The organism is Bifidobacterium miconis, assembly GCF_019331735.1.
Classification (GTDB): domain Bacteria; phylum Actinomycetota; class Actinomycetes; order Actinomycetales; family Bifidobacteriaceae; genus Bifidobacterium; species Bifidobacterium miconis.
Map to the genome: position 1 here is coordinate 1 of NZ_JAHBBH010000014.1, position 56381 is coordinate 56381.

At 64.0% G+C, this 56381-nt stretch carries 57 protein-coding genes (1 of these 57 running past the window's edge); 13 read left to right on the forward strand and 44 right to left on the reverse strand.

The features are described from left to right. Positions 1-97 precede the first annotated feature (97 nt). From KIH79_RS06115 to KIH79_RS06255, 29 genes are all read right to left on the reverse strand, one after another. Positions 98-700: a MerR family transcriptional regulator gene (locus KIH79_RS06115; RefSeq protein ID WP_219058667.1), complete on the reverse strand. Its 603-nt coding sequence runs from the start codon at positions 698-700 to the stop codon at positions 98-100. 151 nt (positions 701-851) lie between these two features. Then, a complete protein-coding gene (locus KIH79_RS06120; protein ID WP_219058606.1) occupies positions 852-1289 on the reverse strand; it encodes an FHA domain-containing protein in 438 nt (145 codons plus the stop codon). Between the two features lie 83 nt (positions 1290-1372). After that, complete coding sequence (locus KIH79_RS06125) at positions 1373-2194, reverse strand: DUF881 domain-containing protein (RefSeq protein WP_219058607.1); 822 nt, start codon at positions 2192-2194, stop codon at positions 1373-1375. 3 nt (positions 2195-2197) lie between these two features. Further along, positions 2198-2530 (reverse strand): small basic family protein, encoded by a 333-nt coding sequence (locus KIH79_RS06130; RefSeq protein ID WP_033493680.1) that lies wholly within the window; start codon positions 2528-2530, stop codon positions 2198-2200. 1 nt (position 2531) lies between these two features. Then, entirely contained in the window at positions 2532-3521 is a 990-nt protein-coding gene (locus KIH79_RS06135; RefSeq protein ID WP_219058668.1) for a DUF881 domain-containing protein, read from the reverse strand. Positions 3522-3544: 23 nt separating this feature from the next. Continuing rightward, positions 3545-4147 carry a CDP-alcohol phosphatidyltransferase family protein gene (locus KIH79_RS06140; protein ID WP_219058608.1) on the reverse strand — a complete coding sequence of 201 codons (603 nt, stop codon included), beginning with the start codon at positions 4145-4147 and terminating at the stop codon, positions 3545-3547. Positions 4148-4160: 13 nt separating this feature from the next. After that, positions 4161-5012: an ATP phosphoribosyltransferase gene (gene hisG / locus KIH79_RS06145; RefSeq protein ID WP_219058609.1), complete on the reverse strand. Its 852-nt coding sequence runs from the start codon at positions 5010-5012 to the stop codon at positions 4161-4163. Between the two features lie 74 nt (positions 5013-5086). Beyond that, complete coding sequence (locus KIH79_RS06150) at positions 5087-5350, reverse strand: phosphoribosyl-ATP diphosphatase (RefSeq protein ID WP_219058610.1); 264 nt, start codon at positions 5348-5350, stop codon at positions 5087-5089. Between the two features lie 32 nt (positions 5351-5382). Continuing rightward, positions 5383-6048: a ribulose-phosphate 3-epimerase gene (gene rpe / locus KIH79_RS06155; protein ID WP_219058611.1), complete on the reverse strand. Its 666-nt coding sequence runs from the start codon at positions 6046-6048 to the stop codon at positions 5383-5385. A 64-nt stretch (positions 6049-6112) separates the two neighbouring features. After that, on the reverse strand, positions 6113-7051 hold the full coding sequence (gene lgt / locus KIH79_RS06160; RefSeq protein WP_219058612.1) for a prolipoprotein diacylglyceryl transferase: 939 nt from the start codon (positions 7049-7051) through the stop codon (positions 6113-6115). A gap of 118 nt (positions 7052-7169) precedes the next feature. Further along, positions 7170-8039, reverse strand: coding sequence for a tryptophan synthase subunit alpha (gene trpA, locus KIH79_RS06165; RefSeq protein ID WP_219058613.1), 870 nt, complete (start codon positions 8037-8039; stop codon positions 7170-7172). Between the two features lie 23 nt (positions 8040-8062). Continuing rightward, a complete protein-coding gene (locus KIH79_RS06170; protein WP_219058614.1) occupies positions 8063-10150 on the reverse strand; it encodes a bifunctional indole-3-glycerol phosphate synthase/tryptophan synthase subunit beta in 2088 nt (695 codons plus the stop codon). 94 nt (positions 10151-10244) lie between these two features. Next, on the reverse strand, positions 10245-11060 hold the full coding sequence (locus KIH79_RS06175) for a DUF1287 domain-containing protein (RefSeq protein ID WP_236023661.1): 816 nt from the start codon (positions 11058-11060) through the stop codon (positions 10245-10247). A 166-nt stretch (positions 11061-11226) separates the two neighbouring features. After that, positions 11227-12783 (reverse strand): anthranilate synthase component I, encoded by a 1557-nt coding sequence (locus KIH79_RS06180; RefSeq protein WP_219058615.1) that lies wholly within the window; start codon positions 12781-12783, stop codon positions 11227-11229. After that, positions 12780-13217, reverse strand: a complete 438-nt coding sequence (hisI, locus tag KIH79_RS06185; protein ID WP_219058616.1) for a phosphoribosyl-AMP cyclohydrolase — start codon at positions 13215-13217, stop codon at positions 12780-12782. The genes KIH79_RS06180 and hisI overlap by 4 nt, the downstream gene beginning before the upstream one ends. A gap of 99 nt (positions 13218-13316) precedes the next feature. Then, the gene (hisF, locus tag KIH79_RS06190) at positions 13317-14087 is read right to left on the reverse strand and encodes an imidazole glycerol phosphate synthase subunit HisF (RefSeq protein WP_219058617.1); all 771 of its coding nucleotides are present in this window, start codon (positions 14085-14087) and stop codon (positions 13317-13319) included. A gap of 143 nt (positions 14088-14230) precedes the next feature. Then, positions 14231-15097 (reverse strand): HAD family hydrolase, encoded by an 867-nt coding sequence (locus KIH79_RS06195; protein ID WP_219058618.1) that lies wholly within the window; start codon positions 15095-15097, stop codon positions 14231-14233. A 32-nt stretch (positions 15098-15129) separates the two neighbouring features. Beyond that, entirely contained in the window at positions 15130-16080 is a 951-nt protein-coding gene (locus tag KIH79_RS06200) for an L-lactate dehydrogenase (protein ID WP_219058619.1), read from the reverse strand. 137 nt (positions 16081-16217) lie between these two features. Then, a complete protein-coding gene (gene secG, locus KIH79_RS06205; protein ID WP_033493659.1) occupies positions 16218-16466 on the reverse strand; it encodes a preprotein translocase subunit SecG in 249 nt (82 codons plus the stop codon). Positions 16467-16574: 108 nt separating this feature from the next. Further along, complete coding sequence (gene tpiA / locus KIH79_RS06210) at positions 16575-17372, reverse strand: triose-phosphate isomerase (RefSeq protein ID WP_033493657.1); 798 nt, start codon at positions 17370-17372, stop codon at positions 16575-16577. Between the two features lie 100 nt (positions 17373-17472). Further along, positions 17473-18678 carry a phosphoglycerate kinase gene (locus KIH79_RS06215; protein ID WP_219058620.1) on the reverse strand — a complete coding sequence of 402 codons (1206 nt, stop codon included), beginning with the start codon at positions 18676-18678 and terminating at the stop codon, positions 17473-17475. A 169-nt stretch (positions 18679-18847) separates the two neighbouring features. Next, a complete protein-coding gene (whiA, locus tag KIH79_RS06220) occupies positions 18848-19795 on the reverse strand; it encodes a DNA-binding protein WhiA (RefSeq protein WP_033493653.1) in 948 nt (315 codons plus the stop codon). Positions 19796-19991: 196 nt separating this feature from the next. Then, the gene (gene rapZ / locus KIH79_RS06225; protein WP_219058621.1) at positions 19992-20966 is read right to left on the reverse strand and encodes an RNase adapter RapZ; all 975 of its coding nucleotides are present in this window, start codon (positions 20964-20966) and stop codon (positions 19992-19994) included. Then, positions 20966-21922: a shikimate dehydrogenase family protein gene (locus KIH79_RS06230; RefSeq protein WP_219058622.1), complete on the reverse strand. Its 957-nt coding sequence runs from the start codon at positions 21920-21922 to the stop codon at positions 20966-20968. Before KIH79_RS06230 ends, rapZ begins: the two co-directional genes overlap by 1 nt. A 174-nt stretch (positions 21923-22096) precedes the next feature. Next, entirely contained in the window at positions 22097-24379 is a 2283-nt protein-coding gene (gene uvrC / locus KIH79_RS06235) for an excinuclease ABC subunit UvrC (RefSeq protein WP_420829365.1), read from the reverse strand. Positions 24380-24591: 212 nt separating this feature from the next. Further along, the gene (uvrA, locus tag KIH79_RS06240; RefSeq protein ID WP_219058624.1) at positions 24592-27600 is read right to left on the reverse strand and encodes an excinuclease ABC subunit UvrA; all 3009 of its coding nucleotides are present in this window, start codon (positions 27598-27600) and stop codon (positions 24592-24594) included. Between the two features lie 118 nt (positions 27601-27718). Then, the gene (locus KIH79_RS06245) at positions 27719-28483 is read right to left on the reverse strand and encodes an SDR family oxidoreductase (protein WP_219058625.1); all 765 of its coding nucleotides are present in this window, start codon (positions 28481-28483) and stop codon (positions 27719-27721) included. A 101-nt stretch (positions 28484-28584) separates the two neighbouring features. Continuing rightward, on the reverse strand, positions 28585-29460 hold the full coding sequence (locus KIH79_RS06250) for a deoxyribonuclease IV (protein WP_219058626.1): 876 nt from the start codon (positions 29458-29460) through the stop codon (positions 28585-28587). A gap of 13 nt (positions 29461-29473) precedes the next feature. Beyond that, positions 29474-29944 carry a VOC family protein gene (locus KIH79_RS06255; RefSeq protein WP_219058670.1) on the reverse strand — a complete coding sequence of 157 codons (471 nt, stop codon included), beginning with the start codon at positions 29942-29944 and terminating at the stop codon, positions 29474-29476. 210 nt (positions 29945-30154) lie between these two features. Between KIH79_RS06255 and KIH79_RS06260 the strand changes: the two genes are divergently transcribed. Next, the gene (locus tag KIH79_RS06260) at positions 30155-30769 is read left to right on the forward strand and encodes an isochorismatase family protein (protein ID WP_219058627.1); all 615 of its coding nucleotides are present in this window, start codon (positions 30155-30157) and stop codon (positions 30767-30769) included. A gap of 29 nt (positions 30770-30798) precedes the next feature. On the opposite strand, the gene KIH79_RS06265 is transcribed toward KIH79_RS06260, so the two are convergent. Next, complete coding sequence (locus KIH79_RS06265; protein WP_219058628.1) at positions 30799-32112, reverse strand: sensor histidine kinase; 1314 nt, start codon at positions 32110-32112, stop codon at positions 30799-30801. Positions 32113-32123: 11 nt separating this feature from the next. Continuing rightward, positions 32124-32855, reverse strand: coding sequence for a response regulator transcription factor (locus tag KIH79_RS06270; protein WP_219058629.1), 732 nt, complete (start codon positions 32853-32855; stop codon positions 32124-32126). A 161-nt stretch (positions 32856-33016) separates the two neighbouring features. On the opposite strand from KIH79_RS06270, the gene KIH79_RS06275 reads away from it, so the two are divergent. The 3 genes from KIH79_RS06275 to KIH79_RS06285 all read left to right on the forward strand — a co-directional run bounded on the left by KIH79_RS06275 (position 33017) and on the right by KIH79_RS06285 (position 36156). Further along, the gene (locus KIH79_RS06275) at positions 33017-34978 is read left to right on the forward strand and encodes a hypothetical protein (RefSeq protein ID WP_219058630.1); all 1962 of its coding nucleotides are present in this window, start codon (positions 33017-33019) and stop codon (positions 34976-34978) included. Positions 34979-35001: 23 nt separating this feature from the next. Then, on the forward strand, positions 35002-35649 hold the full coding sequence (locus KIH79_RS06280) for an ABC transporter ATP-binding protein (protein WP_219058631.1): 648 nt from the start codon (positions 35002-35004) through the stop codon (positions 35647-35649). Between the two features lie 132 nt (positions 35650-35781). Beyond that, positions 35782-36156, forward strand: a complete 375-nt coding sequence (locus KIH79_RS06285; RefSeq protein ID WP_219058632.1) for a hypothetical protein — start codon at positions 35782-35784, stop codon at positions 36154-36156. A 26-nt stretch (positions 36157-36182) separates the two neighbouring features. Here the strand turns inward: KIH79_RS06285 and KIH79_RS06290 are convergent, their stop codons facing one another. Then, positions 36183-36884, reverse strand: coding sequence for an SOS response-associated peptidase (locus tag KIH79_RS06290; protein WP_219058633.1), 702 nt, complete (start codon positions 36882-36884; stop codon positions 36183-36185). Between the two features lie 100 nt (positions 36885-36984). Beyond that, the gene (locus KIH79_RS06295) at positions 36985-37284 is read right to left on the reverse strand and encodes a DUF2316 family protein (protein WP_219058634.1); all 300 of its coding nucleotides are present in this window, start codon (positions 37282-37284) and stop codon (positions 36985-36987) included. A 261-nt stretch (positions 37285-37545) separates the two neighbouring features. On the opposite strand from KIH79_RS06295, the gene KIH79_RS06300 reads away from it, so the two are divergent. Then, positions 37546-38505, forward strand: coding sequence for an aldo/keto reductase (locus tag KIH79_RS06300; RefSeq protein ID WP_219058635.1), 960 nt, complete (start codon positions 37546-37548; stop codon positions 38503-38505). Between the two features lie 51 nt (positions 38506-38556). Here the strand turns inward: KIH79_RS06300 and KIH79_RS06305 are convergent, their stop codons facing one another. Both KIH79_RS06305 and KIH79_RS13215 read right to left on the reverse strand, forming a co-directional pair. Next, the gene (locus KIH79_RS06305; RefSeq protein ID WP_219058636.1) at positions 38557-39186 is read right to left on the reverse strand and encodes a pyridoxamine 5'-phosphate oxidase family protein; all 630 of its coding nucleotides are present in this window, start codon (positions 39184-39186) and stop codon (positions 38557-38559) included. 198 nt (positions 39187-39384) lie between these two features. Beyond that, the gene (locus tag KIH79_RS13215; protein ID WP_420829361.1) at positions 39385-39738 is read right to left on the reverse strand and encodes an FtsX-like permease family protein; all 354 of its coding nucleotides are present in this window, start codon (positions 39736-39738) and stop codon (positions 39385-39387) included. On the opposite strand from KIH79_RS13215, the gene KIH79_RS06315 reads away from it, so the two are divergent. Together KIH79_RS06315 and KIH79_RS06320 are read left to right on the forward strand one after the other, a co-directional pair. Then, the gene (locus tag KIH79_RS06315; RefSeq protein WP_420829362.1) at positions 39623-40294 is read left to right on the forward strand and encodes a response regulator; all 672 of its coding nucleotides are present in this window, start codon (positions 39623-39625) and stop codon (positions 40292-40294) included. The two genes, KIH79_RS13215 and KIH79_RS06315, sit on opposite strands and share 116 nt — an antisense overlap. A gap of 290 nt (positions 40295-40584) precedes the next feature. After that, positions 40585-40986 (forward strand): helix-turn-helix domain-containing protein, encoded by a 402-nt coding sequence (locus KIH79_RS06320; protein ID WP_219058639.1) that lies wholly within the window; start codon positions 40585-40587, stop codon positions 40984-40986. An 80-nt stretch (positions 40987-41066) separates the two neighbouring features. Here the strand turns inward: KIH79_RS06320 and KIH79_RS06325 are convergent, their stop codons facing one another. The 4 genes from KIH79_RS06325 to KIH79_RS06340 all read right to left on the reverse strand — a co-directional run bounded on the left by KIH79_RS06325 (position 41067) and on the right by KIH79_RS06340 (position 43923). Then, on the reverse strand, positions 41067-41375 hold the full coding sequence (locus tag KIH79_RS06325) for a hypothetical protein (RefSeq protein WP_219058640.1): 309 nt from the start codon (positions 41373-41375) through the stop codon (positions 41067-41069). Between the two features lie 273 nt (positions 41376-41648). After that, the gene (locus KIH79_RS06330) at positions 41649-42326 is read right to left on the reverse strand and encodes a hypothetical protein (protein WP_219058641.1); all 678 of its coding nucleotides are present in this window, start codon (positions 42324-42326) and stop codon (positions 41649-41651) included. A gap of 14 nt (positions 42327-42340) precedes the next feature. Beyond that, positions 42341-43150 (reverse strand): hypothetical protein, encoded by an 810-nt coding sequence (locus KIH79_RS06335; protein WP_219058642.1) that lies wholly within the window; start codon positions 43148-43150, stop codon positions 42341-42343. Positions 43151-43155: 5 nt separating this feature from the next. Beyond that, positions 43156-43923, reverse strand: coding sequence for an ABC transporter ATP-binding protein (locus KIH79_RS06340; RefSeq protein ID WP_236023662.1), 768 nt, complete (start codon positions 43921-43923; stop codon positions 43156-43158). 83 nt (positions 43924-44006) lie between these two features. On the opposite strand from KIH79_RS06340, the gene KIH79_RS06345 reads away from it, so the two are divergent. Beyond that, positions 44007-44864, forward strand: coding sequence for a response regulator (locus KIH79_RS06345; RefSeq protein ID WP_219058643.1), 858 nt, complete (start codon positions 44007-44009; stop codon positions 44862-44864). Next, positions 44861-45877 (forward strand): sensor histidine kinase, encoded by a 1017-nt coding sequence (locus tag KIH79_RS06350; protein WP_338023126.1) that lies wholly within the window; start codon positions 44861-44863, stop codon positions 45875-45877. Before KIH79_RS06345 ends, KIH79_RS06350 begins: the two co-directional genes overlap by 4 nt. A 28-nt stretch (positions 45878-45905) precedes the next feature. Here the strand turns inward: KIH79_RS06350 and KIH79_RS06355 are convergent, their stop codons facing one another. The 5 genes from KIH79_RS06355 to KIH79_RS06375 all read right to left on the reverse strand — a co-directional run bounded on the left by KIH79_RS06355 (position 45906) and on the right by KIH79_RS06375 (position 52055). Next, positions 45906-46190 (reverse strand): hypothetical protein, encoded by a 285-nt coding sequence (locus tag KIH79_RS06355; protein WP_219058673.1) that lies wholly within the window; start codon positions 46188-46190, stop codon positions 45906-45908. Positions 46191-46328: 138 nt separating this feature from the next. Continuing rightward, on the reverse strand, positions 46329-46985 hold the full coding sequence (locus tag KIH79_RS06360) for an ATP-binding cassette domain-containing protein (RefSeq protein ID WP_219058644.1): 657 nt from the start codon (positions 46983-46985) through the stop codon (positions 46329-46331). A gap of 2 nt (positions 46986-46987) precedes the next feature. Next, entirely contained in the window at positions 46988-49087 is a 2100-nt protein-coding gene (locus KIH79_RS06365) for a hypothetical protein (protein ID WP_219058645.1), read from the reverse strand. Between the two features lie 10 nt (positions 49088-49097). Then, on the reverse strand, positions 49098-49751 hold the full coding sequence (locus KIH79_RS06370) for an ABC transporter ATP-binding protein (protein WP_219058646.1): 654 nt from the start codon (positions 49749-49751) through the stop codon (positions 49098-49100). A gap of 99 nt (positions 49752-49850) precedes the next feature. Next, the gene (locus KIH79_RS06375; RefSeq protein ID WP_219058647.1) at positions 49851-52055 is read right to left on the reverse strand and encodes a hypothetical protein; all 2205 of its coding nucleotides are present in this window, start codon (positions 52053-52055) and stop codon (positions 49851-49853) included. A gap of 228 nt (positions 52056-52283) precedes the next feature. On the opposite strand from KIH79_RS06375, the gene KIH79_RS06380 reads away from it, so the two are divergent. The 4 genes from KIH79_RS06380 to KIH79_RS06395 all read left to right on the forward strand — a co-directional run. Further along, positions 52284-52934: a GNAT family N-acetyltransferase gene (locus KIH79_RS06380; RefSeq protein WP_219058648.1), complete on the forward strand. Its 651-nt coding sequence runs from the start codon at positions 52284-52286 to the stop codon at positions 52932-52934. A 257-nt stretch (positions 52935-53191) separates the two neighbouring features. Continuing rightward, complete coding sequence (locus tag KIH79_RS06385; RefSeq protein WP_236023664.1) at positions 53192-54409, forward strand: Fic family protein; 1218 nt, start codon at positions 53192-53194, stop codon at positions 54407-54409. A 49-nt stretch (positions 54410-54458) separates the two neighbouring features. Further along, entirely contained in the window at positions 54459-55175 is a 717-nt protein-coding gene (locus KIH79_RS06390; protein ID WP_219058650.1) for a response regulator transcription factor, read from the forward strand. Between the two features lie 288 nt (positions 55176-55463). Then, a protein-coding gene (locus tag KIH79_RS06395; protein ID WP_219058651.1) for a sensor histidine kinase crosses the window boundary here: on the forward strand, positions 55464-56381 show its 5' portion. Its footprint extends 63 nt past the window's final position; only the first 918 of its 981 coding nucleotides appear in the window; it begins with the start codon at positions 55464-55466; its stop codon lies beyond the right edge, outside the window.

The following is a 56381-nucleotide window of genomic DNA, read 5'->3' on the forward strand; positions in this document are numbered from 1 at the left end:
TCCCCCGGACCATATCAGGGACAGCACCCACAGCATCGCGGGCAACAGGTCGATCATGATTCTGGTTGCTCCCTTCCGTCGGTCACGCCTCGATGATTCAGGCGTCCATGCTCCGTTCGGCTCGCTGGGCGCGCTGCAGGGCGATCTTCTTGCGCATCCGCATGGCGGTCAGCTCGTCGATCGGCCGCACCGCGCTGGTCGAGGCCGGAGGCATGGATTCCAGATCCACATAGTCCTCATGTTCGAGCGCGGCGTCGATCTGGTGCCACAGCGAGCCGACGGAAATGGCGAACACGGCCTTGCCGCTTTGCAGCAGCTCCAGCATTTGCTCGCTGGTCGTGCATTCATGCACATGCTGCCCGTCGCACATGATGGTGACGTTCTCCAGACGGGAGACGCTTCGCTGGGAGAGGAAGCCGATCGCCGCGGTCACGTTCTGCAGGTTCACGCCGGCATCCAGTAGTTTCTTGGACACTGCGAGGATCACGACGTCCTTGAACGAATACAACCGGCGGGATCCCGAGCCGTGGGACGGCGTGATCGACGGTTCGACGATCTGCTTGCGCGCCCAGTAGTCCAGCTGCCGGTACGTGATGCCGGCGACCTTCGACGCCACCGTTCCCCGGTAACCGCGTCTGGCATTCTGGGAGTCGTCGGCGGGGAACAGTTCTCCCTGCACCGCCTGATCCACGCCCGTCATCGCGTCGTCCGTCTGCGGATCGGACGACCCGGAGACGACGCGCAGGCGTGGATCCGTTGTCTGCATGTCAGCGGCCATCGCTCCCCCAATGCAACGATTCGTCCGCATCCGGCCGTTGTTACGGCAGCGCACGCGGAACGCGGAATCGCAGTCAGGAAATGACCGCGGACTTGGTAAAGAAGACGAGACGGAACTTGCCGATCATGATCTCGTCGCCATTGCGCAACGTCGCGCTGTCCACGCGCTGCCGGTTCACGTACGTGCCGTTCAGGCTGCCGGCGTCGACGACCTGAAACACGTTGCCCACGCGGCGGAACACGGCGTGAGAACGGGACACGGTCGAATCGTCGAGCAGAATGTCGGCGCGCGGGTCTCGTCCCACGGTGATCTCGTCCTCGTCGAGCAGATAACGGGAACCGGACACCGCTCCCCTGGTCGAGATCAGCAGCGCCGTGCCTTCGGACAGACGCGCGATCGTGTCGAGATCCTCCTGGGTCAGAGGGCGGTCCCCGGTGGTGGTAATCGGAATGGTGATGGCGGGCAGGCCGATGATGGTCGTTTCGCCTGCGCTTGGAATCGGATCAGTCATAATTACACATTCTAGCAAGGTGCTCCGGTCTTCGGCCCCTTCGGCACACCGTCGCGGAACTTGGCCGCGGAGCGGCCGCGGAGTCATTCCGCGGTCTGCGCGTACTGGTACTGCTGCGCCTCGCGCACCTCGGTGATGCGCACCTCGTTTTCCGTGGTCACCGTGACGTTGGAACCGAACTTGACTTTGAGCCTGGATCCCACGCCGCCGGCGATGTTCACCGCGTTGGCCAGCGCCTGCGGGTCGCCGATGGCCTTGATCGTATATGGGGTGTTCAGCGTGACGCCGTCGCAGACCAGACCGTTGCCGGTGTCGCTGATGTACGTGCTGGTGATCACGCGCACGGTATTGACGGCGATCACCTCGGCTCCGGCATTGCGCAGCTCCTCCAGCAACGTGAACATGGTGGACGCGTCGACGTCCGCCTTGGACCCCTTCGTGATGCGGATCACCACGCCCTGGCCCTTCGCGGGCAGTCGCCCGGACAGAATGCCGTTCGTCTCCTCGTTCTGCCTGGCGATTTTTTCGGCGGCGGCCTGCTTGTCGGCCGTGGCCTGCAGCGAATTGAGCTGGCTGGTCAGTTCGCTTTTGCGCTGTTCGAGGTTCTGCACCTGCGTGCTAGTCTGGCTGATGAGGCTGACCAGCTCGTCCTCGCTCATCGTCTCGTAGTTGGATTTCGTGTTGATCTGCACCATGTAGCCAAACGCGAGCAGCGCGCACATCACCGTGATGAGCGCGCTGGTGAGCAGTCTCATGCGCGTCGCGTTCGCATTGAGCGAACGCTTCCGGCTTTTCTTGCGCACGACGGGGAACGAGCCGGTGTCGGTCGAATCGTTGGCCTTGTCTTGTGCGTGCTGGATGTGCATTTTGGTGAGCACGTCCTGCGGCTGTCTGCGACGGGCCATGGCTCACCCCTTGAAGATGAAGCGGCGGATGGCGGACACGTTCGAGAAGATGCGGATGCCGAGCACGACGATGACGGCGGTCTGCAGCTGGGAGCCGACGCCCAGCTGGTTGCCGAGGAAGACGAGCAGCGTCGCGGTGATGACGTTGGAGAAGAACGAGATCACGAACACCTTGTCGGAGAAGCTGCGTTCGAAGTAGGCGCGCGCCGCGCCCAGCAGCGCGTCGAGCGCGGCGACCACCATGATCGGCAGGTACGGCTGCAGCATGACGGGAATGGCCGGCTTGACGAACAGACCGACGACCACGCCGATGATCAATCCCAAAACCGCCGCCATGCTATTCGTCCTTTCTGGCGTATGACAGGTTGCCGCTTGCCGCCGCCTCCAGTGTAATGGATTTCGATTTCGACACCTGCGGGTAGATGCCGGCGGCGGCGAACGATTCGTACAGTCCCGGCTGCCGTTTCGATCCGACCACGTCGGCCAGCGTGTTCCGGTCTCCGATCGCCGCGATCGTATAGGGGCTTTGCACCGGATTCACGCCGATCATGATCGTCTGGCCGGCGGTGCGGATCGAGGTCTGCACGCCGAGCCGGTATCCGTTGATCGCCATCGCCTCGGCTCCCGACTGCCAGAGCAGCGAAACGAGCATCTGCAGGTCGGCGTCGGTGACCACCCTGACCTGGCTGCTGGTGTTGTCGCGATGGTAGGTGCCGTCGTCGTTGCCGTCCGCGGCGATCGGATTGGCCAGCGTGAGCGTGATGCCCTCCCCCGTCACCGGCACCGCGCCGTTCATCATCTCGTCCTGCACCAGCGTGTCGCTGCGGCCGACGTCGCCAAGCTTGTTGGATTGGTCAGTGACCTGCGCCTGCAGCTTGCCGACTTCCGCGGTGAGCTGGTCGAATTGCGTGTTGATCGACTCGAGCTCGCTGGCCCAGTTCTGCCGGACCGTCTTGCGCGGGTCGGTGTGCAGCTGCTGTACGAACGCGCTGCCGTACAGTCCGACGACGATGCAGATGACGAACACGACGACGCGGGTCGCCTGCCGTTCCCATGTCGAAACGCGGCGCTGCGCAAGACGGGAGTCGGAAAACAGCGGATCCATCGGACGGTTCGTCAGATCGTCGATCAGCCGCAGCGAATCGTCGTTCGACCTGCGTCGACGGCGGGACGCATGGCCGACCGACGACGACAGCGACGCATGGTGGGACTCGAGATCGGCGAACGATGCGGAGAACGCCGCACGCCGTCTGACCGTCGCTGATTCCGGTGCGACCGGAAACGACGGGGCCGCATCCGCAGCGGCGAATCCGTCCGTTCCTCGCATGCCGGTCATGCCGTTCTCGCCGTTCATCGCACCTCGCGGATGAGCCGGATGCCCTGCTGCAGGTAGATGCCCCCGGCGAGCCAGTACAGCCCGACGCCCCAGATGCCGGCGGCCAGTGCGGCCAGATGCAGGAGATCGACCAGTGGATTGTTCCAGATGTCGCAGAAGATCAGCGCGGTGATCGAGATCATGAGCATCGCGGTGCCCGACTTGCCGACGAAGTTCACCGGCAGCGGACCGTAGTCGTACTGCGCGAGGGCGAGCACCTCCAGTCCCATGAGCAGGTCGCGCAGGCCTACGATGATCAGCATCCACCACGGGATGATGCCGGCCACGCCGAGCGCCAGAATGCTGCAGAAGATCAGGAGCCTGTCCGCTATGGGGTCGAGGATCTGGCCGACCTTGCTGACCTGATTGAGCAGACGGGCCAGAATGCCGTCCACGCCGTCGGAGACGGAGGACACGGCAAGCACCGCTAGCGCTTCGACCATCTGGTGCCGGGATACCAGCACGGCGATGATCGGGATCGATATGATCCTGAGCAGGCTGATCAGATTGGGGACGGTGAAGTAGATGTCACGCGCCTCCGGACTGTATTTTTTCCTGAACTTCTCGTTGATCTTCATACGACAGGCAACACTACATTCTCGAGGCCTGCAGCGCGGTGACGATGATGCCGCGCGCGCCCACCTCGTACAGCTGGTCCATGAGCTGGTTGACCTTCGCCTTGGGCACCATGACGCGCACCGCGTTCCACTGCTTGTCGTGCAGCGGGGAGATCGTCGGGCTTTCGAAGCCCGGGGTCACGGCCACGGCGGCGGCCACCTTGGACACCGGAATGTCATAGTCCATGAGCACGTAGCGCTGCGCGGTGAGCACGCCCTGCAGGCGGCGGGAGAACTTGACGAGGCGCTCGTCGTGCTCGTCGAGGCGCGGGGAGCGGATCAGCACGGCTTCGGAGTGCAGGATCGGATCGGCGAAGATGCGCAGGCCGGCGTTGCGCAGCGTCGTGCCGGTGGACACCACGTCGGCGATGAGATCGGCCACGCCGAGCTGCACGGACGATTCGACGGCGCCGTCGAGGTGGATGGTCTCCGCCTCGATGCCGTGTTCGACGAGATAGTCGTGCACGAGCTTGTCGAAGGAGGTGGCGACGCGCTTGCCGCGGATGTCCTCGAGCGTGCTGATCGGAGAGTCGTTGGGCGCGGCGAAGCGGAACGTGGACGCGCCGAAGCCGAGCTGCATGTGCTCCTTCGCCTCGGTGCCCGAGTTGAGCAGCAGGTCGTGGCCGGTGATGCCGACGTCGATGGTGCCCCGCCCCACGTACACGGCGATGTCGAGCGGACGCAGATAGAACAGTTCGATGTCGTTGTCCGGATCCTCGACGACGAGCTGGCGCGGATTGGAGCGCAGGCGGTAGCCCGCCTCGGCCAGCATGTTCCATGCCGGCTCGGACAGCATGCCCTTATTGGGCACGGCGATACGTAACATCGTTTCCTCCCTTATCGAATGCCCGGCCGCGTGACGACGTGCCATGCGCGTCGGCGCGGCCGGGCGAATGATGCTCACAGGTGCTTGTAGACGTCCTCGAGCGTGATGCCTCGGTCGATCATCATGACCTGCAGGTGGTAGATGAGCTGGCTCATCTCCTCGGCGGTGCGGTCGGCGCCTTCGTATTCGGCGGCGATCCAGGTCTCCCCCGCCTCTTCGACGATTTTCTTGCCGATGAAGTGGGTGCCCTTGTTCAGCTCCTCCACGGTCAGCGAACCGGCCGGCTTGGTGGCGGCCTTCTCACTCAGTTCGGCGAACAGCGATTCAAACGTCTTCATATGATAGGTGTCGCTTTCTTGTATATGGGGGGTCAGGCGCGGAATGCGGCCTCGGCCTTGGCACGGATGTCGTCGATGGCCTGGGCCGGGCTTTCGGCGCCGTACACGGCGGAGCCGGCCACGAGCACGTCGGCGCCCGCCTCGGCCACGATGTGCGCGGTCTTGGGGCTCACGCCGCCGTCCACCTGAATCTTGGTCTTGAGGCCTCGGCGCGTGATCTCGTCGCGCAGGCGACGCACCTTGGCCATCTGGTTGTCGAGGAACTTCTGACCGCCGAAGCCGGGTTCGACGGTCATGACGAGGATCATGTCGAACTCGTCGAGGATGTCGAAGATCGGCTCAACCGGTTCGGCCGGGCGGACGGCGAAGCAGGCCTTGCAGCCCATGTCGCGCAGCTGGCGGGCCAGACGCACCGGAGCGTGGGTGGCGCCCATGTGGAAGGACACGGAGGCGGCGCCGAGCTTGGCGTATTCGGGGGCCCAGCGGTCCGGGTCCTCGATCATCAGGTGCACGTCGACCGGCAGGTCGGTGACCTGACAGATGCGGCCGACGATCGGCTCGCCGAGGGTCAGGTTCGGCACGAAGTGGTGATCCATCACATCGACGTGAACGAGATCGGCGTTAGAGATGGCCTTGAGGTCGCGCTCGAGGTTGCAGAAGTCGGCGGACAGGATGCTGGGGGCGATTTGAATAGTCATGGTTGTCATTCTATGGAGTCTGAGCGACGAGCGGCGACGTCATGTCGCGGCCCGTCGCGGTTGTTCACTGATTGTTCTTCTTGCGCGGGGCGTCGGCCTGGGATTCGGCCATCGACTCGCGTTCCAGCTCGTCGGCGGTGACCGCGGTGAGCTGGCGGGACAGCCGCTCGGAATCCCCGCCGAAGCGCCAGAGCACGACGAACAGGATGCAGCCGAGGATGAAGCACAGGATCGCGGTCCACACGTTGATGCGCAGGCCGAGGATGATCGTCGAGTAGTTGATGCGGATCATTTCGATCCAGGTACGGCCGAGACCGTACCACATGAGATACATGGCGAACTGCTGCCCGGCCTTGAGCGTGCCCCACAGCTTGTGGCCGAGCCACACGATGAGGGCCGCGCCGATCAGGTTCCAGATCATCTCGTACAGAAACGTCGGATGGAACAGCGTGCCGGTCGGGCACGCCTGGCCGTCGTAGCAGATCTCGGTCTTGCCGATCGCGTCGGCGTCGTTGAGCTTGAGGCCCCACGGCAGGGTGGTGGGCTTGCCGTACAGCTCCTGGTTGAACCAGTTGCCGAGCCGGCCGATGGCCTGCGCGACCATGAGCCCGGGCGCCAGCGCGTCGGCGAACAGCGCGAACGGATAGCGCTTGTGCCGGCACCACAGGAACGCGGCCAGCGCGCCGACGGAGATGCCGCCGAAGATCGCCATGCCGCCCTCCCACACCTTGAGGATGTTGATGAGGTTGCCGGTGGGCGGGAAGTACTGGTCGGGCGTGGTGATGCAGTGGTACAGGCGCGCGCCGACAAGGCCGCACGGCACGGCGACCAGCGTGGTGTCGAGCACCTGATCGAACGTGCCGCCGAGCCGCTTCCATCGTTTCGTGAGGATCGTGACGGCCGCGAAGATGCCGATGAGAATGCAGATCGCGTACATGCGGATGGTCACCGGACCGATCTGGAAGTATGAGAACGTCGGTGACGGGATATAAGCCAAGTTCATCGTGTGATGCTCGCCTCTCTACTCGTGTATGCCGCTGTCATCCTACCCCAGTCCGGGCGGAATCCGCGTGATTGCGCGCGGATTCCGCCTGAGCATGGACGCGTTCGCCGGTCCGCGGCTATCGCGCGTTGTGGATGCCCTCGGCGAGCGATTCGGCCTTCGCGGCGAGGTCCTTCAGCCCTTCGGCCGGATCCTTGGCGGTGCGGTTGTCGTCGTTCAGCAGCGTGTGCACGAGCGCGGAGCCGACGATCACGCCGTCCGCGTACGCGCCGACCTTCGCGCCCTGCTCCGGCGTGGACACGCCGATGCCGACGCACACGTTCTTCGCTCCAGCCTCGCGGGTGCGCTCGACCAGCGTCTCCGGGGACGCGTCGATCGTCGCGCGCTCGCCGGTCACGCCCATGCGGGCCGCCGCATACACGAAGCCGCGCGCGTTCTTCGCCACGACGGCGAGACGTTCGTCGGCCGAGTCGGGCGACACGAGGAAGATGCGGTCGAGGCCGTGGCGGTCGGAGGCCTCGATCCACTCCCCCGCCTCGTCCGGAATGAGATCCGGGGTGATGAGTCCGGCGCCGCCCGCGTTCTCGAAGTCGCGGGCGAAGCGTTCGACGCCGTAGTGGTAGATGAGATTCCAGTAGCTCATGATGAGCGGCACGCCGCCGGCCTTCGCCACGGTTTCAACGGCCTTGAAGACGCCGTGGATGCTTTCGCCGTTGTTCAGGGCGATCTGGCTGGCGGCCTGGATGACCGGGCCGTCCATCACCGGGTCGGAGTACGGCAGGCCGATCTCGACCGCGTCGACGCCGTGCTCGACCATCGTGCGCAGCGCGTCGAGCGAGACGTCCGGGTTCGGGAAGCCGTACGGCAGGTAGCCGATGAACGCGGGCTTGTTCTCCGCCTTGAACGCGTCGAACATCGCCTCGGTGCGGCTGGGCTTGTGGCTGATGCCGAGCGGCTGGCCGGACGGCGTGGTTGCAGTGTTCGTCATAATCAATGTTCTCCCCTCGTTCTTCAGGCCACGGTGTCGCCGTGCGCGCCGGTCACGTCGAGCGCGGCCGCCTGCTCGTCGGTCAGGTAGCCGAACCACTTGCCGGCGGTGGCCATGTCCTTGTCGCCTCGGCCGGAGATGTTGACGATCATCACGGCCTTGTCATAGCCCTTCGCCTTGAGGTCGGCGGCGGCCTTGTACGCGCCGGCGACCGCGTGCGAGCTCTCGATGGCGGGGATGATGCCCTCGGTCTGGCTCAGGTCGCGGAACGCGTTCATGGCCTCGTCGTCGGTGGCCCAGCTGTAGTTCACGCGGCCGATGTCCTTGAGCCACGCGTGCTCCGGGCCGACGGACGCGTAGTCGAGGCCCGCCGAGATCGAATACGTGTCGAGCGTCTGGCCTTCGTCGGTTTCCAGCAGGTAGCTCTTGGCGCCCTGGAACATGCCGAGCTGGCCGGTGCCCGGCGCGAAGCGGATCGCGTGGCGGCCGGATTCGGGGCCGTTGCCGCCGGCCTCGTAGCCGTACAGGTTCACGCGTTCGTCGTCGAGGAAGGCGTTCATGATGCCGATCGCGTTCGAGCCGCCGCCGACGCACGCGCAGATCGCGTCCGGATGGTCGATGCCGTACCAGTCCCTGAGCTGCTCCTTGGCCTCCTCGCCGATGATCTTCTGGAAGTCGCGCACCATCGCCGGGAACGGATGCGGGCCCGCGACCGTGCCGAGCAGGTAGTGCGTGTCCTTGACATTGGTGACCCAGTCGCGCAGCGCCTCGTTGATCGCGTCCTTCAAAATGCGGTCGCCGAGCGTGACCTCCACGACCTCGGCGCCGAGCATGCGCATGCGGGCGACGTTGAGCGCCTGGCGGCGGGCGTCGATCTGGCCCATGTAGATGCGACACTTGAGGCCGAGCATCGCGCACACGGTGGCGGTGGCCACGCCGTGCTGGCCGGCGCCGGTCTCGGCGATCACGCGGGTCTTGCCCATGCGCTTGACGAGCAGCGCCTGGCCGAGCGCGTTGTTGATCTTGTGCGCGCCGGTGTGGTTGAGGTCCTCGCGCTTGAGGAAGATGCGCGCGTCAAGACCGGTCTTGGCCTTGACGAGTTCGGCGAAGCGCGGCGCCTCGGTCAGCGGAGACGGACGGCCGACGTAGCGCTGCTGCAGCGTCATGAATTCCTTATGGAATTCGGGGTCGGCCTTGGCCTCGTCGTAGACGCGTTCCAGCTCGTCCAGCGCGGTGATGAGCGCCTCGGGCACGTACCGGCCGCCGAACTGGCCCCAGTACGGTCCCTGATGTTCGCTTAACGGAGTGGTTTCGGATGCTTTCACTCTTGCTCCTGCCTTTACTAGTCGTTCCACTGCAAGTTCATGATCGGCGGCCGTGGCCACGCCCTCGCCCACCAGCACCGCGTCGGCGCCGGCACGGCCGTAGTCCTCGACCTCCACCGCGCCGAACACGCCAGACTCGGCGACGCGGATCACGTCGTCCGGCAGGTTCGCCGCCAGCTCGTTGTATTTGTTCACGTCGACCTTGAGATCCTTGAGGTTGCGCGCGTTGATGCCGATCACCTTCGCGCCCACCGCGATCGCGCGTTCGATCTCCTCGCGGGTGTGCGTCTCGACAAGCACCGTCATGTTCAGCCCGTGCGCGAGATCCAGCAGATGCTTCAGCGTCGCATCGTCGAGCGCCGCGACGATCAGCAGGATGAGATCGGCGCCATGCGCTCTCGCCTCGAACACCTGATAGTCGGTGACGATGAAGTCCTTGCGCAGCACCGGAATGTGCACGGCGGCACGCACCTTGTCGAGATCGTCGAGCGAGCCGAGGAACCGGCGGCCCTCGGTGAGCACGGAAATCGCGCTCGCGCCGCCGGCCTCATATTCGCGGGCCAATGCGGCCGGATCGGGAATGTCGCTCAAATGGCCCTTGGACGGGGACGCGCGCTTGATTTCGGCGATCACCGGGATGCCGTCGGCGCGCTTGAGCCATCGCTTCGCGTCGATCGGGGCCGGGGCCGCCAGCGCGGCCTTCCTCACATCATCAAGCGACACGGTGAGCTCGCGGGTCTGCTGGTCCTCCAGCGCGCCCGCCACCAATTCGTCCAGAACCGACATGATCCTCCCTTTGCTTGTGGTCGATCATGCGTCACTGTAAGCCACCTTGCCCGGCATCCGCCGCCGGCGTCCTACATTCTGGGCGCGAAACGGTTCATTCTTGCCACGTCCTGAGCACGTTTCGCGGAACCTTCGACGCGTCGAACCGGTAGTGGCCGGTGACGGTCATGTGGCGGCGGAACGCGAGATAGTCGTTTTCGCGCCGCCGCTGGCCCATGTTGTGGATGACGTACGGCGTGCCGTCGCCGTCGCGCTTGTCGGAAACCACGCCGATGTGACGGCTGGTCTCGAACACGACGATGTCGCCGCCCTGCCATTGCTCCCGGTCCGCGACGTCCGTGGTGAGCGTCCGCGCATATTTGGCGAAGAACACGTTGAGCACGCCGGTGCGGCGGAAGTCGATGTTCGGATCCGGTTTGGGCGCGACCGCGGCGTACGCGTCCGGATCGGCGGCGATGTCGGCGTCGACCATGGCCTTGAGATCGTAGCCGGCCTGCCGGAACGCGCGCCAGACCGTGTCGGTGCATGCCCCGCGGTCGTCCGGCGGATAGCCGCCCTCGTAGTAGCCGCTGTCGTAGCGGGGATGGTTCGTCGCGTCGGCCCGCGCGCCGGCGACGATGTCGGCGTAGTCGTCGACGCCGTTGCCGTTGAAGTCGACCGGGCTGGCCTCGCGCGGATACTCGCGGTCGCTGTCGGCCTGCGTCATGACGGACGGGTCGCCGCCCGACGACGACCGCAACAGCGACCGCCACGGCATGCCGGCCATGTGTCGTACGGCCACCGTCCCGGCGCAAAGCATCATCGCGATCAGCGCCGCGGACAGGATCAGGCCGATCATACGAAGGCGCCCGCGTTTCGTGCCGTCCGCGCCGCGATCGTCGTTGCCGCTTTCCGCAATATGCTGCGCCATGCCGTCGTCCTTCCGTCGTGTAGAACCATACTGTACCCCGCATGCAAGCGGGCCTGTATCCGTCCATACAGTTTTTCTGTATGGACGGATACAGGCCCGCTGTCGATCGTATGGGATCAGATCATGTCTCGGAACTCCTGTTGGGCATGTCGGTCACGACCCGGCGTCACAGTTCGCGCAGCTGCGCGGCGATCTTCACCGCCTCGACGCTCGCCTCGGCCTTGTTGCGCGTCTCCTGCCATTCGGTCGCGGGCACGGAGTCGAGCACGATGCCGGCGCCGGCCTGCACGCTCGCCTCATGGTCGCGGATGAACGCGGTGCGGATCGCGATGGCCATGTCGAGGTTGCCGGAGAAGTCGAAGTAGCCGACGGTGCCGCCGTAGATGCCGCGGTCGGCCGGTTCCAGCTCGTCGATGATCTCGATCGCGCGCGGCTTGGGCGCGCCAGACAGCGTGCCGGCCGGGAATGCGGACGTGAACACGTCGAACGCGGTCAGATGCGGGTCCACGCGGCCGGTGACGGTCGAGCAGATGTGCATGATGTGGCTGAACCGCTTGATGTCCATGAGCGAGACGACCTCGACGGTGGTCGGATCGCACACGCGGCTCAGGTCGTTGCGCGCCAGATCGACGAGCATGATGTGCTCGCTGCGCTCCTTCGGGTCGGCGAGCAGCTCCTTGGCGAGACGCGCGTCCTCCTCCGGAGTGGCGCCGCGGGGGCGCGACCCGGCGATCGGGAACGTCATCGCATGGCCGTTGTCGACCTTGATGAGCGTTTCCGGGCTGGAGCCGATCACGTTGAAGTCGCGGCCCTGCGCGTCGGTGAGCGTCATGAAGTACATGTACGGGCTCGGGTTGAGCGTGCGCAGCACGCGGTACACGTCGAACGGGTCGGCGGGCGAGTCGATGTCAAGTCGCTGGGAGATGACGACCTGGAACACGTCGCCGTCGACGATGTGCTTCTTGGCGGCTTCGACGGCCTGCTCGTAATGGCTTTTCTCCGTGCGGAAGCGCAACGGCGGCTGCGGCACGGACTCGTCGAGGACGTTGACGCGCGCTTCGCCCACGGTGGGCGTCGCGGCGTCGCGCTGCATGCGGTCGAGACGGGCGACGGCCTCGTCGTAGGCGGCGTCGGCGCGCGTCGGCTTGTCGTCCACGTTCACCGCGTTCGCGATGAGCCACACGGAACCGGAAACGTGGTCGACCACGGCGATGTCGGTGGCGAGGGCGAGCACGGTTTCCGGCTGGCCGGTCTCGTTCGGTGCCTCGGCGCGCAGCGTCGGCTCCCAGTGGCGGATCGCGTCCCAGCCGACCGTGCCGACCAGACCGCTCGTCAGGTTCGGCAGGCCCGCGACGTGCGGGGCCTTGAGCGTCTTGAGCGCGGCGTGCGCGACTTCGATCACGTCGCCGCTGGTCGGCACGCCGGCGGGCACCTTGCCCAGCCAGTCGGCCTTGCCGTCGTTCGAGCGCAGCTGCGCCATCGAGCGCACGCCGATGAAGCTGTATCGGCTCCACGTGCCGCCGTATTCGGCGGATTCGAGAATGAACGTGCCGGTGCGCCCGCCCGCAAGCCGCTCGTAGAAGCCGACCGGGGTGAGCGAGTCGGCGAGCAGCCTGCGCACGATCGGAATGACGCGATAGCCCTCGTCGGCCAGCTCGTGGAACTGCTCGCGGCTCGGCCAGGTCGCGCCCCATGTCAGATGTTCGACGCTGCATTCGCTCATGCCTGTTCCTCCTGTTCGTTGCCGGCCTTGTCGGATTCCGATGGTTTTTCCTGTTCGGGGGTGCGGTGCCCCTCGACGCACGGCAGCGGACCGCCCTCGAGGAAGCAGCTGCGCTTGCCGGTGTGGCAGGCGGCGCCTACCTGGTCGACCTCGACGAGCAGCGCGTCGCCGTCGCAGTCGAGCGAGACGGACTTGACGTACTGCACGTGGCCGGAGGTGTCGCCCTTGCGCCAGTATTCCTGCCGCGATCGCGACCAGAACGTGACCCTGCCGGTCGTGAGCGTGCGCCGCAGCGCCTCGTCGTTCATATAGCCGACCATCAGCACTTCGTGCGTGTCGTACTGTTGGATGACCGCGGCGACCAGACCCTTGGCGTCGCGCTTGAGGCGTTCGGCGATGCGCGGATCGAGCGTCGTGCTGTTGTTGTATTCCATGACTGTTGCGTTTCCTCTTGTCGGATTCTCGATGACGGCCGGTTCAATGATCGATCGGTGCGGCCTGACGAATGAATGTGGTCTCCTGCGAGCCTTGCGCTAGCGCACGGTGTAGCCGGCCCGTCGCAGCTCGTCCTTGACCTCGCCGATGGTGACCTTGCCGTAGTGGAAGATCGACGCGGCGAGCACCGCGTCGGCGCCAGCTTCGATCGCCGGCGGGAAATCGGCGGCCTTGCCCGCGCCGCCGGACGCGATGATCGGAATGTTCACTTCCCGGCGCACGGCGCGGATCATCTCAAGATCGAAGCCCTGCTGCGTGCCGTCGGCGTCCATCGAGTTGAGCAGGATCTCCCCCGCGCCCAGCTCCTCGGCGCGCTTGACCCACCAGATCGCGTCGATGCCGGTCGACTTGCGCCCGCCCATCGTGGTCACTTCGAAGCCGGACTGCGTGTGCTGCTCGCCCTTCTCGCGACGGGCGTCGACGGACAGCACGAGCACTTGGTTGCCGAACCGGTCGGCGACGCGGCTGATCAGCGTCGGGTCGTTGATCGCGGCCGTGTTGACGCCCACCTTGTCCGCGCCGCAGCGCAGCAGCGAGTCGACGTCCTCGGGCGTGCGCACGCCGCCGCCGACGGTCAGCGGGATGAAGATCTGCTCGGCCGTGCGCGCGACCACGTCGATCATGGTCTGCCGGTGCGAGCTGGACGCGGTCACGTCGAGGAACGTGAGCTCGTCGGCGCCCTGGCGGTAGTATTCGGCGGCCAATTCGACCGGATCGCCGGCGTCGCGCAGGTTTTCGAAGTGCACGCCCTTGACCACGCGTCCCGCATCGACGTCCAAGCATGGGATGACTCGAATGGCCAGCGACATATTCACTCCTGTTCCGTGCGGTTGCCTTACCGCCATACAGGTTAGCGTGCCGCCGTTACAGTCATCCCGCGCGATTCCACCTGACGGAATCGCGCGGGATGCGCGTCGACCGTCTCCTTGTCGGCCCGTCGTCCGCGAATCGGCTACGGCAGCAGACGTTCTTCGATCCACCGGGCCACGCCGTCGTCGTCGTTCGCCCCGCAGGTTTCGTCGGCGATAGACAGCACGTCCGGATTCGCGTTCGCCACGGCCACGCCGAGCCCCGCCTCGCGCATCATCGCGATGTCGATCACGTCGTCGCCGAACGCGACGGTGCGCGCCAACGGCACGTCCAGCCGGTCGCACACGATGCGCAGCGCGTGCTCCTTGTTGGCCAGCGGGCTCATGAGCATCCACATCGTGCCCTCGGAGACGTGCACGTCGAAATCGTCCGGGACCAGCGTTTCCAGACGCGTCCACTGTTCGGCGTCGGGGAAGACGATGATCTTGTCGGCGATGCCGTCGGGAACGTCGCCGTCGGAGAAGTCGGTCAGGCGCCACGTCTGTGTTTTCCAGTAGACGCTCACGTCGAAGTTCGTGTACCGCACGTCGTCCATGACGATGCCGACCTTGAGGCCCGGCAGTTCGTGCAGGAAGCCCCGGCACACCTCGCACGCGCGCGACGACGGGAAGCCGATCTTCTCCAGATGCCCCGCCGCGGCCGGCCGTGCGCCGGTCAGCAGGTCGAAGTCGGAATGCGCAGGGTCGAAGTCGATGAGCGCGCCGTTGAGATAGATCACCGCGTCGGCGGGCAGCCTGTCGGCGAACGCGAGTCCGGTGCTCACCGGCCGGGCCGTGGCGATCGCGAACAGATAGCCGGCGTCGTGCAGACGCTCGACGGTTTCGACCGAGCGGTCGGTGATGTACCGCTCCTCGAACGTGGCGCCGCCGTGCAGCAGCGTGCCGTCGAGATCGGCGACGACGAGCCGGATGTCATCGCGGCCGCACTGGGCCCGGTCCGTTCGGTCCACGTGGCTCGAGCGGCTCCCATGTTCCGCGGCCGTCACAGCAGGCCCTCGCAGTACGAGCGGACGATGTCGGCGGAACGGTGCAGTTTGGCGAGCTCGTCGTCGGCCAGATCGAGTTCGACGATTTCGTTCGCGCCGTTCGCGCGCAGTTCCGTCGGCACGCCGAGGAACACGTCATGCTCGCCGTATTCGCCGTCGAGCAGCGTGGAAACGGGCACGATGCGACGTTCGTCCCACAGGATCGTCTGCACGATGCCGGCCACCGTGGACGCGATGCCGAAGTTCGTGCCGCCCTTCGCCGCGACGATCTCGTTGCCACGCATGCGCGTCTTCGCCTCGATCTCCTCCGTGGACACGGACGCGAAACGGTCCTGGTTGTCCGCGAGGAAGCGCGCGAACGGCTTGCCGCCGAGCGAGACGGTGGACCATGCGGCGAACTGCGAGTCGCCGTGCTCGCCCATGACGAAACCGCCCACGTTGCGCGGGTCAAGGCCGGTTTCCTCGCCGATGATGGTCTTGAGGCGCGACGTGTCGAGCGCGGTGCCGGTGCCGAGCACCTGCGTGCGAGGCAGGCCGGAGCGTTTCCACGCGTACCAGGCCATCACGTCGACCGGATTGGAGACCATGACGATCACGCCGTCGAAGCCGGAGGCCATGACGTTGTCGACCACGTCGCCGACGAGGCCGATGGTGAAGCCGAGTTCGGCCAGACGCGTCGAGTTCGCCGGCGGCTTGCGGCCCACGGTGATGACGACGATGTCGGCGTCCTTGCAGTCGGCGTAGTCGCCGGCGCGCACCTTGACGTGGCGGTCTTGGAATTCGCTGCCGTCGTCGAGATCGTGCGCTTCGCCCAATGCCTTGGACGCGAAGTGGTCGATGAGCACGAGCTCGTTGCACAGGCCGTGCGTGACGATGCCGAACGCGGCGGTGGAGCCGACCTGTCCGGTGCCGACGATGACGACCTTGTTGCGGTTCATGGTGACCATGTGGTTGCGTTTCCTTTCCTAACGGTATGCCACCGATATTCTGTCATGGAATTGCGCGGCGGGATGTCCTGACACGAAAATGAGCCATGACCGAAGCGGTCATGGCTCATGACGAACTCATTGCGGATGAACGGCGATCAGACGAGGTTGAACTTCGCCATCAGGCCGAGGGCGATGATGATCGCGACCCACAGCAGCGCAATGATGACGGTCCAGCGGTTCAGGTTCTTTTCCGCCACGCCGGAGGAGCCTGCGTTCTGGGTGAGGCCGCCGCCGAACATGTCGGACAGACCGCCGCCCTTACCCTTGTGCATGAGGATGAGCAGGGTGAGCAGCAGGCTGAAGACGACGAGAATGATCTGCAGCACGAGCTTAACGATGGCCATAGCGGACACGGGCGAACCTCCAATTCATAAAGTGCTGTCCTATACCATACCCCAAGGTGGTGAACAACGGGGCGAAACCGCCGAAATCGCGGCTACGTTCGGCTATGTTCAGCGTCCGGACGTCGCCTTGAGCGTCATGCGGGCGATTTTCGCGAGTTCGTCGGCGTCGAGCGCGGCCCCGCCGATCAGGAAGCCGTCGACGTCCGGCTCGCCGATGAGTTCGACCGCGTTCTTCGATGAGACGGAACCGCCGTACAGGATGCGCACGCCGTCGGCGACGTCGCGGCTGAACGTGGCCGCAAGATCGTCGCGTATCGCCTTGGCCGCGTCCTGCGCGGATTCCGGCGTGGCGACCATGCCGGTGCCGATGGCCCACACCGGCTCGTAGGCGATGACGAGTTTGGCGGCCTGATCGCTGGACAGGTCGCGTGTCACGTCGTGGACCTGGCCGACCGCGAAGTCGAGTTCGATGCCCTGCCGGCGTTCCTCGAAGCTTTCACCGACGCACAGGATGGGCTGCATGCCGGCGGCGAGCACGGCGCGCACCTGATCGACGATGTTCGCGTCGTCTTCGGGATGATACTTGCGCCGTTCGGAATGGCCGACGATGACGTAGCGGCAGCCGAGCGCGGCGATCATGTCGGCGGACACGTCGCCGGTGAACGCGCCCTGCGTGGTGACGGACACGGACTGCGCGCCGTAGCGGATGGGCAGCCTGTCGGCTTCGACAAGCACCTGCACGCTGCGCAGCGCGGTGAACGACGGCATCAGAGCGACTTCACAGCGCTTGTAGTCGAAGTGCGCGTCGCGGAGCAGCCACGCGAGTTTCTGCACGAAATAGGTGGCTTCCAGATGGTCGAAGTGCATCTTCCAGTTGCCCGCCACCAGCGGTGTGCGCGACGCCATGCCGTTGTTCCCTTCCGTAGGATCCGTTCTCGGATGCGATGTGTGTTGTTCACAAAACGAAGCGCCCCTCCGTGAAGAGGGGCGCGACGTTATCTCAATCTCAGTCGAGCACCTTCAGGCCCGGCAGCTCCTTGCCCTCAAGGAACTCGAGGGAGGCGCCGCCACCGGTGGAGATGTGCGAGAAGCCGTCCTCCGGGAAGCCGAGGTTGCGCACCGCGGAGGCGGAGTCGCCGCCGCCGACGATGGTGAACGCGCCGGCCTTGGTCGCGTCGACGAGGCCCTGAGCCACGGCGCGGGTGCCGTCGGCGAAGGCCGCGATCTCGAACACGCCCATCGGGCCGTTCCACACGACGGTCTTGGAGTCGACGATCTTGTCGTGGAACAGCTTCTGGGACTCCGGGCCGATGTCCAGACCCATCTTGTCGGCCGGAATGGCGTCGGCCGGAACGACCTCCGGGGCGACGTCGGCGTCGGACTTCGGGAAGCCCGGGTTCACGACGATGTCGGTCGGCAGCACGAGCTCGACGTTATTCTTCTCGGCGGTCTCGATGTAGCCCTTGACCTTGTCGAGCTGGTCCTCTTCGAGCAGGGAGGTGCCGACCTCGTAGCCCTTGGCCTTGAGGAAGGTGAACACCATGCCGCCGCCGATGACGAGGCGGTTGGCCTTGTCGAGCAGGTTCTCGATGACGCCGAGCTTGTCGGAGACCTTGGAACCGCCGAGCACGACGGTGAACGGACGCTCCGGGTTCTCGGTGGCCTTGGACAGGGCCTTGACTTCCTTCTCGACCAGCAGGCCCGCGGCGGCCGGCAGATCGGCGGCCACGTCGTAGTTGGAGCCCTGCGCGCGGTGCACGACGCCGAAGCCGTCGGAGACGAAGGCCTCGCCGAGGGCGGCGATCTTCTTGGCGTAGGCGGCGCGCTCGGCCGGATCCTTGCTGGTTTCCTCCGGGTTGAAGCGCACGTTCTCGAGCAGCACCACGTCACCGTCGTTCATGGCGGCGACCTTGGCCTGGGCGTCCTCGCCGTAGGTGTCCTTGGCCAGCGGCACGTTGACGCCGAGCAGCTCGCCGAGGCGGGCGGCGACCGGAGCCAGGGACAGCTCGGGGACGACCTTGCCCTTCGGGCGGCCGAGGTGGGCCATCAGGATGACCTTCGCGCCTTCTTCGCGCAGCGTCTTGATGGTCGGCAGGGCGGCCTTGATGCGGCCGTCATCGGTGATCGTGGTGCCGTCCAGCGGAACGTTGAAATCGGCGCGAACCAGGACGCGCTTGCCCTTGAGATCTCCAAGATCCTTGAGTGTCTTCATGAATATCCTTTCCTAACCGCGCGCCGCGTCGCATGTCGCTCCGCAGCACGGGAAGAGTGGTGACGTGGATACGCCACTTGCGATAATACAGGCCCGAACGAACAAAAACACCGCCATTCGCATAATGCGAGGCGGTGTTTCGCGTATTGGAAAATTCGGAAAAATCAGGTCACAGCGACTGGCCGCGGGCCTTGGCGGTCTTGTCCGCAAGCTGCAGCAGGCGGCGGATGCGTCCCGCGATGGCGTCCTTGGTGATGGGCGGATCGGACAGGCGGCCCAGCTCCTCGAGGCTGGCGTCGCCGTGGTCGAGGCGCAGCTGCCCGGCGGCCTTGAGATTGTCGGGGATGTCGTCGCCGAGGATCTCGAACGCCTTGCGCACCTTTTCGCTCGCCTCCGCTGCGGCCTTGGCGCTGCGGCGCATGTTCGCGTCGTCGAAGTTCGCGAGCCGGTTCGCCTTGCCGCGGGCCTCGCCGTCGGAACGCTTGCCGGTCCATTCGCGCGCCGAACGCGGAGCGCCCATGAGATTGAGCATGCGCTCGATCGCGTCCGGATCCTTGAGCGTGACGCGTTCGGAGCTGCGCAACTGGCGCGGCTTGGCGCTGATGCCGAGGCGCCGCGCGATGCCGGCCAATGCAAGGGCCGCCTCGTTGCACGGGCAGGTGATCTCCAGATAGCTGGCCTTGCCCGGGTCGGACAGGCCGCCGTGTGCCAGGAAAGCGCCTCGCCAGGCCGCCTTGACCTGCGCGATGTTGCCGTTGACGATTTCGGCGGGCAGACCGCGCACCAGCTGCTTGCGACGGTCGAGCAGGCCGGTCTGCAGCGCAAGCGCCGCGCCGCCGCGGTCGACGTGGATCAGATAGCGCTGCACGACGCCGTTGGGGGTCTGACGGGAGACCTGAGTGAGCACCGCCTCATGGCCATACAGATCCTTGATGGTGTCCTGAAGCCACTTTGCGGCCTCCAACGAATCGAACTGCGCCTGCACGATGATCTGGCGTTGCACGAGCTTCAAGCCGCCGCCGAAGCGGATCATCGCCGTGGCCTGCGCCTTTTTGGCGGCGGGCAACTCATTATCGATTGCGGCGAGTTCGCTTTTGACATCATCCAGAAGAGCCAAGAGCCAACCTCCTATGTCCCGTTCTCCTCAATGCTTGGCCGGTTGCCGGGCATGAGCCCCGCCTTGCCACCGGCTTACTGTGATACCGAATCACTTGGACAAGCCAACCATGTTTTTCCGCTTATCGGACAGCCTCGGCTCGATATGTGGTCGCCAAAGGCGACGCGTCGGATAACGGCCGAAAACGTCCCCGATATCATCGTTCGAGGCGTCGCCGCTGCAGCTCGCGCGCGGAGACGCTCACCTCGAGGCCGTGCGCACGCAGACGTGACGCCAGGGCCTCGCTCATGGCGACCGAACGGTGCTGGCCGCCCGTGCAGCCGATCGCGATGGTGACGAAGTGCTTGTCCTCCTGCGCGTAGCCTTCCAGCGCGACGAGAATCGCATGCTCGTATGCGTCAAGGAACTCCGCCGCGCCCTTGCTGGACAGCACGTAGTCCGACACCGGCTTGTCCTGTCCGGTCAGCTCGCGCAGGCTGGGCACCCAGAACGGGTTCGGCAGGAAGCGCACGTCGGCCACGAAGTCGGCGTCGAGAGGGATGCCGTATTTGAAGCCGAAACTGAAGATGTGCACGGCCACGGTCTTGGGGCCGGAGCCAAGCATCGCCTCGTACAGCTTGGTGGACAGCTGGTGGATGCTCAGCGCGGACGTGTCGATCACCATGTCGGCACGTTCCTTGAGGTTCATCAACAGCGCGCGCTCCTCCTTGATGCCGTCGATGAGACGGTTGCCCCGCTGCAGCGGGTGGGGGCGTCGCACGGACTCGTAGCGCTTGATGAGCACGTCGTTGCTCGCGTCGAGGAACAGGATGCGGGTTTTAACTCCCAGATCGTCGAGATGACTGAGCACGGCGGACAGGTCGTCGAAGTATTCGCGCGACCGCACGTCGATGACCGCGGCGAGCTTGTGCACGCCGTTGCCGGAATGGCCTCCGCCCTGCGTCATCATGTCGACCAATGGGACCAGCAGCTTCGGAGGCAAATTGTCCACTACATACCAGCCCATGTCCTCCACGCTGTCGGCCGCGTGGGAGCGTCCCGCTCCGGACATGCCGGTGATGAGCAGGACCTCGAAACCGTCGGCCGGCTCGGGGCGGCTGTCGTTCGCCCTCGCGTCCGCCGCGTCCGCACTCACGCCGTTTGCCGCTCCGTTGGCTTTGTCCGCATCCATCACAGTGCCTCCTCAAGCGCCCGCCGCATGGGCGGTTCCAGCGTCTTCATCGGATCCCGGCCGGCAAGGGCGGCCTCGCCCTCGGCTCCGGTCATCAATCGCACCTGCAGAATGGCCTGATACAACAACATTTCCTCACCGCCCAAAGCCAGACCGCCCTTGGCTCGCCATGCGCGGATGAGCGCGCTGGGGCGCGGATCGTACACCACGTCGAGCAGGATGCCGCGGGGGAAGAACGAGTCGTCGGTTTCGATTGCCTCGGCGATCACATCGGCGGCATGACCCGGGATCGTGCTGACGGCGACATCCGCGCCGCGCAGCGATTCGACGGCCTGCTCGAGATCGACTTCGCGCAGATCCGCGCTGTCCTCCGCGGCGACGATGCGCGCGATGTCCGGATTCTTGCCGGAATGCCGCGCGGCCACCGTGATTTCGCCCCTGCCGCACTCTCCCCCGTTGTTCGAGGATGCGAGCATGACAGACAGCGCGCACGCGGCCGATGCGGCCGTGTTGCCGTTGCCGATCACCGTCGCGCGGCGAAGATCGCGTTCTTCGAGCGACGGCCCGTCGCTCACGTCGCAGGCGTGGCCGAAGGCGTAGATGATGCCCGGCACGTCCGTGTTGTACAGGGCGACGTCCGGCCTGCCGCCGCGTTCGGCGGCGTGCGACCAGTCGAACACGGCCGTGTTGGCGACCTTGAGGGATGCGGCCCATGCGTCCTTGGGGGTGCCGTACGGTTGGATGGTTTTCTTGAGCGGCATGGTCAGGCTCAGGCCGCGCCATGTCGGATCCAGCCCGTCGAGAAAGCCCTTGAGGTCGTCTTCTGCGATTTCATGCCGTTCATATGCCCAATCGTCAAGGCCGAGGGCCTTGTACGCGGTCCCGTGCAGCACCGGGGACAACGAGTGGGCGATGGGCTTGCCGAGTACCGCGCAGCGGTGATTGACCTGGGTCATACCCCCTCCTTCACATCCTCACTTATCGTACCGTATTCGGCATCGACCGGAGATCATTCGTCCGCGGCGATCTCCGACGGCGTTGCGCGTCGTCCGCCTCATCGTTTCCGTCACCGCCGATCCGGGGCTGGCCGACCCGGCGCGGGCACGTGCCGCCGCGATCGACGCATCCGGCTACTCCCCGGCTTTTTCCTGCTCGCGCGCATGCAACGCGCGGTGGATCGCCTCGGCCTTGGCATGCCCGATGCCCTTGACCTGCTCGAGTTCCTCGACCGTGGCCTCCCTCATGGCGCGCACCGATCCGAATCGGGCGAGCAGGCGTTTCTGATACGCCTCGCCGATGCCCGGAATATCGTCCAATGCGGATCGCAATGCGCCTTTGCGACGGGTCTGCCGATGGTAGGTGATGGCGAAGCGGTGCGATTCGTCGCGCACCCGCTGCAGCAGGTACATGCCCTGCGACTGGCGTTTGAGGATGATCGGATAGTCGTCGTCCGGCACCCACACTTCCTCAAGACGTTTGGCCAGTCCGCACAGGGCCACGTCGTTCACGCCGCAGTCGGCCAGCGCCTTGGCTGCGGCCATGACCTGCGGCTGCCCGCCGTCGACGACGATCAGGTTCGGCTTGTACGCGAATCGGCGACGGTCGGTGTTCTGCTGCACGACCTGTTCCGTCTGGTCTTCCACCCGGCCGTCCGCACCGCCGACGCCGTCCGCGGTGGCGTTGTCGGAAGTCCCCTCCGTGACGCGATGGCCGGCGGTCGTCCGAGCGTCCCGTTCGCGGCGTTCGTTGTCCATGCTGTCGCCCGAATCCCCGGCGATGTTGCCATGGCGGAATCTGCGCGTCAGTGTCTCGTACAGGGCGCTCAGATCGTCGACCGCGCCGTTGCCGTCCTTGCCTCGGATGGCGAACCGGCGGTACTCGGACTTTTTGGCGATCGCGTCCTCGAATACCACCATGGAAGCGACCTGAAACGCGCCGCCGACGGTATTAGAAATGTCGTAGCATTCGATGCGCAGCGGCGCCTGTGCAAGGCCCAAGGCCTTGGCCACGTCGTTCATGGCGTCCGATCTGGCGCCCATGTCGCTGATGCGGCTCATCTTGCTGCGCTGCAGCGCCTGCCCGGCGTTGTCCGCGGCGCGGTCCATCAACGCCTTCTTTTCTCCTCGGCTGGCGGTGCGGATCGTCACCGCGGCCCCGCGCATTCCGCTCAGCCATGTTTCGAGTTCTTCGCGGCGTGCCGGTTCGACCGGCACGATCACTTCCCGTGGCACCGGTGAGACCGGGGCCAGCAGGTCGGCGCGGCCGGTCTGTTCCTGCCGCTCGTGCCGTTCGCGCGTCGCCTGCGCCCGGGCTGTGGCGTCGGTCGCGGTCAGCGACTGGGTCGATCCGATCGCGTCGCGGCGTTCTTCGATCCGGTTGGCGAATCCGTTCGTGGCCGTGTCCGTGTCGGCGTCCGCGCCGGCGTCCGCATACACCTGCACGATGAGGTCGGCGATCAGTTCTTCGTCGCTCACGTCCTCGACCCGTTCGACGCTCCAGTTGCGTTCGCCGCGGATCGAACCGTCACGGACGATGAACGCGTGCACCGACGCCTCCAGTTCGTCGGATGCCATGCCGAACACGTCGGCGTCCACGTCCTGGTCGAACACGACCGCGTTCTGCTGCATGACGGTCTGGAGCATCTGGATTTCGTCGCGCAGCCGGGCCGCCTTCTCGAATTCGAGTTCGGCGCTGGCCTCCTTCATGTCGCGGGTGAGCTGCGCAACGTACGATTTGCCGAGCCGGCCGGTCATCACGCCGACCAGACGCTCGCACATGCGCCGGTGCTCCGCCGCATCGATGCGCCCGACGCACGGCGCAGAGCATTTGCCGATGGAGGCGAGCAGGCACGGGCGTCCGGTCAGTTCGGCCTTGCGATACACTCCCTCGGCGCAGGTGCGCACGGGGAAGGCGTGCAGCAGCCGGTCGAGCGACTTGCGTAGCTCCCACACTTTCGCATAGGGGCCGAAATAACGGGTGTCGCGTCGTTTGCGGCTGCGCGTCACCCATATGCGGGGGAACCGCTCCCCCGCCGAGACCGCCAGATACGGATAGGTTTTGTCGTCGCGGAACTGCACGTTGAACCGCGGGTCGAATTCCTTGATCCACGTGTATTCGAGCGTAAGCGCCTCGAGCTCGGTGCCGACCACCGTCCACTCGAGGCTGCGCGCGGTGAGCACCATGGTCTGTGTGCGCGGATGCAGCAGGTACAGCGGTTGGAAATAGTTGGTCAGACGGTTGCGCAGGTTTTTCGCCTTGCCCACATAGATCACGCGGCCTTCGCCGTCGCGCCACTTGTAGACGCCCGGCTGTGCGGGAATGTCCCCCGTCTTCGGACGGAACAGGTCGCGGGTGTCCCCCAGCAGCGGCGCGCCGTTCTTGTTCACCCCTGCGGATGTGTCGACGCCGACCATGTCCTTCTGCAAGGCGTCCGCCGTCCTGCGCCACACATCCGGCGCATGCCGTTCAATGTCGTTGGTCATGTTGGCTCCTCAGAGAAAAACGTAAGTCGAGGCTGCAAACGAGCGTGGGGTCGGGATATGCGATGTCAGACCGTAAAGACTCGGCCAGAGCGGCCCGGAGCGTGTCGGATATCGCATATCCCGACCCCACGCGGACACCGTGCTTAACGGACATGCCCCAACATCGGCTTGAGGAACCTGCCGGTCCACGATTCCGCGCATTCGGCGACCTGTTCGGGCGTGCCCTGCGTGACCACCGTGCCGCCGCCGTCGCCGCCTTCCGGCCCGAGGTCGATGATCCAGTCGGCCGACTTGACCACGTCGAGGTTGTGCTCAATGACGATCACCGTGTTGCCCTTGTCGACAAGGCCCTGCAGGACGAGCAGCAGCTTGCGCACGTCCTCGAAGTGCAGACCGGTAGTCGGCTCGTCGAGGATGTACACGGTCTTGCCGGTGGAACGCCGCTGCAGTTCGGTGGCGAGCTTGACGCGCTGCGATTCGCCTCCCGACAGCGTGGGGGCCGGCTGGCCGAGCCGGATGTAACCGAGGCCGACCTCGACGAGCGTGTCGAGATAGCGGGAGATCGACGGATACGCCTTGAAGAACTGCGCGGCCTCCTCGATGGGCATGTCGAGCACGTCGGAGACGGACTTGCCGTTGTACTTGACTTCGAGCGTCTCGCGGTTGTACCGCTTGCCGTGGCATTCCTCGCATTCCACGTACACGTCGGGCAGGAAGTTCATTTCGATCTTGAGCGTGCCGTCGCCGTGGCAGGCCTCGCACCGGCCGCCCTTGACGTTGAACGAGAAGCGGCCCGGACCGTAGCCGCGCACCTGCGCCTCGGGCGTCTTGGCGAACAAGGTGCGGATCTTGTCCCACACGCCCGTATACGTGGCGGGGTTGGATCGCGGCGTGCGGCCGATCGGGTTCTGGTCGACGTGGATGACCTTGTCGCACTGGTCGACGCCTTCGACGCGCGTGTGCTTGCCGGGCACGATACGCGCGCCGTTGAGCTTGTCGGCGAGCACCGGGTAGAGGATCTGGTTGACGAGCGTGGACTTGCCGGAGCCGGAGACGCCGGTGACCACGGTCATCACGCCGAGCGGGAAGTCGACGGTGAGGTTCTTGAGGTTGTTCTCGCGTGCGCCGACGACGCGCAGCTGTCGGGTCTTGTCGGTTTTGCGGCGGTGGTCGGGAACGGCGATTTCGCGTCGGTCGGCGATGTAGTCGCCGGTGATCGATCGAGGAGCTTCCACAAGCTTCGACGCGGGACCCGAATAGACGACTTCGCCGCCGTGTTCGCCGGCACCCGGACCGATGTCGACGAGCCAGTCGGCTTTTTCGATGGTTTCCTGATCGTGTTCGACGACGATCAGCGTGTTGCCGAGGTCGCGCAGATGGTGCAGCGTTTCGATCAGCCGCTCGTTGTCGCGCTGGTGCAGGCCGATGGACGGCTCGTCGAGCACGTACATGACGCCGACGAGTCCGGAGCCGATCTGCGTGGCGAGCCTGATGCGCTGTGCCTCGCCGCCGGACAGGGTTTTCGCGGCGCGGGACAGCGTCAGGTAGTTTAGTCCGACGTCGTTGAGGAAGCCGAGCCGCGCGCGGATTTCCTTGAGCACCTCGCCGGCGATCTGCGCGGCGGAGCCGGTGAGCTCCAGGCCGTTCACCCATGCGAGGCTCGCCTCGGCGGACATGTCGCACACGTCGGCGATCGACTTGCCGTTGATCGTGACGGCAAGTACCTCGGGGCGCAAACGCCGCCCCTTGCAGGTCTGGCACGGCACTTCGCGCATGTACGACTCGTAGTACTGCTTCATCTGGTCGGAGTCGGTTTCGTCGTGCCGGCGCATGAGCGTGCGCACCACGCCTTCGAATCCGGTCGAGTATTCGCGCATGCGCCCCCACCGGTTGCGGTAGGAGACCTTCACCTTGAAGTTGCGGCCGTACATGATCGCGTGGCGCACCTCGTACGGCAGATCCTGCCACGGGGTGTCCAGATCGAAGCCCATTTCCTCGCCGAGCCCTTCGAGCACGTGGCGATAGTACTCCCCTGTGCCCTTGGTCAGTCCCCACGGTTCGATCGCGCCCTCGTTGAGCGTCTTGCTCGGATCTGGGATGACGAGTTCCGGGTCGATCTCCAGCGAGTAGCCGATGCCCGTGCAGTCGGGGCAGGCGCCGTACGGGGCGTTGAACGAGAACGTGCGCGGCTCGATCTCGTCGAGCTCGAGCTGGTGGCCGTTCGGGCAGGCGCGTTTCTCGGAGAACGGCTGGCGGCGGGTCGGATCGTTCTCGTCGCGATCCACGTAGTCCGCCACGATGACGCCTTTGGCGAGTTTCAGCGCGGTTTCGACCGAATCGGTGAGCCGCTGGCGAATGCCGTCCTTGACGACAAGGCGGTCGACGACCACTTCGATCGTGTGCTTCTTCTGCTTGGCGAGTTTGATGTCGTCGCTCAGCTGCACCATTTCGCCGTCCACGAGCGCGCGGGCATAGCCGTCGCCTCGCAGCAGCTCGAGCAGGTCGGCGAATTCGCCCTTGCGTCCCCGCACCACGGGGGCGAGAATCTGGAATCGCGTGCGCTCCGGGTTAGCGAGCAGCGTGTCGACCATCTGCTGCGGCGTCTGGGCGCTGACCGGCTCCCCGCACACCGGGCAGTGCGGGATGCCGGTGCGTGCGAACAGCAGTCGCAGGTAATCGTAGATTTCGGTGATCGTGCCGACCGTCGAACGAGGGTTGCGGTTCGTGGTCTTCTGGTCGATCGACACGGCCGGGCTCAGCCCTTCGATGAAATCGACGTCCGGCTTGTCCATCTGGCCGAGGAACTGGCGGGCGTACGCGGAAAGCGACTCCACGTACCGTCGCTGTCCCTCGGCGAACAGCGTGTCGAACGCGAGCGACGACTTGCCGGAGCCGGACAGGCCCGTGAACACGACCATGCGGTTGCGCGGGATCGACAGGTCCACGTTCTTGAGATTGTGCTCGCGGGCGCCCTGGATGGTGATCTTCAGGTCATTGGGGATGCGCGAAATGTCCGCCACCAGCGACGTATCGGTTCGGCGCATGGGCGCCTTCTTGATTTCCCTGGACAGGAACGTGTCGCTCGTCATGACGCGTTCGACCACCACGTCGCCGTTCTTCCCGGAATTAGGGGCTTTCCGGTTCACTGCCATCGCTGCCGCCTTCTACTCATGTGTTCTTGATGCTGTGCCCTAGGATACCTGAATTCCGGACAGATTTCGAACGCATGTTCGACCGGCGTGTTTCGGCGGCAGCATGGCATTTTCCGGCTCAGCGTTCGCGGTACACCTTGGTGTAGGAACCCTCCGCACGCGGACGTACGACGATCGAATCGATGTCCACCGTGTCGGGCTGGCCCAGCGCCCAACGCACGCATTCGGCGATATCCTCGGCGGTCAGCGGATCGGGCACGCCGGCGTACACGGCCACGGCCTTCGCCTCGTCGCCGCCGAAGCGCTTGAGCGAGAACTCGTCGGTGTGCACCATGCCGGGGGCAATGTCGATTACGCGCACCGGCTCGCCGATCTGCTCGAGGCGCAGCACGCGAGCCATCACCTTCTCCGCGAACTTCGACGCGCAGTATCCGGCGCCGCCCTCGTACGGTTCGATGCCGGCCGTCGAGGAGATGACGAGCACGGTGCCGCCGCCGGGCGCCTGCTTGAGCGCGGGCAGAAGCTTCTGCGTGATGCGCAGCGTGCCGATCACGTTCAGCTCGTACATGTTGCGCCAGTCGTCGAGATTCGCGGTGGCGACCGGATCCTTGCCGAATGCCGCACCCGCGCAGTTGACGAGCGCCTTGACGCCGCCCTTCGCCAGGATCCGATCCACGGCGGCCTGCGTGCTCGCCTCGTCAGTAATGTCGCACACCACGTAGCTGACCTTGTCGCCGAGTTCGTCGGCGAGCGCCTTGAGTTTTGCTTCGCGTCGTGCGAGTGCGACGACGGTCCAGCCGTCGTTGACGAGTGCGCGGACGCTTGCGGCGCCGATGCCGCTGGATGCGCCGGTGACGACGGCGCGTTTGGTGGTGGCTTCCATTGCGAATCTCCTTGGTTTGTGGGTTTTGCCGCGGGTGTTATCGCTCACGGTCCTTGTTGTTCATGATAGTCGCGTGCGGTTTTGTGCGGATGGGTCAGTGGTCAGGCGTGGCATAGTCCGCGTAGCAGTGTGATTTCGTCGCGGTGTGTGGTTGGGGTTTGTTCTTTGGTTTCGAGGATCATGGGCAGTGTGTTGGTGCGTGGGTCATTGACGAGTTGGGTGAAGAATGCGGTGCCGAGTTGGCCTTGGCCGATGTTGGCATGGCGGTCTTTGTGTGACTTGAGTCCGTATTGGGAGTCGTTGGCGTGGATGGCTTTGACGTGTTCGAGTCCGATGGTGTCGTCGAGTTCGTGCAGGATACCGTCGAAGTTGTTGAGGAGGTCGTATCCGGCATCGTAGACGTGGCAGGTGTCGAGGGTGACGCCGAGGTTGGCCGTGTGGTCGACGTGGTTGATGATGTCGGCGAGTTCTTCGAAGTTGCGTCCGCATTCGGTGCCTTTGCCGGCCATGGTTTCGAGGAGGATGGGCACGGTGTTGCTTGCATGGCCGGCGGCGGCAAGCAGGTCGAATACTTGGTTGAGTCCGTCGGCGATGAGACGGCAGCCTTCCTCTGCGCCTTGTCCGACGTGGGATCCGGGGTGGATGTTGAGGTAGATTTCCTGTCCGGCTTGTTGGATGGGTGCGAGCAGTTGCAGGTCTTCGGCGAGCGCGTGGATGGCGAATTCGCGTTTGGTCTGGTCTTTGGCGGCGAGGTTGTAGACGTATGGCGCGTGTGCGACGAGTGGTCCGTAGTGTTCGGCGATGAGTTGGAGGGCGAAGCCGGTTGCGCCGTCGGGGTTGAGGGACGTGGATTTCTTGCCGTATGGCGAGCGTGGGAAGAACGCGAACGTGGTGCCGCCTTCGGCATGTGAGCGTTCGATGAGTTTGTTCCATCCGCCCGCCGTGGATAGGTGTGATCCGATGAAGAGTTTCGTCATGGTGGTTTCTTTCCTATGCTTGTTGGTGTTCTTCGTGTTCGTTGTCGAGCGCGTCGGGCCAGCCGCTCCAGTCGGTGACGGCTTCGATGTTGTTGCCGTCCGGATCGAGGATAAATGCGGCGTAGTATCCGGGATGGTAGGCACGCGGCCCGGGGGCGCCGTTGTCGCGGCCTCCGGCGGCGAGTGCTGCGGTGTAGAAGGCGCGGACGGCGGCTGGACTGTCGGCGAGGAATGCGATGTGGGTGATCGGGCAGGCTGTTGCGTCGTGGTTGGAGGTTGCGGAATCATCGGGTCGGGTCGTCGCCGTCGTTTCGTCCATTGGCGACACGTAGAAGTCGGAGTGTGGCGTGCCGTCGTCGACTCCGAATCCGATGGTGGGTTCGTGGTGGGCTTTGGCGATGTAGCCGAGCGGCGCGAGCGCTTTCGCGTAGAACGCGATGCTGCGGTCGATGTCGCGTACTTTGAGCGTCAGATAGTCGAGCATACTGTCACTGTAGCGCGGCACCTTGTTCTTGTGCGGTTTGGAGCATTAGATGCCAATTTATAGGCATTGCGTGATTTGGTTGCGTGTCAGGAGCAGCGGATCTCGTCGCGACCAGAGGCCACGTGTCGGCTGAAGTCAAGCGGTTCCGCCGTTGAACCGTTAAAGTGGATAAATCAGACATATCTGCATCTGCTCTAACGGGAGGCAATCATGGCAGGTAAGGCGTTGATCATCGTGGACGTGCAGCCGACGTTCTGCGAAGGCGGAGAGCTCGGCGTGGACGGCGGCAATGCGGTCGCCGAACGGATCGCCGCATACGTGACCGCGCATCGCGGCGAATACGCGGTCATCGCGACCACGCAGGACTGGCACATCGAACCGGGCGCGCACTGGTCGGAACACCCCGACTATGTGGACACGTGGCCGGTGCACGGCGAGGCAGGCACGCCAAACGCCGAACTGCATCCGGCGATCCGCGCATTGAACGTCGCGCATCACTTCAAGAAGGGCCAGTATTCGGCCGCCTACTCCGGATTCGAGGGCATCGAGGACAACACCGACCGCATCCAGTCACGCGAGGAGGTGACGGCCGCGCAACAGGCCGGGCATACGTTGGCCAATGCGCTTAAGGCGGCCGGCGTCACGCAGGTGGATGTGGTCGGCATCGCCGAATCGCATTGCGTCAAGGAAACCGCGCTCGATACGTGCAAGCTCGGCTATCAGGTCACCGTGTTCGAGGACCTGACCGTACCCGTCAGCGAGGAGCTCGGCGTCGCCGCCCGCAAGGACATGGCCGCCGCCGGCATCGCCCTGCTCCGCTCCTGACAGGCTGTCGTGTCGGTTCTATTGCAGCGTTAAAAACTCGCATGACTGTCCGCGCGTAACGGCAGACGTACGGACAGCTTCCATATGGCGCCGTGTGCGGTGTGGTCGAGCGTGCCGCCGAGACGGTGGATGCGCTCGGCTTTGGAGCGCAGACCAGTGCCAGAATTCAGGACGTCGTCGATGGGGATGCCGGAATCGGTTCGGATGCGGTTGCAGGATGTCAGTATTGCCTGTTGATCGCCAAGCATGACGTGGATGCTGCAGTCGGTGCGCGACTGCGCGTGCTTGGCGATGTTGTTGCCGGTCTCGTCGATGAGATCGTGCAACACGTTGACCGCATCCACGTCGTAGCGTTGCGGCAGCATGCCGGAACAATCGGCGTTCACGGTGAAGCCAAGCGCTTCGAGACGATTGGCGGCCTCGGCGAGATGATCGCGCAACATGGCGGTTTCCCCGGCCGGATCGGCGTCGGCCTCGGTGACCGGCGGACGACTCCCGTCGAGAATGCCGATAACATTACGGGTCTCGTCAAGCACCCCTTGCGCGACGGCGGACAGGTCGGCCAGTTCCGCACGCAGTCGCGCCGTGTCCGGCGAATCGTCGGCCCATTCGACTTGATCATTGCCGATACGCAGAATGAGATAGGCGAGACGGTTAGTGACCCGATCATGGATGCGCGTGGCCGCCGCCGAACGACGCTCCTGCTCACGCATGGCACGACGCCGCCGCTCCAGCTCCCGTTCGGCTTCCCGGGCATCATCGAGCCGCTGCTTCCACGCCATGAGCAGTCCCGCGACCGGCGCGGCGGGAATCGTCACGAGCATGGCCATCGCGGCGAAATCATCGGCCGGCCGCACGACGCCCAGCACCGTTCCCACGGCAAGCGCCATCAGTTGCGCGCCGGCCATCATAAAGCCATGTCGCGTGTTACGCCGAGCGGCCAGCATGACGCAGCATGCGACCGGCAGCGCCATCAGCGTCACTCCCCCGGCCAGCGGCGGCACCAGGCACGTACACGTCCACGCCAGTGTGACGGTACAGCCCGCGAACAACGGATGCCAATACGCGACGATGGTCAGTGCACAGGCGACAATGATCGCCAGCGTCGCCGGTATCGCGACGGCTCCGGCCGCGAGCGCCATGATGGCGAACGTCAGCGTCAGGCCGATGCCGATGGCAACGATCACCGCCGTGAGATGATCCATGACCGTGTTGCGCATACCGTCGTTCGTCGTACCGGCCGTGCGAACATTTCGCGAATCGTCGCTGTCGGCAGCGGAATGCGGATGCGAGGCGCGGTCGCCGCATGGATCATCGGCATAAGCGGCGTCACGCTGCTTCATGATGCGGTCGTTCATAACAGTCCCCTGCGCTCGCAGATGGCGATGAGGTTGGCGCGGTTGCGCGCGCCGAGTTTGTCGCACGCGCGTTTGAGGTACGTGGCGATGGTGTATCGGCTGAGCGAGAGCGCTTGCGAGATGGCGTCGGTTTCCATGCCGTCGGCGAGCATGCGGATGATTTGCAGTTCGCGCGTCGACGGCATGGTTGTCACAGAATCGGCAACGGTCGCGACCGGTGACGTTGCACCGATCCGACCTGTCGTCGTACCGTTGTTCGTCACATCGATGGCCGCTCCGCTGTCGGTCGTATCGACGTCATGGAAGACGACGCTGGCGACCGGCGAAAGGCTGGCCTTGCCGTGCGCGGCGTGCAGGATGGCGTTGCGCATGCCCGGCAGGTCGGTTTTTGACACGATGGCCTGTGCGCCGGCGCGTGCGGCCTGCGCCGCATAGGTGCGCAGCGTGAATGACGTGATACACACCAGTCCTACGCCCAGTCCGGCCTTGCGGATGCGTCGGCAGACTTCGGTACCGGGCAACGGTTCCATCGACATGTCGATCAACAGTACGTCCGGCCGGCTGTGCGGGTCGCGGCACAGGTCGATGGCGTGAGCGCCGTCATCGCTCGTCCACGTCACGCCGATGCCGTCCATGTGGTCCAGCAGCGCTCGCAATGCGCCGAGGGTGAGCGCGTCGTTGTCGACTACGCCCACCGCGATCGGCGCCTTGGTTCCGTTCGTCTGCATGCCTCCATTATCGACCGTCGTATCGCATACGCACGTTGCGTCCCCCACGGAGGGACAGAGCTGGATTCCGAAATTCGTTGCCCGTACGGTGAAGCCAGTTTCCGCCCGGCGTCATGGTCGGCGGGAGGTCATAGAAGTCGTTTCGTGTGAAGGGAGGCATTATGCATCGCAGACTGTTGGTGGTGTCGTCCGTGCTGATGTGCGCGTTGGCCGTGTTCGTGGCGTGGGTGCTGTGCGATCTGCATGACCGTTCCCTGCCGCAGGAGTTGCACCCGTCCGCAATGGTCACCGTGACGTTGCCCGACGGCATGGATGACGCCGACGCATTGCGCCAGCTGACCGAGCGGAATAGGAAGCTCGGTTTGGGATTGGTGAAGATCGTGCCGGATATGGAGCACGGCACCGACGCGCAGGTGTTCGTACCACTGCCCGGCACCATGTTGCAGAGCATGGAACCGGGGATGTCGATTCGCCGGTTCGGCAGTCTGCCCGACGGCAAGGTCGCCGGATCGGATCGTCTGAACAGTGCGTCGGCCGGAGGCCAGTATCTGATATGCGGACGATGGGACGATTCCGCTCGCCACGGACTGGATGATTGGGCGACGAGCACGGGCGTGCGGTTGGAACACGGCGACGATGATCTGACCGGTGATCTGCGCATGCTGCTGGGCCAGTCGAGTTTTCGCGTTACCGTCGGTGCCGCGGTGGCGTTGACGGCCGTGCTGGTGTTGTTCTGGCTGTCGTTCAAGGCGCGTTCGCGAGCGCTGCGCGTGTTGACCGGGGTGCCGGCGTGGAAGATTCAGTACGATGACGCGGTCGGTCTGATGCTGCCGATGCTGGCGGTCGCCGTGATCGTGGACGCGGCGGCCGCGCTGGGCGTGTTCGTGTCGCGTGGCGGGGTGTTCGTCCCGTATCTGCTGCGAGTGACGCTGTTGCTGGAGGTGATGGTTTTCGTTTGCCTGTTGGCGTTCGCGCTAGTGTTGTCGGCCGCCTGTTGGCCGTCCGTGCGCATGATCGCCGACCGGCAACCTGTGCCGCGGGGACTGTTGCGGGCGAGCGTGCTGGTCAAGGCGGTGGTGTTCGTCGCGGTATTGGCCGTGATCGCCCCTTCGATGCTTTCGTTTCGTGAGGCGTCCGACGCGGCGCGTGAGCAGTCCGTATGGCAGCGGTTGCGCGATCAGGTGTCCGTGTCCATCACGTTCGGCCCCGACCAAACCGATATGGACGCGAAGGCCGCCGCTTTGGTTCATGCGATGGAGCGGCAGGGCAAGGCCGCATTGTCGTACACGTTCACGGATGGGCCGGAGCACCGGATCACGGCGGATACGCCGGTGACTGGTCTGGTGACCCGTTCCTGGCTCGATCTGGTCAGCATCGATCCCGATGTCACGGCCGGCATCACGCCGGTGGATGCTGGACGGCTGGATACGCAGGCGCGACAGGTCGTCGACCAGTTCGCCACATGGGCCAAGGATGACGCGCAGGCCAGACGACTGCATGCTGAATCACGGTATTACGTGGCGGACGGCGTGACCGTGCCGATGCTCAAGGGTGGTTCCGATGAGATGCTGTTCTCCCCGCATGCGACGATCATCGTCGTACCGGACTTGAACGGGTTTTCCGATTCCGGGTTTCTCACGCCCGCGCTCTCTTCGCGCAACATCGTCCTGACCGGACTCGACGACACGCGCCGGCAAGTCGCGCAGGTCGGGTTGGATGCTGCGGTGTCGGTGCGGTACATCGCCGAGGCGCAGATCCTACGCGCGCAGTTCTCCGCGTACTTCGCATGGATGCAGGCCGCCGCGATCATTCTGCTGCTGGTCGCGTTCGCGATGGTTGCCCTCGTTGGCGCCGACGTGCGCGCCATCCTGCGCGCCGGTCATGACTATCCCCTGCTGCTGACCGGATATGCGCCCGGCTGTCTCGCGGCACCGACGATCCTCGCGGAAACCCTGTTCGCGCTGGCCTCGGCCGGCGTCGTCTCCATCATTCTCGCCACGCAACAATCGGACGGCGTATCGATCACCCTGCTCGTCGCCGCGCTCGCCGCACTGTTCTCCGCCGTCTGCCATCGTGCGGCCACAGCCAGCCGGTTCCGCGCGATCAACGACCGCACGTTATAGCAATATCACCAAGGAGCATGATCATGACCACCATCACCTGCCGGAATCTCGCGACCGGCATCAACGGGCACGTCATCACCGGCGACATCAACCTCGACATCGCGCCCGGCACGATGACCGCGCTGACCGGGCCGAGCGGCTGCGGCAAGACGACGCTCCTGCACACCATCGGCCTCTTGCAGATCCCGGCGGCCGGCACGCTGGCCATCGACGGCGTCGACGCGACCGGTTGGAGCCAGCGGCAGCGTCGCCGGTTCTGGCGGGACAAGGCCGCGTTCATCCTGCAGGACTACGGCATCATGGACGAGGAGACCGTCGGTTTCAACGTCAGCATGCGGCTCAACAGTCTCGGACTGGCGGTCGGCGGCGACCGGCGACGCATCCGCAACGCCCTGCGTTTGACCGGTCTCGCCTCCCGCGCCGAAGAAACCGCATCGCACCTCAGCGGAGGCGAGAAACAGCGTCTCGGCATCGCCCGCGCCATCTATAAGAACGCGTCCGTGATCCTCGCCGACGAACCCACCGCCTCGCTCGACGCCGGCAACCGAGCCAACATCATTCGGCTTCTTCGCGAACGCGCCACGCAGGGCGCGGCCATCGTCCTCGCCACCCACGATCCCGTGCTCGTCGACGCCTGCGACCGCGTCTATCAGGTCACTCCGTCTTCATAACTGCATCTCGTCTCAAGCCCTCTCTCCGAGGGAAGCTGTCAGCGCAGCTGACTGAGCACAAGCCCGAACCGAGCCGCATCCCCGACAGCACCCCACTGCCACCGCCATTCACCACACACAGGAGCATCCATCATGACCATCGCATCCCGTCCCCGCACCATCGTCATCGCCGTGGCGGCCGCATTCCTCACCGGCATACTCATCGCCGCGACATTGACCGTCACCGGAACGGTCACGTTCCATCACGCCGACAGCGTCCCCTGCAACAGTCTCACCTCCTACGAGTCGGTGCAAACCGCACTCCGTGACGAAGCCGACATCATCGCACGCATCAGGCACGTCGGCGACGACGTGAACGTCACACCCATCACCGCCGACTGCCCGGATTCGGCCGAACGACTCGGCTACCTGCGCGTCACCTACGCCACCGACGGCGAACGCGACGCCATCCAACACATCCTCGGCGATGAGGGACTCGGCGTATACGTCGCCCTCGGCAAGCGGTGATCACAGGATCGCACAATATCCCACAGTCAGAACAGGCTGGGCGTGTGAGGTTGCAGCAATGGTCGGATCAGCGTGCGACCGTCGTCCGTCGGACCGAACGCGGCGACTTCGTGGAAGGCGAGTTTGCGGGACAGTCCGATGCCGCCCTGCTGCATGTCCGTGATCAACGATGCTCCGTTGACCGAACGATCGAGCCACGCGGCGGTCAGATCATGCGGCACGAGCAGCGGCATGCGGTCATGGACCGTGGCCGGGCCGTCCACGGCCCCACAGGTGAGAATCGTCGCGGTCAGCAACCACGGCGCCGAACCCTGCGGGGCACGCCACCATGAGAACAGTCCGGCCAGGAACAGCGGCGCGTCGTTCGGCGCGTGGAAATAGTACGGTCGGCGGCCGTGGTATTCGTAATATCCGGAAACGGGGATGATCGCGCGCATGGACTTGGCCGACTCGGCGAACGTGGGCTTGACGCACGCCGATTCGACGCGTGCGTTGTACGTGAGATACGACAGTTCCCTGCCGGTGCTCCATGTCGGGATCAGCGACCAGTAGGCGCCGGTCAGATGACGCCGGCCGTCCCTCCCCTGCGCCACGATGCCGATGGTCTGCTTGGGACGGAGATTATAGGAAGGCGCCGGAAGCGCGGCGGGATCCGTCTCATCCTTGTCCACGTCGAACCGAGCCCCGATCGCATCCCAGTCCAAGTCGGCCGCAAAGCATCTGCACATGGCGCCAGCGTATCACCCGGCGATCCGCATGCCGGTTCCGCGCGGCTGCTTCAACTGTCCCCGTCGATCGGAACGGCCGCACATCGCCGACCGGCACGGCTCAGTCGAGCCGGTTCGCGTCGATGACCCGGTCGTCCAGAAACCAGTAGTCATGCGGGTCGCCGCGCAACGCGCTGAACGGCACCGGCTCCACGCCCGCGGCGGCGGCCTTGTCGAGCAGGTAGCGTCGCACGATCCACGGGTATTCGAGCACGCCGGACCGCAGTTCGACGATGCGTTCGATAGTCGAGCCGGGCACGCCGAAATCGGCGCCGATCCGCTCCGCGGTCAACCCCAGCAACGCCATGTTCTCGCGGAACTCTCGAATGGTCGCCGCGCGCTGTTCGCCCGTCAAAGACATGCCGCACTCCCCTTGTCGCATAACCCATCAAAATCGAAATTCTCCAAGATCCACGATAGCCGCCCGCGACATTCGCCGCGCGCTCAGCCGGCAGCGGAATGCGCTCGCGTCCGGAAGGCCCGACGCGTGACAATGATGGGGACGTGCAACGCGGGTGCGACGAGGACGGCGGCATGCCGGACGACCGCCCGCGGCGCGTCGCAACAATCCCGTACGACGGATATGTACGGATATGTCAGGTACGCAGGAAAGGACGGCATCATGGCCGATCAGCGTGTGAAGGTTGGCAACAGCGATCTGGAGGTGTTCCCGCTGGTTCTGGGCGGCAACACGTTCGGTTGGACGAGCGACGAGGCGACCAGCCGCAAGGTGCTCGACGAATACGTCGAGGCCGGCGGCAACTTCATCGACACCGCCGACGTGTACTCGGCGTGGGCGCCGGGCAACGCGGGAGGCGAGTCCGAGATCATCCTCGGCCGCTGGCTGGCCGTGCGGTCCAACCGCGACCAGGTGGTCGTCGCCACGAAGGTGAGCGAACATCCGCAGTACAAGGGCCTCTCGCATGACAATGTGATCGCCGCGGCGAACGAATCGCTGCTGCGCCTCGGCGTCGACGCGATCGACCTGTACTACGCGCACTTCGACGACAAGAACACGCCGCTCGAGGAGACCGCCGCCGCGTTCGACGAGCTGGTCAAGGCCGGCAAGATCCGCGCGATCGGACTGTCGAACTACACGGCCGACCGCATCGAGGAATGGTTCCGCATCGCCCGCGAGCACGGCTACGCGCTGCCGGTCGCGTTGGAACCGCACTACAATCTCGTGGCCCGCGGCAACTACGAGCGCACGCTTGCACCGGTCGCCGCACGCGAGAACCTCGCCGTGTTCCCGTACTTCTCGCTGGCCGCCGGATTCCTGACCGGCAAGTACCGTTCCGCCTCCGACGCGGAAGGCAAGGCGCGTCAGGGCATGGTCGCCAACTATCTGACCGCCGACGGGTTCGCGCTCATCGACGCGCTCGACGCGGTGGCCAAGGCGCACGGCACGGCGATCGCGACGGTCGCGCTGGCGTGGCTGCGTCACCGTCCGCAGGTCGTCGGTCCGATCGCGTCCGCCCGCACGCCCGAACAGCTGCCGGCGCTGCTCGACTCGGTCTCGCTCGACCTGACCGCCGACGAGATCGCCGCGCTCGACAAGGCGTCCGAGCCGTTCACCAAGTAACGGTTGACGATACGGATGGTTATTGAGGGCTGATGCTGGTTGTAGCCGGCATCAGCCCTCAACGTGTTTGTGCGACGTTGTGCCGTGTCCGCGATTCGGCTTGACATGGGACTTCGCCGTGAGTCGGGTCGATTCGATCTTCCACACGGTGACGCTGTTCACCTGCGCGTCGGTGAATTCGACATGCGGCATATGCGCCTGATGCGCCATGAGCAGTTGCAGTCCGTGCCGGCGTTCGCCGAGATCATCCACGATCGAGGCGACGCCGTTGCCGACGATCGACGTGAACGCCTCGCCCCAGTTGCAGGTCGTGCGTCCCTCGATCACCTCGCAGTCGGTGCGCATGGCGAACGACACGGGCAGACGGTTGCCTGTCGCGCGGATCGCGTCGAGCTTGCGTCCGCGCAGGGCCGAGTGCATCCACAGCGTAAGGACGCCGGTCTCCGGATCATAGTCGTATCCGAAGTTCAGCGGCACGATCGTCAGTCCCTCGGCGTCGACGTACGCAACATCGACGATATCGCACCGACTGATGATCTCACCGATCTGTTCATGGTCGACGATCTCTCGATCCGCCCGCCGCATACGGCGGTGTGCGCCGGCGATCGTGCGCTCGTCGTCCCGTCGTTTCGGCCGATGCACGCCGTCGTCAGTTGGGTTACCGCTGTTTTCCATGCTCATGTTTGAAGTTCTCCTGCGTTCGTTCGTGACCGATAGAAGGCATGCTATACCGTCGCCCCACTGTTCAGAGGAATCAGCTTCATCGGCATCCACCATGAACTGGTGCGTAGGAATCAGATATACTCGATTTTCTTCCGTTTTTCAGTGCGGGAATCAGATATATCTGATTTTTCGCGTATCAGAGTTGCCCCTCCCCATTCAACTGGTGAGGCCTTGTGCAGGTTGTATTCGGGTGGCGTTGCGTGCGGGGATGACCGCGGCGAGCAGTGCCGCAATGAGGATGACGGGTATGAGTGCGCCGATCTGTGTCCACGGCAGCTGCGTGGTGAATTGGTTGGTCATGCCGCCGATCTGGGCTTTGACGCCGGCGATGCCGAGCGGCAATCCGACGAGCAGTCCGACAAGCGTGCCGACGATGGTCAATGTCAGCGCTTCGATGACAATTTCCGTGCGGATAACGCCGCCGTTCGTGGCGTTTGGGCCGGTCACGGCCACGGACGGCGAAACCGCGATACGCACAGCCCGGCAGGCCAAACCGGACGTGATCCTCATGGACGTGCGCATGCCCGGACTCGACGGCATCCAGACCACGCGCGCCATCATTCACGATCTGCCGGAAACGCGCATCATCGGGCTGACTTCATACGACACCGATGCCTACGCGATTGCCATGCTCGATGCCGGAGCCAGCGGATTCCTCCTCAAAAGCAGCAACGCCGAACGGTTCTTCGACGCCATCCGCGCCGCAGTCTCGGGCAACACCGTCATGGACGCCACCACCATGAGCCGTCTCAACCGGCGTCTCGCCGCCGGTTCCGTCCAGACGTCGGCGCCGGTGACGGCATCCGCGGACGATGGCGAGACCTCGGATAGCGGGAACGACGATCTCCCTGATTTCACCGGCCGGGAACACAACATCCTTGCCCGCATCGTTCAAGGCGATTCCAACGAGCAGATCGCCGCGAGCTTGGGCGTCAGCGTGTCCACCGTCAAAACCCACATCGGCAATATCCTCAGGAAAACCGGCCAAACCAACCGCGTGTGCCTCATCGTCTGGGCCGCACAGCATTCAATGGCCGGTATCCAATCCAACTGGATAGCTAGATAAAGAGAACCCCCAGTGCATCACGGCTGAGTCGAAGACCGTCCGGAGAGGCCCATTGGGGGAATTCATGACGAATGATAATAAGCCATAATCCGATAGTCAATGCGACAGAGGTCCGTGGCTGGGTTCGTTTGCTCGCTGCATTGGTTATTTCGCTGCCGCTCTTTCCTGTCCCGAGTGGCTGGATCTTGTCATTGTTTCTACATGCCGACTATGGTGTCCGATATGTCCGATATCGCCGAAATGTCTGGTCTGAGGTAGGCTGGGCATAAGGTTTCAGGAAAGGAATGGCCATGACCACATTCGAGGCAATTCCCATTTCCCAGATCGACAAGGGATCCGCATACATCACCACGGGCGACGGCAAGGCATACCCGTTGGACGCGGAGGAGCTGCGTCACGCGTTCGCGGCCATCGTGCGCGACGATCCAACCGAAATGATCACCACCGGTGAGGCCGCCCGGATTCTCGGCGTATCGGCGAAGACCGTCGCCCGCATGCTTGACTCCGGCGAGATTCCGTTCGTCCGCTACGGCGCGAAAGGCAACCGCATGGTTTCCCGCGCGCAGGTCGTCGCCTACCGCGACAAGTCGAAATCCCACAGCCATGAGGCGTTGGAAACCATGCGCGAGGCCGCCTGCCAAGGCGGATTGGACGACATCGACTACTCGGCCTATCTGGCTCGGTACAGCTGAAAAACGGGAGGAATTTGAGTTGGTAGTCGCTTTTCTCGACGCGAACATCTTCCCGCACACATGGCTGACGGATGCGCTGCTCACGTTTGCCGACCATCACCTGTTCGACCCCGAGTACAGAGAACGCCCAGCACAGCCGGCCGGTACATGACGTAGAAGTCCGTCATATCGGACTGTGACGTCGGCATTGCTATGGCATATGCCAACGCGGTAAACAGGGTGCCAATCCAGGAGACAACCAACGTCGCAACCGTAACACGTCGCAACCGGCGCTGGTCCAGACACGTTTTGCGCAGACCATAAAGCAGCACAAAAACGCACACCGAAACCAATACGTAGAACAGCAGTCCATATGTGGGCGGCATGTCAATAATCAGCAGATAACCCATAATGTTTCCCCGGATCGAGCGACAAACCGATACAACCATTAGAAGTGCCCTACCCCATCACCAGCAACATCATGTCAAGCGACCGCATGACAGCAAATCTCAATGGCGGTCAATCGATTAGACCATCAGATATACAATTTGGCTCATAACCCTAGATACGCGGAGACCGGGTCCCGTGAATCACGGGAGCACCGGTCTCAACTTCCATATCCCCGCAGGGCTGGCTCTGGGAACCATTTTATATCAGCCTGCTGACGTGATGCGGGATGTCAACTACCGACGACATGCGCGTCTGGATGCCGCCGCATAACTCATGATCAGGGAGGCAAACAGCCATACGAACAGTACCATCGTTCCGGCAAGTGGGTGACCCGTAGTCATCGCATGTATCGCCGCCGTATAGAACAGTCCGTTTGTGGTGGGCATCAGGTAGACGATGAACGGTTTAAGCAGTAAGGGCACGAACACGTAGACGGATAGGCCAAGCAGCACGCTCCTTGCGAACAGAGACAGCGACAGCGCTGTGATGCCGTTCATCGCCGCCAACAACAGGTATTGGAATGTAAGACGACCGGTATCGCCGATCCCATAGATGATTCCATTGCCAGCGGTGCTCAGCGCAGTCAAGAACAGTCCGGCGATGAGAATGATCGCGCCCTTCCCCATCATCAGGGCACAGGCCGCGCGGCGACGGGAACCTGTGATGAGTGTCGCCATCATTGTTTCGCCCGACCTGATCTCGATGTTCGCAAGAACTGCGGCGATGATTACTGTTGCCTGCGACGCAAGTGTCACGCTGCTTGCATCGTTCAATGGATTGTTCCCGGACGAGTCCATGCTGATCGGCATCAACGCGACCGTGTATACGACGATCACCCAGCACACGGCCGCCAGACATGCAATTTGCAGAGGTCGTGCTGTCGCATCCTTGTAGAGCAGAGTCCTAATCATATGCAGACCGTCTCTTATGCCTTCAGTGTCCGCAAAGAACGTCCACGTACGATCACGGCCGCACAAAGAGCTATGATCAGCCAGCAGACCATGACGATTACGGAAGCGCCCATTGAAGGATCGCCCGTCTCGTCGACTCTTCCGAACGCGAAGCTTTTGCCGCCGATCATCGGTAGCAGCACGTCCGCGTGGATTATCTTCAGTGCACCGGACAGTGAGACGATGAGCAGCAGGAAGATCGTGACCAAGGCCGGCACGTCGCGTTTCGTGGCTATGGCTGCGATGTAGCCGATCAGTCCCATGACCACGGCGAACACTGTGACACGCAACGGCGTCGTGATGACGGTCTCGGTGAGGAACATGGGCCGTAAAGCGGGATTCAATGTCGCGACGAGTATCACTGCGTTCAATAGTGACGACAGCAGTGATACGCCGGCGCAGTAGATCACGGTCGCAAGTACGTCCCCGATTACGAACGTCCGGGGTCGGTTGATTAGCAGTCGCAGTTGTCGTTCGTCGCCCGAGCGGAAACCTGCTGCGACGTTCAACGCCACGATGATCGGGATGAGGATGATTGAGGTCTGGTAGGGTGAAGCGAGCACGGCGTCGGACACGATATGCGCCGGATTCGGGTCCAGGGAATCAGTCGATCGTACGGTGCCGTCCGCGGCGATGGACACCGTCGAGGAGATCGTCTGCACGTCCAGGACCGCGAACAACGCGGTGAACGCCAGCACAGCGAATACCGACCAATAGAACTGCCGGTTCGCGCAGTACCGCACCAGCGAGCAGGACACATACCGGGGTGAAACATTCGTTCCCATGATGGTCACTCCTTCACCACGCTGAAGTATGCCTGTTCCAGGCTGCCGTAACCGTCGAGGAGTGTGTCGATGTTGTCATCGAGCACCTTCCGCCCGTTCGACAGGCCCACGACGTGGTCGGCCACCAGTTCCGGTTCGGCCATGTAATGGCTGGAGACGAGGACGGTCCTGTGATCCGAGGCGTAGTCCTTGATGAAGTCGCGTACCCATTTGATGCCTTCCGGGTCGAGACCGTTCAACGGCTCGTCCAGAATGAGATACGGAGCGTCGGTCAGTATCGCGGTCGCGATGCCCAACCGTTGCCTCATGCCGAGCGAATAGGTTTTGAATGTCTGGTTGCGCGCCTCATACAGACCCACGAGCCGCAGACATTCGTCGCACCGGGAGAACGGGATGCCGGCACCCAGTGCGATCCAATGCAGATGGTTGAGTCCCGTCCGTGATGGATACGGCGTCAACCCGTTGATGAACGAACTAACGGCCATAAGTGGATTGGGACCTAATTCGTTGTACCGTTTGCCGTCGAACGCGGCCATTCCGTTACTGGCTGATTCCAAACCGAGCAGGATGTGCAGCAAGGTCGATTTACCGGCGCCGTTCGGCCCGATCAACGCCGTAACCTCGCCCGGTTCAGCTCGGAATGACACGTCACTCAACGCACGCTTGCCGCCATAATTTTTTGACAAACCAGAAATCTCAATCACCGCAGTTCTCCTCTGACAGACGATTTCAAAATCACTGCCGCTCATTAAAGAACCGCCGCCATTCTCCATGCAACGTCATGTCAAGCGATCGCATGACAGCGGTGCTGTTTCATGCCGGAGAACGAATGGCCGCCGGCGGTACAGTGGATGTCATGGGACTTGGCAACGAGCTGGACGCGGCGGGCGTGATCCGCATTGGTGTGTTGGATAATGATCCGTTCGCGTTGGATGCGATGTGTGCGATGATCTCGGCCATGTCCCGGGATTTCCGCGTCATGTGGGGCACGGGTTCGCCGGCTGTGGCGATCGAACACTGCCACAACGCGCATACGCGGCCGGACGTGCTCGTGTTAGATATGGCGTTGGGCGGCATCACGGGCGCGGACGTGTGCCGGCGCATCCGCCGCAGAACGAGCAAGGTGGGCGTCATCTGCGTCACCTCGTATTCGACGGATGTCTACCGGGATGAGGCTATTGCGGCCGGCGCGCAGGGATTGCTTGCCAAGGAACGGCTCAAAACCGACATTGACGAAGCGGTGCGGCGGGCGGCTCTCGGCATGCCGACTGCGGCTCAGGTCGAGGCGGGCTTCCGTGACGCGGCATCGGCGCACGCGGCATTGTCCGGCACGGTGCCGGCGAAGATGTCCGAGGACATGAAGGACTCATTGTCCGCACGTGAGAAGGACATCCTGCGCCTGTACGCGCAACGTTTGACCACCGATGAGATCGCGGCCCGGCTGGGCATTACTAAGGGCAGCGTGTTCACGTATGTGCATCGCGCGGCCGACAAGCTCGGCGTGACCAGCCGCAGGGAGGTGCTGGAGGCATGCGCCCGATACGACCTGCTGCAATCCGATTCATTGGACGAGCCGGTTCGGACGACGATCATCCGGTCATCGCTGTTGCCTGCGTGCTGCTGGCTGCGGCCCTCATCGCGGAATACATGGCCCGGGCCACGACGGATGTTTCCTCAGCGGCGAGTGTACAGCATCTTGTCTTGGTTCTGGTGATGCTCGTCGGTCTGATCGGCGGCATGTTCCGTCCGCGATGGTTCCTGTGGGCGGCGCTTGTGGCCGGTGAGATGCTCATGCTGGCGATGCCGATGATCACGCCGCTGGCCGTCATCATCGCCTGCACCGGGTTCCTCGCCTATTTGGATACTTGGTCGGGTGCTATCGCCACCGGTATGCTGCTCATCTCCACCACGTTCGGCGTCGAACCCAGCAGTGGTCGTCTGCTGGTGGCCACATTGCAGAACCTCGCGTTCTATTGCTTCCCGCTATTGACCGGCCTGTTGCTGCACATGATGCGGCAACGTGACCATGACTCGTATCTGCTGCGCCGCCAGCAGGAACGCGAGGACACGGCCCGCAGTCTGCATGACACCATCAGCAATGATCTCGCCTATCTCATTCTGCGCATCGACCACGCCGAAACCAATGGCATGCCCGCCGGCGAGCAGGAATACCGGCGGCAGCTCCGGGAGCTACGCGCCGCGGCCGATCGCGCCATGACCCACACGCATGCGGTCATCGACTCGCTGGAGACACGGCCGGCACGGCAGCCGCAGTCGGAACCGTCGGAAGCACAGGACGGGACACCTGCGCCGATTCCAGCCGGCGATCTCGTATCCGCGCAACAGGGAGAACTGCAATCCTTGATCGACGACGAGGAGACGAGACTCGAATCGCTCGGTTTCACCGGCGACAATCTGCTCGGCGAACTCCGCCAGCCACTCCCGCCCGACAGGATGCGGCTGCTCACGGGCCTGCTGGCCGAACTGTACGCGAACATCGCCAAGCATGCCGACCCGGCCGAATGGTACGCCATCTCCATCAGCTTCGACGCAAACGACATCCGTATCTCCGTCAGCGACACCGGCACCGAGCATGACGAAAAGCTTGGATTGGGTAGCGGTCTCGACCGTTACCGCACCATCATCGAAACCGCCGGCGGCGGCTTCGCCATCCGCACGGAACAGCGACACTGGCAACTGGACGTCTGCATCCCGAGCAGGCCATGAAAACCATCGGCAGGTTCAGCAGCTCGGATTACAGAAGCGCAATCACCAGAGCGATGGCCGCCAAGCCTGCCGCTACGCCAATCCCCACAGCAAGGAAGGAGTTTGATTTCGCATCGCCTTTCAGAGCCGCAAGCAGGGCCATGACCAGCAATAGCACTCCGACTTCTCGACAAAGCAAACTCAGGACGTCTCCCGGTATCGCGAACGTGAGAGCTTGCAATGCTATGGATGCGCACACCAGGATCACGACCAGCCGTCTGACGCCGCCGTTTTGCACCGACATGTTATGAGTGGCTTTATCCATTGCGATCACTTCCCTTCCTTGGGACTCGGTTTCGTCGCTATATCTATTCAATCCGGGAACGGCCGACCGTTACAACATGTTGTCAAGCAATCGCATGACAACGGTCTCGAACGTTGCCGCATCATCATCGAAACCGCCGCCGGCACATCACAGTTGGATGGTGTCGTCGCAGGCGTTGGCGACGTGGTCGGAGTGGGTGGCGATGATGACGACGCCGCCGTTTTCGGCCATGTCGCGCAGGGTGTGGACGACCATGTCGGCGTTGTCGTGGTCGAGGGCGCCGGTGGGTTCGTCGGCGAGGATGACGCCGGGCCGTTTGACGATGAGTCGCGCCAACGCGACGCGCTGCTGTTCGCCGCCGGAGAGCCGGTAGACGGGGTCGTGCTCGCGCCCATTGAGTCCGACGCGGTCCAATGCCCGGCTGATTCGGTCTTGCCTGTCCTGCCTGTTGGCTGTGCCGTGCATTGCCACGTCGAGGTTCTGTTCGATGTCGGCGTTGTCGATCAGCGCGTAGTCCTGGAACAGGTAGCCCAGGGTGCGTTTGCGGAACAGTCTGGCATGGCGCGGGTTCATGGCCGTCAGGTCGTCCGGCCCGCATTTCAGGGTTCCGGCGGTGGCGTGGTCGAGCAGGCCGATGATGTTCAGCAACGTCGATTTGCCCGAGCCGGATGGGCCGGTCAATGCGATCATCTGTCCCGGTTCGATGCGGAACGTGAGGTCGTGCCACAGTGTTCGTTTCCCGAAGGTCTTCCCGAGTCCGATGGCGATGATGGGTGCGCCGGGCAGGCAGTGGTGGTCGTGCATGGTTATTCCTCTCTGGAGTGGTTGGCGGCGAGGATGCGCTCGTAGCGTGCGGTCGCCAGCAGGTAGATGAGCATGTTCACGATGGTGACGGCAGCGATGAACGCAGGCTGCCATCCGCCTAGCAGGTAGATGTCAGTGACGTTCTGGGCACCTGTGGCGATGCCGGTGCGCAGCCGGCTTTGGATGATCTGGCATACCGAGTAGAGGATCGGGGCGAGGGCCAGCATGGTTTCCATGGTGATCGCGAGCCGGTGGGTTGCCGGGAAGCTCCAGCCGTGCACGTAGCGGGCGAAGATGCGTTGGGCGCCGCCGCGCACATGCGTCTGGGCGGCGGCGATGGCCGAGGCGATGAGGATGGCGACGGCGACGAGCACGTTCATCAGGTGGATGCGCAGGTTCGCTTGGAGCTTCGCGAAGTCCGCGGCCGCCTTCGCGCTGACGCTGCTCACGGCGTAGATGAACGGCTGCAGTCCGGCCTCGCGCAGCGAGACGAGCGCCTGGTCCGGGTCGGTGAGCATGGCGTTGCCCGCGGAAGCGTAGGCCGTGTAGTCGTCGGACGAGAATATTCCGGTGTCGGAATCCACGCCGACGAGCACCGCGTCATGGAACAGGGTCTTCTGGTTCGGCATGTTCTGCTGCCCGTAGCCGAACAGGGACTGGCCGGGCTTGCCCGTCAGCACGGTGATCCGGGGCGTCGCGACGCCATGCATCTGGCCCTGCGAGCCGATGAACGCCCGTACGACGTTCTCGATCCGCTTGCGTTGGTCCTGTTTCGAGGCGGGTATCACCACCAGCACCCCCTGGTTGGGCACTCGTGTGATCCGCCGGCCCGAGGCGTCCTGCACCGTCTGCGCGTGCAGATAGTTCGAGTTCACCACCAGCACGTCCCCGGACAGGGAAGCCGCGCCGTCCATAGGCGAGCCCGTCTGGTTCGCGACGGCGGAAAACTGCTCCAGCGTGTATCCCTCCTCGGCGAGGATCATCCTGCCTTGTCGTTCCTGCGAGATCAGCCATTGGCCCGTCGCGGCCGCATACCGGTCCTGCTCATCCGAGGAAAGCCGGGGGTTGAGTCTGATGGCGCTGGCTTGGCCCGCCGTGGCCCATGCCCGTTGTGCTTCGGCCTGGTCCAAGGCCTGGCCCGCGGCCGTCCCCGCGTAGGTGACCGCCCAGACGGCCAGGATCACGGCGGGCACGCGCACGCAGTAGACCAGCCCGGACGCCAAACGCGCCGGCAGGCGTCCCTTGAGCGCGGCCAGCAGCGACGAACGGGACGCCACCATAAACCCGATGAGATACGCCACGACGATCACCATGAGGAACACGGCGAACACGCCGGCCGCCAACGCCAATGCCGCGCCCATATGCGACGCATGGTTGTACAGGGCCAGGAATCCCATGAACCCCAGCAGCACGACCAGGGTCGCGGCCAAGGCCTGACGGATGTTGGCGCGGACGTCACGAGCGATGACGCTCCAGTCGGAGTTGCCCTGCAGACGCTGCACGGCATACCCTTTGACGTTCATCAACGCGAACATGCCCGCCAGCATCGCGCACAGCAGGACCGTCACCGCGAAGCTCACCCCCAGCGGCTGGTTGCTCAGCCACTGCGCGTACGAGGCCGTGTAGTCGGTCTTGACGTCCACCTCGTACCCGTCCGTGCGGAACCGCTCGGCGAACGCCCGGGTCGCGGCCGGATCACCGTACACGTAGTAGCTGCCGCGCGGGTCCTGCCCCGAGAGCCGGGAGAACGACGATACCGTCGTGGTCATCGAACGGGTGAATCCCGGATACCCGTCGGCCAGCCAACGGACCGGCTCCCCCGACCGGTTCCCGACGGCCACATACAGCGTGCGCGACCCGCCCGGGTCCTTGACATCCTCCACCAATTTGACGATGTCGGCTCCCATGTCGCCGGCCGTCCGTTCGACTCCCGCGATGGTCGACGAACTGGGCGCGGACGGCGTCGACCCCGACACCTGCACCGTGCCCCGCACACCCAACGGCGCCACGGCATCCAACCCGCTGAGCATCACGAACGAACCGACAGCGGCGACCAGCACCGCCACCAACACCGCAAGCTGAATGGTCCTGCCTCGCATCATGGCCTCCTTGTCATGCCGCGCGGCGCAGTTCCAGCACCCGGTCGCATTGCTGCGCGATGCCGGTGTCGTGGGTCACGACGATCAGCGTCTTGCCATACTCGTGCTGCAGGGCGAGCATCTCGTCGAAGACGTGCTGGGCGAGCGTGTGATCGAGCGCCCCGGTCGGCTCGTCGGCGAGGAGCACGTCGCCGGGTTTGAGGATGCACCGGGCGAGGGCGACGCGCTGCTGTTCGCCGCCGGACAGGGTCGCAACCTTGTCGTCGATGACGTTGCCGAGACCGAGCCGCGTGAGCATGGCCTTGGCCTTGCGCTGCTTGACCTGCTTGCTGCCGGGCATGAACGCCATGCCGAGCATGACGTTGCCGAGCGCGCTCAGATCGTTGATGAGCGCATACGACTGGAACAGGTAGTTGATCGTCGTGCGGCGCAGCATGGTCGCCTTGCCGCTGTTGATGTCCGGCAGCCGCTGGCCGTCGAGCGTGACCGTGCCGCCGGTGGGCGAGTCCAACAGTCCGATGATGTTGAGCAGCGTCGATTTGCCCGAACCGGACGGGCCGATGATGGCCAGGCTGCCGCCGGTCGGCACAGTGAAGGACAGGTGCTGCAATATGGTGCGGCTGCCGTAGGTCTTGCATAGATCGTTGACGATGATGCTCGTGGACATGGGAGGCTCCTTATAGAAACGCTGGTTGGAAAACAATGACTGATTGACGGTGTTGGTTGGTTGGAACGGTGCCGGGATGCCGGCGTGCGGCGTGGCGGTTCATTCCGTTTTGATCATGGTCTGCAGTTGGCTCGTGGCGAGCGTCCGCGCTTGGACCGTCATGAGGATCAGCTGGAACAGCATGGTCGCCCCGGCCGCGACGGCGCCCGCCTTCGAGCCCAGCAGCAGCGCGGCGAGCAACGCGGCGACGGATACGGTGATGATGAGCGTGAAGGCCGGCGCGAAGATGCGTCGCAGCGGGTAGCCGAGCAACCGTTTGACGGCGATGGTCTCCCGGTAGGTCATGGCGTAGATGCGGCATAGGGTGGCGACGCCGATGAGTTGGAAGTTCATGGCGATGACGGCGAGACCGCCGAACAGCTGCATGAATTCGGTCAGGCTTTTGCGCATGCCGGCGATGAAGTCGGCGGTCGTGCGGAAGACCGGATTGTTGTCTTCGAGCTGGTATTCGGCGAGGTAGTCCGCTGCCGTGTACCGTTGGGCGGCGGACTCGTCGAGTTTGATATAGCTGTTCGTCAGGCCGACCGCGCCGAGGCTTTCCGTCTCGAACGGCGTCATGTTCGCACTGGTGGCCAACAGGATCACCGGATCGGTGACGTCCGTAGGCTGGCCGGGGTCGTCGCTCCACGTGAACAATGGCGTGGACGGATGGTAGGCGGCGAAGCCGACCGTGCCCGTGTTCATGAAGGTGGTGTGGACGGTGCTTTCCCAAGTCTTGTATTTCATGCTGGTTTCGGTCAGGTAGCCGCGCATGCGTTCCTGCTCGTCCCGTGGCATGGTGTCGGGGATCAGGTAGACGCGTTCGCCCGCCTCGGCCCGCGCCGTCGCGTCCGGGTCGACGTCGAACCCCTGCGCGGCGAGGTAGCTCGGGGACATGGCGAAGTACCAGAACGCCTGTTCGGGAACCTGCTGGTAGAGGTGCCGCCAGGACGCGACGAGATCGCGGCTGAAGTATCGGGTATTGGCGAGGTATACGCCGTCGTCGTGTTCGATCGACGCGTACCAGTCGTAGATCTCCTTCGCATGGTCGCCGGACAGGCCGGACGTCGACGTGTGGTTCGTGCCGCGCGAGTCCTTGTACAGGATGCGCATCGACCGGTACCGGCTCCATTGCGCGCTCACCTGCGTCAGGTTGCGGATGCTGGCCATCGGCGCGTCCAACGCGTGCGCGCCGGCGACCAGTCCGGCCGACGCGAGCACGTACACGATCGCGATCACCGCCAGCATCGCCCGTTTCGACACGCGGTTGCGGATCGCCGCCACCGGCCGCACCGACAGCAACGCCAGCACGCCGCATCCCAACGCCAGCAACACGATCGCGGCCGTGACGAGGCTCGGCGTCAGCATGGCCAACACCAGTTGCAGGGTGACCGGGAATCCGTTCAACCCCCAGCTCAAGATGAGAATGGGGATCGGGATTATCACCGGCAGGAACAGCAGGAACGGACGGTACAATGCGGCCGCGTACCCCGTCCGCGACCATCCGAGCAGCATGTACACGCCCAGTCGCGAGAACTCCTGGAACGTGCCCAACACCACGATCAGTGTCAGCGCCAGCGACGCCACGGCGATCAACGCCAGCGTGACCAACGTCATGAAACTGTCCGTGACCGACGAACCGGACGAGGCCGATGTCAACTGGTCGCCGGGAATGCCGCTCGCCTCGCTCACCCGGGACACGAGATCCCGGAACCGGCCGTCATCCAATCCGACGATGCGGTAATCGCCGTTGACGGTGCCGGACCGGCGCACCAGCGTGTCCAACCGCTCCACCACCAGTCGTACGCCCGAACGCGTGCCGGGCAGGTCGGCGATCATATCCGGGCGCACCTGATCCAAACCCAAGGTCGCGTTCTCGTTCGCCGCCGTCATCAACCGGGAAAGACTGTGCTCGTCCAACACCGACGCGCCGAGATACCGCAACCGCATCGCCGAAGCATGCGCCGTCACGTCACCATACACGCCCAGCCGATACCCGCCGGCCGAACCATCCACCGGCGACGTCAGCAAGTCCGAACGCACGACCACGCCACCATCAGCGCCGACCGCTTCCAGCAAAGCGTTCAATGTCCGGTCGGACCGGTCCTGCGGCACATCGGACAACGGCAACAAGCGACTCTGCTTCGGATACTCGCGCATCGCCGTGAAATACCCGTCGCCCAACACGAACACCGACATCAGCCCGGCCAACGAAACCAACACCACCATCAACACACAAACGGCGACCTTCAACAGCCTGTTCACGATACTCTCCTTCCCCGCCGCAACCTCGCGACGAACGCTATGGCTCCATACTCCCCCGATTCACCGGTATCATCCATCAGGCAAAAGAACGAGCACGTGCATCATCCGCGAGAACGACGGATCGGCTCTCGTGGCGCTTGACCCGCCGGCCGGAGTGAATCTTCCCCATATCTGAGTGCACTGTTGTAGCGTTGGCATAAACTGCATTCCAAACAGCTGGGAGGTCCGATGAACGACACCATTGAAACCGCGCGTCTGCTGCTGCGCCCGTGGAAGATCGGCGATATCGCTGAGGCTGATTCCCTGTTCCGGTACGCTTCGGACCCGCAAATTGGACTGTTGTGCGGCTGGCCGCCGCATCAGGATGCCGAAGAGAGCATGAACGTCATCCGTGATGTGTTCTCCCCGGTTGAGCACAACTGGGCTATCATCATTCGGGAGGCCACGGAGGCGGGAGTCGATGCCGGCGTTGACGAACCCGTCGGCTGCATCGAATTGAAGCCTCTTCGTCATATCGACAAGGACGGCGACAGCGACGGTTCAGACTTCGCGCTCGTCGAACACTACGCCCGGTACGTCGGCGGCAACGCACTGGAACTCGGCTATTGGATCGGCCGGCCGTTCTGGGGCAAAGGATACATGCCCGAAGCGCTGCATGCCGTGCTCGGCTACACGTTCGACACGCTGCACGTCGACGCCGTGTGGGGCGCGCATTACACGGACAACACGCAGTCCGGTCGCGTGATGGAAAAATGCGGCATGCGAGTCGCCGGCGAATCAAAGCGCAACCATTTCCCGCTCATCGACGAATACCACGACGAGACCCTCCGCATCATCACCGCCGACGCATGGCAAGCGGGGCGCGGAGTCACCCGGTAGGTTCTCGGCAGATGATTCAACACCAAACCAGATCGTTCATCGAAACGCCGTGGAAATCGTAAACATCCGATCCTTCCCCATGAATATGCGCCGCCATACCCGATACCAGCCGATAGCCACCACGATATAGACTGTCTATAGGTCGATATTGCCAAAAACGACCTATAGCATCATTGTTGCAACCCTTGCAGTGGTCGACTGACTGGAAAGTGGCGCATATGGGAATAGGCTACAAAAGCATCAGACAGACCGCGCATATGAGCCGGTCAACGAAGAGACCGGAGGAAATCGCCGACGAAGAATATTTGCGGCGTCTTGACGGATGGAGTACGTTCCGCTCCGGCATCATCCTGCGCGGGCATGAACTGTTCGTCGTCAACTTCCGTGAGCTCGCCACGCTTGCCGACAACATTCGAGAACGGGAAACGCAGGTCATTGCGCTCTGGGAAGAGCTACCGCCAATCGCGCGGCGAGCCTACCTGTACGATCTCATCGGCGAGGAGATGCAAAGCACCAACGGCATCGAGGGCGTGCGATCCACCCGACGGGAGATCAGCCTCGCACTGGAGGCCGCCACGGAACGCGGAGGACATGCGCGGTTCAGCGAGTTCGCCCGTCTGTTCCTCGCGCTCAGCGACGACGACCCCGCACGCTACGCGCTGCCGGAAACGCTCGAGGACATCCGCGGCATCTACGACAAGGTCGTCGCCGGGGAACTCGACGACAATGACAGACCGGACGGCGATCTGTTCCGCAACGGTCCCGTGTACATCGACGAACCCGCGACCGGGCGACGCATCCACACCGGCATCACACCGGAATCCGAGATCAAGGTCGCGCTCACGCAATGGCTCGCGCTCACCCGCAACCGCGATGTGCCGCCATTGATCCGTGCCGCCATGTGCCATTTCGCGTTCGAGTACGTCCACCCGTTCTACGACGGCAACGGTCGCACCGGCCGTTTCCTGTTCGCCCTCCAGCTACGACAGCATCTGAGCGTGCCGACATCCATCAGCCTCAGCCCGGTCATCTCCGACGGCAAAAACCAGTACTACAAGGCGTTCGAGGATGCGCAGCACCCGTTGAACCGTCTCGACGCCAGCCTGTTCTCGTATCGGATGATGGAATTCGTCACCGAAGCGCAACGGCACATCATCGACGATTTGTCCGTCAAACGATCCATACTGCGGCGGTCGTTCGCGGCACTCGACCGACTGCGTTCGGAACGGGACTGGAACGACGACGCCACGAACATCGTAGCCGCACTCATCCAAGAAGAACTCTTCGGAATCGCCCCCCACAGCATAACCAGACCGCGGCTGCGAGAATCGATGGGATTGGGGCGGAACAGAACCAATCATGCGCTGGATGCCCTTGTCGGAGACAGAACCATCATCGCCACTGGGCAACGACCGGTACGATACGAATTGTCGGACACCATGCGCACCACGATCATGGGAGAAGACCAACGATGAGCCATCGATATGATGTCCGTTGACCGGACTTGTTATGAGGTGGTGACGTATGTACGACAGGAGACGGTTCCGCCTTGCGGTGGTGGATAACGACCAGTTGACGTTGACGATGCTGACGTTGCTGGTTCGCCGTGATCTTCCCGAGGTCGATGTGATGTGGGCATGCCGGCGCGGCCGGGATGCGGCCGCCCGCTGTCTGTCGGCCGATTCGCGTCCGGATGTGCTGCTGGTGGATATGTCGTTGGAGGGATTGAGCGGCGTCGAGGTGTGCCGGCAGGTGCGTGCGGCGACGGCCGATGTCGCGTTGATCGGCGTCACGTCGTTCTCGTTGGAGCATTATGCGGCCGATGCGTTGGCCGCCGGCGCCCAGTGCGTGATGGACAAGGCGCGGGTGAAGGATGTCTGCGAGGCGGCGGTCGCGCTGGTCAATGGCCGCACGCCGCATACCAGGTACGCGTCCGATCTGACCGCCGCGCAATCGCACGCGTTGCTCATGGCGCGAACGGGGATCGGGGCCGAAACCGGAGGCGACGCCGATGGCGACTCCCCTACCCGGTCGAATGTGGCCGTGGCTGTCGCGCCGTTGACGGATCGTGAGCGTGAGGTCATGCGCTTGTGCGCGCAGGGCAAAAGTTCGCGTGAGATCGGCGAGCTGCTTGGCGTTGGCGAGTCGTCGGTGAAGACGTATGTGATGCGCGCGGCGAGAAAACTCGGTGCGCGGAATCGAACGCAGGCGGTGGCCGAATGGCTGATGTTGCAGGATTGATCGGACGCGCGGGCGCTCGTATCCGTGCCGCCGGCGTGGGGCCGGTCATGTGGTGCGTCGTGTTGTTGTCCGCCGGGCTGACGGTGCTGGAGATGTTCGAGTATCCCGCGCAGCTCGTGGCGACCACGGTGCTGACGGTCGTGCATATCCTGTGTCTGTTGGCGTTGCCGTTTTATCCGTTGCCGATGAGTGTGGCGGTCGCGGTCACGTATGTGGCGTGCGCGTTCCTGCCGGATATGAGCGGGGCGAGCCTGTTCTACGGCATGTGGGTCGCGATGGTGGTGGCTGATGCCGCCGTTGATCGCCGCGGTGCGTTGGATGGTCGCGGCTCGCGCCGGCATCCCATTCGGCGATTACGTGATACTGCTGGTGTCGTTCTTCGTCGTGTATGCGTTCGGCCGCGCGATGTCGTGGAGGGCTGTGGCCGTGCAGGCGGAACAGGATCGGTTGCGTTACGAGCGGGAGCGCGACCGAGTGGAGGCCATGCGTCGCGACGAGCGGGCCGCAAGCCGGATTCACGACACGGTGACAAGCGACCTCGCGTACATGGCCATGCGATTGGATTACGAACGGTCACGCTCAGGGAACGATGAGCAACATGCGGCGTTGTTCGACGACCTGTACCAACGCACGATCGACACGCTCGGCGAAGTGCGCACGGTCATCAACATGCTCGACGGAAACGGTGACGGCACCGATACCGGAGAAAAACATGATTCCATCGGGGATGATCGCGACGGCGTCTTTCCGCAAAGCGACATCAACGACGGCGACGCAGAACGTACCGGCGACGATACCGGAATCGGAAGCCCGACCACGACATCCTCGTCCTGCGTCACATTTCCCGATCGTGTCCGCGACGTATTGGAACACGGCGACCGGTATCTTGCGCAGCTCGGCTTTACCGGCGACTCCACGATGATCGACAACCTGTCCGAACGCGAGCCGACGAATACGGACGGCGACATCCACGAACGGGAGTCCGCAGTGATCGACCTGCTGCGTGAGCTGTACACCAACATCGCCGTACACGGCGACCCATCCGGCGAATACCGTGTAGTCGTACGCCATAACAACGACGGGCTGATCGTCGATCAGGTCAACGACATCGCCACGCAGTCCCTTCTGCCGGACAAACCCCACTCCGGCAAAGGACTGCCCCTGCACCGCTCGCGATTCGCCGCTCTCGGCGGTTCGATCAGCACC

Bases quoted from the DNA above. Each gene is read 5' to 3' on its own strand.
- KIH79_RS06115 (WP_219058667.1), bottom strand. From the start codon at position 700: ATGACGGGCGTGGATCAGGCGGTGCAGGGAGAACTGTTCCCCGCCGAC.
- KIH79_RS06120 (WP_219058606.1), bottom strand. From the start codon at position 1,289: ATGACTGATCCGATTCCAAGCGCAGGCGAAACGACCATCATCGGCCTG.
- KIH79_RS06125 (WP_219058607.1), bottom strand. From the start codon at position 2,194: ATGGCCCGTCGCAGACAGCCGCAGGACGTGCTCACCAAAATGCACATC.
- KIH79_RS06130 (WP_033493680.1), bottom strand. From the start codon at position 2,530: ATGGCGGCGGTTTTGGGATTGATCATCGGCGTGGTCGTCGGTCTGTTC.
- KIH79_RS06135 (WP_219058668.1), bottom strand. From the start codon at position 3,521: ATGCGAGGAACGGACGGATTCGCCGCTGCGGATGCGGCCCCGTCGTTT.
- KIH79_RS06140 (WP_219058608.1), bottom strand. From the start codon at position 4,147: ATGAAGATCAACGAGAAGTTCAGGAAAAAATACAGTCCGGAGGCGCGT.
- hisG (WP_219058609.1), bottom strand. From the start codon at position 5,012: ATGTTACGTATCGCCGTGCCCAATAAGGGCATGCTGTCCGAGCCGGCA.
- KIH79_RS06150 (WP_219058610.1), bottom strand. From the start codon at position 5,350: ATGAAGACGTTTGAATCGCTGTTCGCCGAACTGAGTGAGAAGGCCGCC.
- rpe (WP_219058611.1), bottom strand. From the start codon at position 6,048: ATGACTATTCAAATCGCCCCCAGCATCCTGTCCGCCGACTTCTGCAAC.
- lgt (WP_219058612.1), bottom strand. From the start codon at position 7,051: ATGAACTTGGCTTATATCCCGTCACCGACGTTCTCATACTTCCAGATC.
- trpA (WP_219058613.1), bottom strand. From the start codon at position 8,039: ATGACGAACACTGCAACCACGCCGTCCGGCCAGCCGCTCGGCATCAGC.
- KIH79_RS06170 (WP_219058614.1), bottom strand. From the start codon at position 10,150: ATGTCGGTTCTGGACGAATTGGTGGCGGGCGCGCTGGAGGACCAGCAG.
- KIH79_RS06175 (WP_236023661.1), bottom strand. From the start codon at position 11,060: ATGGCGCAGCATATTGCGGAAAGCGGCAACGACGATCGCGGCGCGGAC.
- KIH79_RS06180 (WP_219058615.1), bottom strand. From the start codon at position 12,783: ATGAGCGAATGCAGCGTCGAACATCTGACATGGGGCGCGACCTGGCCG.
- hisI (WP_219058616.1), bottom strand. From the start codon at position 13,217: ATGGAATACAACAACAGCACGACGCTCGATCCGCGCATCGCCGAACGC.
- hisF (WP_219058617.1), bottom strand. From the start codon at position 14,087: ATGTCGCTGGCCATTCGAGTCATCCCATGCTTGGACGTCGATGCGGGA.
- KIH79_RS06200 (WP_219058619.1), bottom strand. From the start codon at position 16,080: ATGGTCACCATGAACCGCAACAAGGTCGTCATCGTCGGCACCGGACAG.
- secG (WP_033493659.1), bottom strand. From the start codon at position 16,466: ATGGCCATCGTTAAGCTCGTGCTGCAGATCATTCTCGTCGTCTTCAGC.
- tpiA (WP_033493657.1), bottom strand. From the start codon at position 17,372: ATGGCGTCGCGCACACCGCTGGTGGCGGGCAACTGGAAGATGCACTTC.
- KIH79_RS06215 (WP_219058620.1), bottom strand. From the start codon at position 18,678: ATGAAGACACTCAAGGATCTTGGAGATCTCAAGGGCAAGCGCGTCCTG.
- rapZ (WP_219058621.1), bottom strand. From the start codon at position 20,966: ATGGATGCGGACAAAGCCAACGGAGCGGCAAACGGCGTGAGTGCGGAC.
- KIH79_RS06230 (WP_219058622.1), bottom strand. From the start codon at position 21,922: ATGACCCAGGTCAATCACCGCTGCGCGGTACTCGGCAAGCCCATCGCC.
- uvrC (WP_420829365.1), bottom strand. From the start codon at position 24,379: ATGGTCGGCGTCGACACATCCGCAGGGGTGAACAAGAACGGCGCGCCG.
- uvrA (WP_219058624.1), bottom strand. From the start codon at position 27,600: ATGGCAGTGAACCGGAAAGCCCCTAATTCCGGGAAGAACGGCGACGTG.
- KIH79_RS06245 (WP_219058625.1), bottom strand. From the start codon at position 28,483: ATGGAAGCCACCACCAAACGCGCCGTCGTCACCGGCGCATCCAGCGGC.
- KIH79_RS06250 (WP_219058626.1), bottom strand. From the start codon at position 29,460: ATGACGAAACTCTTCATCGGATCACACCTATCCACGGCGGGCGGATGG.
- KIH79_RS06255 (WP_219058670.1), bottom strand. From the start codon at position 29,944: ATGCTCGACTATCTGACGCTCAAAGTACGCGACATCGACCGCAGCATC.
- KIH79_RS06260 (WP_219058627.1), top strand. From the start codon at position 30,155: ATGGCAGGTAAGGCGTTGATCATCGTGGACGTGCAGCCGACGTTCTGC.
- KIH79_RS06265 (WP_219058628.1), bottom strand. From the start codon at position 32,112: ATGAAGCAGCGTGACGCCGCTTATGCCGATGATCCATGCGGCGACCGC.
- KIH79_RS06270 (WP_219058629.1), bottom strand. From the start codon at position 32,855: ATGCAGACGAACGGAACCAAGGCGCCGATCGCGGTGGGCGTAGTCGAC.
- KIH79_RS06275 (WP_219058630.1), top strand. From the start codon at position 33,017: ATGCATCGCAGACTGTTGGTGGTGTCGTCCGTGCTGATGTGCGCGTTG.
- KIH79_RS06280 (WP_219058631.1), top strand. From the start codon at position 35,002: ATGACCACCATCACCTGCCGGAATCTCGCGACCGGCATCAACGGGCAC.
- KIH79_RS06285 (WP_219058632.1), top strand. From the start codon at position 35,782: ATGACCATCGCATCCCGTCCCCGCACCATCGTCATCGCCGTGGCGGCC.
- KIH79_RS06290 (WP_219058633.1), bottom strand. From the start codon at position 36,884: ATGTGCAGATGCTTTGCGGCCGACTTGGACTGGGATGCGATCGGGGCT.
- KIH79_RS06295 (WP_219058634.1), bottom strand. From the start codon at position 37,284: ATGTCTTTGACGGGCGAACAGCGCGCGGCGACCATTCGAGAGTTCCGC.
- KIH79_RS06300 (WP_219058635.1), top strand. From the start codon at position 37,546: ATGGCCGATCAGCGTGTGAAGGTTGGCAACAGCGATCTGGAGGTGTTC.
- KIH79_RS06305 (WP_219058636.1), bottom strand. From the start codon at position 39,186: ATGAGCATGGAAAACAGCGGTAACCCAACTGACGACGGCGTGCATCGG.
- KIH79_RS06315 (WP_420829362.1), top strand. From the start codon at position 39,623: ATGACAATTTCCGTGCGGATAACGCCGCCGTTCGTGGCGTTTGGGCCG.
- KIH79_RS13215 (WP_420829361.1), bottom strand. From the start codon at position 39,738: ATGAGGATCACGTCCGGTTTGGCCTGCCGGGCTGTGCGTATCGCGGTT.
- KIH79_RS06320 (WP_219058639.1), top strand. From the start codon at position 40,585: ATGACCACATTCGAGGCAATTCCCATTTCCCAGATCGACAAGGGATCC.
- KIH79_RS06325 (WP_219058640.1), bottom strand. From the start codon at position 41,375: ATGGGTTATCTGCTGATTATTGACATGCCGCCCACATATGGACTGCTG.
- KIH79_RS06330 (WP_219058641.1), bottom strand. From the start codon at position 42,326: ATGATTAGGACTCTGCTCTACAAGGATGCGACAGCACGACCTCTGCAA.
- KIH79_RS06335 (WP_219058642.1), bottom strand. From the start codon at position 43,150: ATGGGAACGAATGTTTCACCCCGGTATGTGTCCTGCTCGCTGGTGCGG.
- KIH79_RS06340 (WP_236023662.1), bottom strand. From the start codon at position 43,923: ATGGAGAATGGCGGCGGTTCTTTAATGAGCGGCAGTGATTTTGAAATC.
- KIH79_RS06345 (WP_219058643.1), top strand. From the start codon at position 44,007: ATGGGACTTGGCAACGAGCTGGACGCGGCGGGCGTGATCCGCATTGGT.
- KIH79_RS06360 (WP_219058644.1), bottom strand. From the start codon at position 46,985: ATGCACGACCACCACTGCCTGCCCGGCGCACCCATCATCGCCATCGGA.
- KIH79_RS06365 (WP_219058645.1), bottom strand. From the start codon at position 49,087: ATGATGCGAGGCAGGACCATTCAGCTTGCGGTGTTGGTGGCGGTGCTG.
- KIH79_RS06370 (WP_219058646.1), bottom strand. From the start codon at position 49,751: ATGTCCACGAGCATCATCGTCAACGATCTATGCAAGACCTACGGCAGC.
- KIH79_RS06380 (WP_219058648.1), top strand. From the start codon at position 52,284: ATGAACGACACCATTGAAACCGCGCGTCTGCTGCTGCGCCCGTGGAAG.
- KIH79_RS06385 (WP_236023664.1), top strand. From the start codon at position 53,192: ATGAGCCGGTCAACGAAGAGACCGGAGGAAATCGCCGACGAAGAATAT.
- KIH79_RS06390 (WP_219058650.1), top strand. From the start codon at position 54,459: ATGTACGACAGGAGACGGTTCCGCCTTGCGGTGGTGGATAACGACCAG.